Origin of the sequence: Nocardia sp. NPDC051833 (assembly GCF_040681225.1) — a bacterium.
Taxonomy (GTDB): domain Bacteria; phylum Actinomycetota; class Actinomycetes; order Mycobacteriales; family Mycobacteriaceae; genus Nocardia.
The window spans coordinates 3,706,650-3,762,217 of sequence record NZ_JBFAYK010000001.1; the positions used below are offsets into that span (position 1 = coordinate 3,706,650).

The 55,568-nt window shown below is 70.7% G+C and carries 58 protein-coding genes and 1 riboswitch (2 of these 59 cut by a window edge); of the genes, 33 read left to right on the forward strand and 25 right to left on the reverse strand.

From position 1 onward, the window contains the following. The 7 genes from AB0L91_RS16740 to tsaD all read left to right on the forward strand — a co-directional run. Window positions 1–101, forward strand: the final stretch of a protein-coding gene (locus tag AB0L91_RS16740) for an NAD(P)H-hydrate dehydratase (protein ID WP_365010808.1). The gene continues 1,339 nt to the left of window position 1, outside the view; the window shows 101 of its 1,440 coding nt (coding positions 1,340–1,440); the start codon falls outside the window, past its left edge; the stop codon is at window positions 99–101. Window positions 102–229: 128 nt separating this feature from the next. Continuing rightward, on the forward strand, window positions 230–1,366 hold the full coding sequence (gene alr, locus AB0L91_RS16745; protein WP_357346616.1) for an alanine racemase: 1,137 nt from the start codon (window positions 230–232) through the stop codon (window positions 1,364–1,366). Next, window positions 1,363–2,439, forward strand: a complete 1,077-nt coding sequence (locus AB0L91_RS16750; RefSeq protein WP_357346555.1) for an alpha/beta hydrolase — start codon at window positions 1,363–1,365, stop codon at window positions 2,437–2,439. Before alr ends, AB0L91_RS16750 begins: the two co-directional genes overlap by 4 nt. Next, window positions 2,432–2,887 (forward strand): tRNA (adenosine(37)-N6)-threonylcarbamoyltransferase complex ATPase subunit type 1 TsaE, encoded by a 456-nt coding sequence (tsaE, locus tag AB0L91_RS16755; protein WP_365010811.1) that lies wholly within the window; start codon window positions 2,432–2,434, stop codon window positions 2,885–2,887. Before AB0L91_RS16750 ends, tsaE begins: the two co-directional genes overlap by 8 nt. A 65-nt stretch (window positions 2,888–2,952) precedes the next feature. Beyond that, window positions 2,953–3,645, forward strand: coding sequence for a tRNA (adenosine(37)-N6)-threonylcarbamoyltransferase complex dimerization subunit type 1 TsaB (tsaB, locus tag AB0L91_RS16760; protein ID WP_365010813.1), 693 nt, complete (start codon window positions 2,953–2,955; stop codon window positions 3,643–3,645). A gap of 29 nt (window positions 3,646–3,674) precedes the next feature. Then, window positions 3,675–4,169 (forward strand): ribosomal protein S18-alanine N-acetyltransferase, encoded by a 495-nt coding sequence (gene rimI, locus AB0L91_RS16765; RefSeq protein WP_365011321.1) that lies wholly within the window; start codon window positions 3,675–3,677, stop codon window positions 4,167–4,169. Continuing rightward, window positions 4,166–5,212 carry a tRNA (adenosine(37)-N6)-threonylcarbamoyltransferase complex transferase subunit TsaD gene (tsaD, locus tag AB0L91_RS16770; protein WP_365010815.1) on the forward strand — a complete coding sequence of 349 codons (1,047 nt, stop codon included), beginning with the start codon at window positions 4,166–4,168 and terminating at the stop codon, window positions 5,210–5,212. Before rimI ends, tsaD begins: the two co-directional genes overlap by 4 nt. A gap of 31 nt (window positions 5,213–5,243) precedes the next feature. Here the strand turns inward: tsaD and AB0L91_RS16775 are convergent, their stop codons facing one another. Further along, on the reverse strand, window positions 5,244–6,758 hold the full coding sequence (locus AB0L91_RS16775; protein WP_365010817.1) for an Hsp70 family protein: 1,515 nt from the start codon (window positions 6,756–6,758) through the stop codon (window positions 5,244–5,246). A gap of 363 nt (window positions 6,759–7,121) precedes the next feature. On the opposite strand from AB0L91_RS16775, the gene groES reads away from it, so the two are divergent. Beyond that, entirely contained in the window at window positions 7,122–7,421 is a 300-nt protein-coding gene (groES, locus tag AB0L91_RS16780) for a co-chaperone GroES (protein ID WP_019045169.1), read from the forward strand. Window positions 7,422–7,504: 83 nt separating this feature from the next. Then, entirely contained in the window at window positions 7,505–9,115 is a 1,611-nt protein-coding gene (gene groL / locus AB0L91_RS16785; protein WP_357346559.1) for a chaperonin GroEL, read from the forward strand. Window positions 9,116–9,176: 61 nt separating this feature from the next. Here the strand turns inward: groL and AB0L91_RS16790 are convergent, their stop codons facing one another. The 3 genes from AB0L91_RS16790 to AB0L91_RS16800 form a co-directional block, all read right to left on the reverse strand. Beyond that, window positions 9,177–9,428 carry a hypothetical protein gene (locus AB0L91_RS16790; protein WP_355271484.1) on the reverse strand — a complete coding sequence of 84 codons (252 nt, stop codon included), beginning with the start codon at window positions 9,426–9,428 and terminating at the stop codon, window positions 9,177–9,179. 1 nt (window position 9,429) lies between these two features. Next, window positions 9,430–10,047: a sigma-70 family RNA polymerase sigma factor gene (locus tag AB0L91_RS16795; RefSeq protein WP_355271485.1), complete on the reverse strand. Its 618-nt coding sequence runs from the start codon at window positions 10,045–10,047 to the stop codon at window positions 9,430–9,432. Between the two features lie 125 nt (window positions 10,048–10,172). Continuing rightward, window positions 10,173–10,466, reverse strand: a complete 294-nt coding sequence (locus AB0L91_RS16800) for a WhiB family transcriptional regulator (protein ID WP_022567299.1) — start codon at window positions 10,464–10,466, stop codon at window positions 10,173–10,175. Between the two features lie 713 nt (window positions 10,467–11,179). Here AB0L91_RS16800 and AB0L91_RS16805 point away from each other — a divergent pair. From AB0L91_RS16805 to AB0L91_RS16815, 3 genes are all read left to right on the forward strand, one after another. Further along, on the forward strand, window positions 11,180–11,923 hold the full coding sequence (locus AB0L91_RS16805) for a hypothetical protein (protein WP_365010821.1): 744 nt from the start codon (window positions 11,180–11,182) through the stop codon (window positions 11,921–11,923). 157 nt (window positions 11,924–12,080) lie between these two features. Next, entirely contained in the window at window positions 12,081–12,659 is a 579-nt protein-coding gene (locus AB0L91_RS16810) for a sigma-70 family RNA polymerase sigma factor (protein ID WP_110037079.1), read from the forward strand. Window positions 12,660–12,768: 109 nt separating this feature from the next. Further along, window positions 12,769–13,776, forward strand: a complete 1,008-nt coding sequence (locus AB0L91_RS16815; RefSeq protein WP_365010824.1) for an anti-sigma-D factor RsdA — start codon at window positions 12,769–12,771, stop codon at window positions 13,774–13,776. A gap of 130 nt (window positions 13,777–13,906) precedes the next feature. Here the strand turns inward: AB0L91_RS16815 and AB0L91_RS16820 are convergent, their stop codons facing one another. After that, on the reverse strand, window positions 13,907–14,320 hold the full coding sequence (locus tag AB0L91_RS16820; protein WP_022567296.1) for a DUF5319 domain-containing protein: 414 nt from the start codon (window positions 14,318–14,320) through the stop codon (window positions 13,907–13,909). A gap of 216 nt (window positions 14,321–14,536) precedes the next feature. Between AB0L91_RS16820 and guaB the strand changes: the two genes are divergently transcribed. Both guaB and AB0L91_RS16830 read left to right on the forward strand, forming a co-directional pair. Next, the gene (guaB, locus tag AB0L91_RS16825) at window positions 14,537–16,081 is read left to right on the forward strand and encodes an IMP dehydrogenase (RefSeq protein ID WP_355271492.1); all 1,545 of its coding nucleotides are present in this window, start codon (window positions 14,537–14,539) and stop codon (window positions 16,079–16,081) included. A gap of 110 nt (window positions 16,082–16,191) precedes the next feature. Further along, window positions 16,192–17,346: a GuaB3 family IMP dehydrogenase-related protein gene (locus AB0L91_RS16830; RefSeq protein WP_355271494.1), complete on the forward strand. Its 1,155-nt coding sequence runs from the start codon at window positions 16,192–16,194 to the stop codon at window positions 17,344–17,346. Here the strand turns inward: AB0L91_RS16830 and AB0L91_RS16835 are convergent. Then, the gene (locus AB0L91_RS16835; protein WP_365010827.1) at window positions 17,343–18,143 is read right to left on the reverse strand and encodes an alpha/beta hydrolase; all 801 of its coding nucleotides are present in this window, start codon (window positions 18,141–18,143) and stop codon (window positions 17,343–17,345) included. The two genes, AB0L91_RS16830 and AB0L91_RS16835, sit on opposite strands and share 4 nt — an antisense overlap. A 110-nt stretch (window positions 18,144–18,253) precedes the next feature. Here AB0L91_RS16835 and guaA point away from each other — a divergent pair, with 110 nt between their 5' ends. After that, window positions 18,254–19,828 (forward strand): glutamine-hydrolyzing GMP synthase, encoded by a 1,575-nt coding sequence (gene guaA / locus AB0L91_RS16840; protein ID WP_357346564.1) that lies wholly within the window; start codon window positions 18,254–18,256, stop codon window positions 19,826–19,828. A gap of 4 nt (window positions 19,829–19,832) precedes the next feature. Here the strand turns inward: guaA and AB0L91_RS16845 are convergent, their stop codons facing one another. From AB0L91_RS16845 to AB0L91_RS16865, 5 genes are all read right to left on the reverse strand, one after another. Beyond that, window positions 19,833–19,970 carry a hypothetical protein gene (locus AB0L91_RS16845; protein WP_357346565.1) on the reverse strand — a complete coding sequence of 46 codons (138 nt, stop codon included), beginning with the start codon at window positions 19,968–19,970 and terminating at the stop codon, window positions 19,833–19,835. A gap of 74 nt (window positions 19,971–20,044) precedes the next feature. Next, window positions 20,045–20,257 carry a hypothetical protein gene (locus AB0L91_RS16850; protein ID WP_357346566.1) on the reverse strand — a complete coding sequence of 71 codons (213 nt, stop codon included), beginning with the start codon at window positions 20,255–20,257 and terminating at the stop codon, window positions 20,045–20,047. Continuing rightward, complete coding sequence (locus AB0L91_RS16855; protein ID WP_365010831.1) at window positions 20,250–22,151, reverse strand: PspC domain-containing protein; 1,902 nt, start codon at window positions 22,149–22,151, stop codon at window positions 20,250–20,252. The genes AB0L91_RS16850 and AB0L91_RS16855 overlap by 8 nt, the downstream gene beginning before the upstream one ends. A 65-nt stretch (window positions 22,152–22,216) precedes the next feature. Next, the gene (locus tag AB0L91_RS16860) at window positions 22,217–26,053 is read right to left on the reverse strand and encodes an NACHT and WD repeat domain-containing protein (RefSeq protein ID WP_365010834.1); all 3,837 of its coding nucleotides are present in this window, start codon (window positions 26,051–26,053) and stop codon (window positions 22,217–22,219) included. Between the two features lie 83 nt (window positions 26,054–26,136). Then, entirely contained in the window at window positions 26,137–26,766 is a 630-nt protein-coding gene (locus AB0L91_RS16865; RefSeq protein ID WP_365010837.1) for an MspA family porin, read from the reverse strand. A 655-nt stretch (window positions 26,767–27,421) separates the two neighbouring features. Here AB0L91_RS16865 and AB0L91_RS16870 point away from each other — a divergent pair. Together AB0L91_RS16870 and AB0L91_RS16875 are read left to right on the forward strand one after the other, a co-directional pair. Continuing rightward, entirely contained in the window at window positions 27,422–28,714 is a 1,293-nt protein-coding gene (locus AB0L91_RS16870) for a PspC domain-containing protein (RefSeq protein ID WP_355271738.1), read from the forward strand. Between the two features lie 148 nt (window positions 28,715–28,862). Continuing rightward, window positions 28,863–29,510, forward strand: coding sequence for a response regulator transcription factor (locus tag AB0L91_RS16875; RefSeq protein WP_218717351.1), 648 nt, complete (start codon window positions 28,863–28,865; stop codon window positions 29,508–29,510). Between the two features lie 6 nt (window positions 29,511–29,516). On the opposite strand, the gene AB0L91_RS16880 is transcribed toward AB0L91_RS16875, so the two are convergent. After that, the gene (locus tag AB0L91_RS16880) at window positions 29,517–30,041 is read right to left on the reverse strand and encodes a dihydrofolate reductase family protein (RefSeq protein ID WP_365010840.1); all 525 of its coding nucleotides are present in this window, start codon (window positions 30,039–30,041) and stop codon (window positions 29,517–29,519) included. 12 nt (window positions 30,042–30,053) lie between these two features. Here AB0L91_RS16880 and AB0L91_RS16885 point away from each other — a divergent pair, with 12 nt between their 5' ends. Further along, window positions 30,054–30,716, forward strand: coding sequence for a TetR/AcrR family transcriptional regulator (locus AB0L91_RS16885; protein ID WP_365010843.1), 663 nt, complete (start codon window positions 30,054–30,056; stop codon window positions 30,714–30,716). 4 nt (window positions 30,717–30,720) lie between these two features. Here the strand turns inward: AB0L91_RS16885 and AB0L91_RS16890 are convergent, their stop codons facing one another. Next, window positions 30,721–31,851 carry a serine/threonine-protein kinase gene (locus tag AB0L91_RS16890; protein ID WP_355271512.1) on the reverse strand — a complete coding sequence of 377 codons (1,131 nt, stop codon included), beginning with the start codon at window positions 31,849–31,851 and terminating at the stop codon, window positions 30,721–30,723. A gap of 211 nt (window positions 31,852–32,062) precedes the next feature. Between AB0L91_RS16890 and AB0L91_RS16895 the strand changes: the two genes are divergently transcribed. From AB0L91_RS16895 to AB0L91_RS16905, 3 genes are all read left to right on the forward strand, one after another. Beyond that, the gene (locus tag AB0L91_RS16895) at window positions 32,063–32,812 is read left to right on the forward strand and encodes a hypothetical protein (RefSeq protein ID WP_357346572.1); all 750 of its coding nucleotides are present in this window, start codon (window positions 32,063–32,065) and stop codon (window positions 32,810–32,812) included. 10 nt (window positions 32,813–32,822) lie between these two features. After that, the gene (locus AB0L91_RS16900; protein ID WP_357346573.1) at window positions 32,823–34,394 is read left to right on the forward strand and encodes a DNA polymerase Y family protein; all 1,572 of its coding nucleotides are present in this window, start codon (window positions 32,823–32,825) and stop codon (window positions 34,392–34,394) included. A 102-nt stretch (window positions 34,395–34,496) separates the two neighbouring features. Further along, a complete protein-coding gene (locus AB0L91_RS16905; protein WP_365010847.1) occupies window positions 34,497–35,420 on the forward strand; it encodes a sucrase ferredoxin in 924 nt (307 codons plus the stop codon). Here the strand turns inward: AB0L91_RS16905 and AB0L91_RS16910 are convergent. Further along, window positions 35,400–36,620: a cytochrome P450 gene (locus tag AB0L91_RS16910; protein ID WP_357346575.1), complete on the reverse strand. Its 1,221-nt coding sequence runs from the start codon at window positions 36,618–36,620 to the stop codon at window positions 35,400–35,402. The two genes, AB0L91_RS16905 and AB0L91_RS16910, sit on opposite strands and share 21 nt — an antisense overlap. An 82-nt stretch (window positions 36,621–36,702) precedes the next feature. Further along, window positions 36,703–37,674 carry an SDR family NAD(P)-dependent oxidoreductase gene (locus tag AB0L91_RS16915; protein ID WP_365010851.1) on the reverse strand — a complete coding sequence of 324 codons (972 nt, stop codon included), beginning with the start codon at window positions 37,672–37,674 and terminating at the stop codon, window positions 36,703–36,705. A gap of 132 nt (window positions 37,675–37,806) precedes the next feature. Between AB0L91_RS16915 and AB0L91_RS16920 the strand changes: the two genes are divergently transcribed. The 7 genes from AB0L91_RS16920 to AB0L91_RS16950 all read left to right on the forward strand — a co-directional run bounded on the left by AB0L91_RS16920 (window position 37,807) and on the right by AB0L91_RS16950 (window position 44,814). Beyond that, entirely contained in the window at window positions 37,807–38,262 is a 456-nt protein-coding gene (locus AB0L91_RS16920) for a hypothetical protein (RefSeq protein ID WP_355271522.1), read from the forward strand. A gap of 61 nt (window positions 38,263–38,323) precedes the next feature. Then, entirely contained in the window at window positions 38,324–41,842 is a 3,519-nt protein-coding gene (locus tag AB0L91_RS16925; protein ID WP_365010854.1) for an error-prone DNA polymerase, read from the forward strand. Between the two features lie 78 nt (window positions 41,843–41,920). Further along, window positions 41,921–42,913, forward strand: coding sequence for a M48 family metalloprotease (locus AB0L91_RS16930; RefSeq protein WP_365010857.1), 993 nt, complete (start codon window positions 41,921–41,923; stop codon window positions 42,911–42,913). A 39-nt stretch (window positions 42,914–42,952) separates the two neighbouring features. Then, a complete protein-coding gene (locus tag AB0L91_RS16935) occupies window positions 42,953–43,195 on the forward strand; it encodes a CopG family transcriptional regulator (RefSeq protein WP_365010860.1) in 243 nt (80 codons plus the stop codon). After that, the gene (locus AB0L91_RS16940; RefSeq protein ID WP_365010862.1) at window positions 43,192–43,626 is read left to right on the forward strand and encodes a PIN domain-containing protein; all 435 of its coding nucleotides are present in this window, start codon (window positions 43,192–43,194) and stop codon (window positions 43,624–43,626) included. Before AB0L91_RS16935 ends, AB0L91_RS16940 begins: the two co-directional genes overlap by 4 nt. Before the next feature lie 47 nt (window positions 43,627–43,673). Then, on the forward strand, window positions 43,674–44,627 hold the full coding sequence (locus tag AB0L91_RS16945; RefSeq protein ID WP_365010864.1) for a DUF4349 domain-containing protein: 954 nt from the start codon (window positions 43,674–43,676) through the stop codon (window positions 44,625–44,627). Beyond that, entirely contained in the window at window positions 44,587–44,814 is a 228-nt protein-coding gene (locus AB0L91_RS16950) for a DUF167 domain-containing protein (RefSeq protein ID WP_355271528.1), read from the forward strand. Before AB0L91_RS16945 ends, AB0L91_RS16950 begins: the two co-directional genes overlap by 41 nt. Before the next feature lie 3 nt (window positions 44,815–44,817). Here the strand turns inward: AB0L91_RS16950 and AB0L91_RS16955 are convergent, their stop codons facing one another. The 5 genes from AB0L91_RS16955 to AB0L91_RS16975 all read right to left on the reverse strand — a co-directional run bounded on the left by AB0L91_RS16955 (window position 44,818) and on the right by AB0L91_RS16975 (window position 46,733). After that, window positions 44,818–45,102, reverse strand: coding sequence for a type II toxin-antitoxin system VapC family toxin (locus tag AB0L91_RS16955; protein WP_365011324.1), 285 nt, complete (start codon window positions 45,100–45,102; stop codon window positions 44,818–44,820). A 111-nt stretch (window positions 45,103–45,213) separates the two neighbouring features. Then, window positions 45,214–45,453 (reverse strand): antitoxin, encoded by a 240-nt coding sequence (locus AB0L91_RS16960; protein WP_365010866.1) that lies wholly within the window; start codon window positions 45,451–45,453, stop codon window positions 45,214–45,216. 42 nt (window positions 45,454–45,495) lie between these two features. After that, on the reverse strand, window positions 45,496–45,960 hold the full coding sequence (locus AB0L91_RS16965) for a type II toxin-antitoxin system VapC family toxin (RefSeq protein ID WP_365010868.1): 465 nt from the start codon (window positions 45,958–45,960) through the stop codon (window positions 45,496–45,498). Beyond that, window positions 45,950–46,177: an AbrB/MazE/SpoVT family DNA-binding domain-containing protein gene (locus AB0L91_RS16970; protein ID WP_365010870.1), complete on the reverse strand. Its 228-nt coding sequence runs from the start codon at window positions 46,175–46,177 to the stop codon at window positions 45,950–45,952. The genes AB0L91_RS16965 and AB0L91_RS16970 overlap by 11 nt, the downstream gene beginning before the upstream one ends. Window positions 46,178–46,268: 91 nt before the next feature. Next, entirely contained in the window at window positions 46,269–46,733 is a 465-nt protein-coding gene (locus AB0L91_RS16975) for a tRNA (cytidine(34)-2'-O)-methyltransferase (RefSeq protein ID WP_365010873.1), read from the reverse strand. Window positions 46,734–46,913: 180 nt separating this feature from the next. Here AB0L91_RS16975 and AB0L91_RS16980 point away from each other — a divergent pair, with 180 nt between their 5' ends. Next, window positions 46,914–47,159, forward strand: a complete 246-nt coding sequence (locus AB0L91_RS16980; protein WP_232017306.1) for a DUF3017 domain-containing protein — start codon at window positions 46,914–46,916, stop codon at window positions 47,157–47,159. Here the strand turns inward: AB0L91_RS16980 and AB0L91_RS16985 are convergent. After that, window positions 47,152–47,793 (reverse strand): nitroreductase family protein, encoded by a 642-nt coding sequence (locus AB0L91_RS16985; protein WP_365010875.1) that lies wholly within the window; start codon window positions 47,791–47,793, stop codon window positions 47,152–47,154. The two genes, AB0L91_RS16980 and AB0L91_RS16985, sit on opposite strands and share 8 nt — an antisense overlap. Window positions 47,794–47,862: 69 nt before the next feature. Here AB0L91_RS16985 and AB0L91_RS16990 point away from each other — a divergent pair, with 69 nt between their 5' ends. Then, window positions 47,863–48,240 carry a helix-turn-helix domain-containing protein gene (locus tag AB0L91_RS16990; protein WP_365010878.1) on the forward strand — a complete coding sequence of 126 codons (378 nt, stop codon included), beginning with the start codon at window positions 47,863–47,865 and terminating at the stop codon, window positions 48,238–48,240. A gap of 17 nt (window positions 48,241–48,257) precedes the next feature. On the opposite strand, the gene AB0L91_RS16995 is transcribed toward AB0L91_RS16990, so the two are convergent. Next, window positions 48,258–49,214 (reverse strand): oxygenase MpaB family protein, encoded by a 957-nt coding sequence (locus tag AB0L91_RS16995; RefSeq protein ID WP_365010879.1) that lies wholly within the window; start codon window positions 49,212–49,214, stop codon window positions 48,258–48,260. Window positions 49,215–49,366: 152 nt separating this feature from the next. On the opposite strand from AB0L91_RS16995, the gene AB0L91_RS17000 reads away from it, so the two are divergent. Next, the gene (locus AB0L91_RS17000) at window positions 49,367–50,011 is read left to right on the forward strand and encodes a helix-turn-helix domain-containing protein (protein ID WP_355271537.1); all 645 of its coding nucleotides are present in this window, start codon (window positions 49,367–49,369) and stop codon (window positions 50,009–50,011) included. Between the two features lie 13 nt (window positions 50,012–50,024). Here the strand turns inward: AB0L91_RS17000 and AB0L91_RS17005 are convergent, their stop codons facing one another. From AB0L91_RS17005 to AB0L91_RS17015, 3 genes are all read right to left on the reverse strand, one after another. Beyond that, the gene (locus AB0L91_RS17005) at window positions 50,025–51,173 is read right to left on the reverse strand and encodes a homoserine O-acetyltransferase (RefSeq protein WP_365010882.1); all 1,149 of its coding nucleotides are present in this window, start codon (window positions 51,171–51,173) and stop codon (window positions 50,025–50,027) included. Further along, on the reverse strand, window positions 51,170–52,486 hold the full coding sequence (locus AB0L91_RS17010; protein WP_365010884.1) for a bifunctional o-acetylhomoserine/o-acetylserine sulfhydrylase: 1,317 nt from the start codon (window positions 52,484–52,486) through the stop codon (window positions 51,170–51,172). Before AB0L91_RS17010 ends, AB0L91_RS17005 begins: the two co-directional genes overlap by 4 nt. Before the next feature lie 80 nt (window positions 52,487–52,566). Beyond that, a riboswitch (SAM riboswitch) is annotated at window positions 52,567–52,677 on the reverse strand. A gap of 63 nt (window positions 52,678–52,740) precedes the next feature. Continuing rightward, window positions 52,741–53,481 carry a TetR family transcriptional regulator gene (locus tag AB0L91_RS17015; protein ID WP_355271542.1) on the reverse strand — a complete coding sequence of 247 codons (741 nt, stop codon included), beginning with the start codon at window positions 53,479–53,481 and terminating at the stop codon, window positions 52,741–52,743. A gap of 135 nt (window positions 53,482–53,616) precedes the next feature. Here AB0L91_RS17015 and AB0L91_RS17020 point away from each other — a divergent pair, with 135 nt between their 5' ends. Together AB0L91_RS17020 and AB0L91_RS17025 are read left to right on the forward strand one after the other, a co-directional pair. After that, entirely contained in the window at window positions 53,617–55,110 is a 1,494-nt protein-coding gene (locus AB0L91_RS17020; RefSeq protein ID WP_365010887.1) for an MFS transporter, read from the forward strand. A gap of 120 nt (window positions 55,111–55,230) precedes the next feature. After that, window positions 55,231–55,568, forward strand: partial view of a hypothetical protein gene (locus AB0L91_RS17025; protein ID WP_365010889.1) — the 5' portion only. Its footprint extends 337 nt past the window's final position; 338 of the gene's 675 nt are visible here — the first part of the coding sequence; the start codon lies at window positions 55,231–55,233; its stop codon lies beyond the right edge, outside the window.

Below are 55,568 nucleotides of genomic sequence, written 5' to 3' on the forward strand. Positions count from 1 at the left end.
CCTATGACGGCGAACCGGCGGCCGCGCCGATCTCCGCGTCGCCGCTGCTGCGGCATATCCGTCCCGCCATTCGTGTCCTGCGGGAGCTCGCCGGCGAATGAGGGCGGGGCCGCCCGCGACGGTGGTGCCGAGGCGGGCGAGATCGCGGCGACCGCTGTCGCGGGACCATCGCCTTCCCAGGACGGGCCGCGCGGGGGCAGGTTCCGCGAATCCGGCGGGTCCTGGCAGGATCGAAGCCGTGAATGCGCAAGTGGAGACTGTCATCGACCTGGATGCCATCGCCCACAACGTGCGTGTGCTGCGCGAGTTCGCGCAGGGCGCCGGGGTGATGGCGGTGGTCAAGGCCGACGGCTACAACCACGGCGCGGTCGAGGTCGGGCGCACGGCGCTGGCGGCGGGGGCCACCGAGCTGGGGGTCACCACGGTCGCCGAGGCGCTGGCCTTGCGCGCCGCCGGGATCACCGCGCCGATCCTGTGCTGGCTCAACACCATCGACGCCGACTTCGGCGCCGCGATCGCGGCCGATGTCGAGATCGGGGTGTCCTCGCTCACGCAGCTGCGGGCGGTCGAGCGGGCGGCGCGCGCGAGCGGCCGGACCGCCGTCGTGACACTCAAGGTCGACACCGGGCTGAACCGCAACGGGGTGTCGGTCACCGAATATCCGCAGGTCCTGCGGGCCCTGCGCGCCCTCGTCGACGAGCGGGTCGTCCGGTTCCGGGCGATCTTCTCCCACCTCGCGCACTCCGACGAACCCGAGCATCCGATGCTCGACCGGCAGCGGGAACGCTTCGTCGAGGCGATCGCGCAGGCCAAGGAACAGGGCCTCGAGCCCGAGCAGGTGCACCTGGCGAATTCCGCGGCCACGCTGACCCGCCCCGACCTGCACTTCGACCTGGTGCGTCCGGGCATCGCGGTGTACGGGCTGTCGCCGATCCCGGAGCTCGGTGACTTCGGGCTGCGGCCCGCGATGACGCTGCAGGCCGAGGTCACCCTGGTGAAACGGGTGGCCGCGGGGGAGGGCGTGTCCTACGGGCACCGCTGGATCGCGCCGCGCGACACCACCGTCGCACTGGTGCCCGCGGGCTACGCCGACGGTGTATTCCGCTCGCTGAGTGGGCGTTTCGAGGTGTGGCTGGGCGGGTCCCGGCACCGTAATGTCGGGCGCGTGTGCATGGACCAATTCATGGTCGACCTCGGCGACAACCCGGGCGGCGTGCGGGAGGGCGACCGGGCGGTGCTGTTCGGCGGCGGCGCCGGGCACCCGCACGCGCTCGACTGGGCCAGGCTGCTCGACACCATCGACTACGAGGTGGTCTGCTCGCCGCGCGGCCGGGCCGTACGCCGCTACGTGGGGACCGGCCGATGACGCGGGGCAAGGTGATCCTGCGCGGCGGCCTGGCGACCGCGAGCCTGCTCGGCGCGCTCGCCGTCGCGCACACGCTGCGCCGGATCGGCGCGCGGGTGCGCTGGCCCGCCGAACGGGACGAGTACCGCGACGAGAACTTCGCCCTGATCGACGAGGACGAGCCGGGCATGGTGATCGCCGACGACGGTGTGTCGCTGGCCACCCGGACCTACGGTGACGAGTCCGCCGAGGTGACCGTCGTCTTCGTGCACGGGTTCTGCAACAGCATGGAGTCCTTCCACTTCCAGCGCCGCGACCTCGCCCGCGAATGGGGCCCGCGGGTCCGGCTGGTCTTCTTCGACCAGCGCGGGCACGGCCGCTCCGGCACGCCGAGCACCGAGAGCTGCACCGTCGCGCAGCTCGGCCACGATGTCGCCGCCGTGGTGCGCGAGTGCGCGCCGACCGGGCCGGTGGTGCTGGTCGGGCACTCGCTCGGCGGGATGGCCGTGCTCGCGGCGGCGGCGCAGTTCCCCGAACTCTTCGCGGCGCGGGTGCGCGCGGTCGGCCTGTTCTGCACCGCCGCGGCCGAGGTGACCGCGACCGGGCTGCCGCAGCTGCTGCGGCATCCGGCGATCGACGGGTTCCGGATGGCGGTGCGCACCGCGCCCGCCGTCGTCCAGGTGAGCCGGACCGCGAGCAAGCAGCTGGTGACGCCGATCCTGCATGTCAGCTCGTTCCACGGGCCGGTGAGCCCGACGCTGTCGCGCTTCACCACCATGATGATCGACCGCACGCCCGTGGCGACCATCGAGAAGTTCCTGAAAGCGATTGAGCTGCACGACGAGTCGGCGGCGCTGCCGGTGCTGGCCGACCTGCCGGTGCTCGTCCTCGGCGGCGCGCACGACATGGTGATCCCGTTCCGCAACTCGCGCGCGCTGGCCGCGGCCCTGCCGGGCAGCGAGCTGGTGCGGATGGGCGCGGCCGCGCACATGCCGCACCTGCAGTACCCCGAGGTGACGCTGGACGCACTGGACCGGCTGCTGGCCGCCGCCGGCTTCGGCGGCGCGCGGGGCGGGGAGGCCGTCGGTGGCTGACCCACAGCAGCGTGTCCTCGTTACGGTCGAGGACACCGAAGCGTTCGGCCGGGAGCTGGCCGCGACCCTGCGCGCCGGTGACCTGGTGGTCCTCGACGGTCCGCTCGGCGCCGGGAAAACGGCGCTGACCAGGGGGATCGCGGCCGGTCTCGGTGTCGCGGGCCGGGTCAGCTCGCCGACCTTCATCATCGCGCGGGCGCACAAGGCCGGGCAGCGGCCCGACGGCACGCCCGGTGTCGCGCTGGTGCACGTGGACGCCTACCGGCTCGCGGGCGACCTGGACGAACTCGACGCCCTCGACCTCGACACCGACCTGCACCACGCCGTCGTGGTGGTGGAGTGGGGCAAGGGTGTCGTGGAACACCTCACCGAACGGCACCTGCGGGTGCAACTCGCCCGGGAACCGGAATCCGATGTGCGCACGGCCATCTGGGAGTGGATCGAATAACCCGTGGACCGGCGGGCACCGGTGCGCGCCGGGCGCGAAAACCACCCGGTATTGTTGAGACAATCATGCTCGTACTAGCAGTCGACACCGCGACACCCGCCGTTACAGCGGGATTGGTGCATCTGTCACCTGCCGCCGACGCGGACACCCGGCCCGCCGTGGCGACGCTCGCTGCCCGCGTCAAGGTCGACGCGCGCGCCCACGCCGAAGTGCTCACCCCGCAGATCCTGGAATGCCTCACCGAGGCCGGAGTGCGCCGTGACCAGCTCGACGCCCTCGTCGTCGGGGTCGGGCCAGGCCCGTTCACCGGTCTCCGGGTCGGGATGGCCACCGCCGCCGCCTTCGGCGACGCGCTGGGTCTGCCCGTGTACGGGGTGTGCAGTCTCGACGCCATCGCCGCCGAGGCCGCGGGTGAGCAACGCGACAGCGGCGAACTGCTGGTGGTGACCGACGCGCGCAGGCGCGAGGTGTACTGGGCCCGCTACCTGAACGGGGCGCGCAGCGCCGGACCCGAGGTGTGCAAGCCCGCCGAGGTGCCGCTCGGTGACGCCGTCGCGATCGCGGGTTCGGCCGCCCACGTCGACTACTTCGATCTGCCGGTGCTGCCCAGCGAGACGCCCTCGCCCGCCGGGCTGGTGGCCGTCGCCGCGCCCGAGTTGCTGGCCGGTACCGCGCCCGAGCCGCTGGTCCCGCTGTACCTGCGTAGGCCCGACGCCGTCGAGAACAGCTTCCGCACCCTCGACCGGACCGGGGCGTGAACGCCGTGTCCGACTACCGGATCGAACCGATGACGGTGCACGACATCGACCGCTGCGTCGAGCTCGAGCACCTGCTGTTCCCCGAGGACGACCCCTGGCAGGCGGTGTCGTTCCGCTCCGAGCTGGCGGGCGCGCACAACCGCTACATCACCGCCCGCGACGTGAACGGCGCGATGGTCGGCTACGCGGGCATCGCGCTGCTCGGTGACGCCGAACATCCCGAGGCCGAGGTGCACACCATCGGCGTCGATCCGGACTGTCATCGCGGCGGTATCGGCACCCTGCTGCTGGAGGCGCTGCTGGCCACCGCCGCCGAACGCGGCGGGCCGGTGTTCCTCGAGGTCCGCACCGACAACGCGCCCGCGATCGCGCTCTACGCCAAGCACGGTTTCCACATCATCGGGCTGCGCAAGAACTACTACCACCCCAGCGGCGCCGACGCGTACACCATGCGGCGGCCCGAACTCACCGTGGCGGCCGACGAATGGGCCGCGCGCGGCAGGCAGGACGAGGTGCTGTCGTGATCGTCATGGGCATCGAAAGCTCGTGCGACGAAACGGGAGTCGGCATTGTCCGGCGGCACCCGGATGGTTCGCTGGAACTGCTCGCCGACGAGGTGGCCTCCAGCGTCGACCAGCACGCGCGCTTCGGCGGCGTTGTCCCCGAGATCGCCTCGCGCGCGCATCTCGAGGCGATCGTGCCCGCCATGCGCCGGGCGCTGGCCGCGGCCGGGATCAGCAAGCCCGACGCGCTCGCCGTCACCATCGGACCCGGCCTCGCCGGTGCGCTGCTGGTCGGCGTCGCGGCGGCCAAGGCCTACGCGGCCGCCTGGGATGTGCCGTTCTACGCGCTCAACCACCTCGGTGGGCACGTCGCGGTGGACACGCTCGAGCACGGTCCGCTGCCGCCCGCGGTGGCGCTGCTCGTCTCCGGCGGGCACACCCACCTGTTGCAGGTCACCGATCTGGGCTCGCCCATCACCGAACTCGGCAGCACCGTCGACGACGCCGCGGGCGAGGCCTTCGACAAGGTCGCCCGGCTGCTCGGCCTCGGCTACCCCGGCGGTCCCTACCTGGACGCTGCCGCCAGGGACGGAGATCCGCGCGCGATCGCGTTCCCGCGCGGCATGACCGGTCCGCGCGACGCGCGCTACGACTTCTCCTTCTCCGGCCTCAAGACCGCGGTCGCCCGCTATGTCGAGGCCGCGCAGCGCCAGGGCATCGGCCCCGATCAGCTGCCGATCCCCGACATCGCCGCGTCCTTCCAGGAGGCGGTGGCCGATGTGCTGACGATGAAGGCCGTGCGCGCCGCGACCGATATCGGCGTCGACACGATCGTGCTCGGCGGCGGCGCCACCGCGAATTCGCGGATCCGCTCGCTGGCCGAGGAGCGCTGCGCGGCAGCGGGATTGACCCTGCGAGTGCCCAAGCCACGGCTGTGCACCGACAACGGGGTGATGATCGCGGCGCTCGGCGCGCATGTGATCGCGGCGGGCGCGCAGCCCGCGGAATTGACGGTCGCCACGGATCCGGGTCTGCCGGTGTCGGTGAGCGCTCTGCGCGGTTGAATCGCCGATAGGACCGCGGGTCCTGTCCCGGCTAGTCGATGAGCTGGAGCGGTGCTTCGCTCGGCGTGCTCGCGGCCGGCGGGATCGGCAGCAGGCTCTGGGCGGGCCGCTGCTGGCTCGGTGAGGTGTTCGGGGTGGACGGCCGCTGCTGCTGCCTGCCGCCCGAGGACCCGCTGTCGATCGGGCCGAGCGGGGACTCGGGGTAGGGGATCTGCGGCAGGTTCGGATCGGGCCGCAGGGTCGGCGCCGTGGTCGACGGCGCGACCTGCCCCGGCGTCGGCGGTGGGGGCGGCGCGATCAGCGGTGTGGTCGTCGTCGGGACCTGGGTGGTCGGCACCTCGGTGGTGGGCGGCGCGTTGGTGACGCCGGTGCGGTCGGTGCTCTCGCGATTGGCTGGTGTCGGTGCCTGCTGCGGCACCACGGGTAACGGTGGCTGCCGCACGGTGCTGCTGGTGCCCGCCGGGGTGACATCGGCGGGGTCGGGCGAGACCGCCTGCACGCCGTAGCCGATCACCAGGCCGACCACCACGACCGCGCCGGCCAGCGTCCCGGCGACCTTGGTGAAGGTGCTGTTCGGGGCGTCGCCCAGCGCGGCCACCTGCAGGGCCGACGGTGCCGCCGCGTCGGCGACCAGCGCGGCGCCCTTGGCGATCACGGCTTCCGGATCGGGCACGGTGATGACGGGCACGTCCAGTCTGCCGTGCAGTGTCTCGACGACGGCGGGGATGTTGGCGCACCCGCCGATCACCGCGACCGCCTCCGGGTACTTCGGTGCCCTGGTGAAGACCGACGCGGTGAACAGCGCGATATTGCGCAGCAGCCCGCCGATCAGCTCCTCGAAGTCGGAGCGGGTGAGCTTGAGCGGCTGCCCGGCCACGTGGTCGATGGTGACCGCCGGCGCGATCGACAGGTGCTCCTTGGCCGCCCGGCCCCGATTGGTCAGGGTGCCGCGGTTGGGCCTGGTGCCCCGGCGGGCGTAGTGCAGGTCGACGAGGTGGTGGTAGATCAGCTCGTCGATGGCGTTGCCGCTGAGCGTCGGGGTGCGCTCGGTGTGCAGGATCGTGCCGTCGGCGTAGTCGACGACGGTGACGGTGAGCCCGGTGGCGCCGAGGTCGACCACCGCGACGGTGGCGTAGCGGTCGAGCAGGCCGGTGTCGCGTAAGTAGGTCATCGCGGCGGTGCCCTCGGGCACCAGCCGCAGATCGCGGTGCCGGGTGGTGGCGGCCCGAATGGCCTGGGCCTGTTCCTTGTTCCGGAAGGCGACAGCGACACTGGTCGGTGGGCGCGAACGGGCGGGCTCGTCCCGGCGGTGTGCGCCGGAGGAGTAGCGCCCGAGCGGTTCGCCCGCCATGGCGGCGCCCTGGGTGACGGGCAGCTGGGTGGTCATCAGCTCGATCGAGGACGACACGAGATCGCCGAGATCGGAGTGGGCCGCGTCGGCCGAGACGACGCGGTAGTCGAAGCTCTGCTCACCGGCGGGACCGGTGGCGACCAGCGCTGAGCACACCACCTCGTTTCCGGCGGAAATGCCGAGGGATGTTCGCATGTTCACCTCCCTTCGAGCGTGGATGGTTCTGTGATGCCGACCATCTCGAATGGAACGCTATACATATCCTTTCACAGCCTGTTATGCGAACGTTACAGATTGTGGCAAGCGATGTGAAGATCACTGGCGAGTGTGGGCGTGTCGAAAATGCGACATTGGCAGAACCCGGCCTTGAGCGCTGGCACTCTCGCGTATAGAGTGCTAGTCGGCACTGTGTAGCTGTGCTTGTGCCAGTCGACTACTGGGCAGGGGTCCCGGCACCCGCGACGACGGGGCGAACGCGCAGAGTCGCAAGCTGACCGAAACCCGGTCCGGGACAACAGTTCCGGACGACCGAATTCCCCTGAAAGTGGAGGGCTCAACGTGGCGAGCGTGAACATCAAGCCGCTCGAGGACAAGATCCTCGTCCAGGCCAACGAGGCCGAGACGACGACGGCCTCCGGCCTGGTCATCCCGGACACGGCCAAGGAGAAGCCGCAGGAGGGCACCGTCATCGCCGTCGGCGAGGGCCGGATCACCGAGAAGGGTGACCGCATCCCCGTCGACGTCAAGGAAGGCGACGTCGTCATCTACAGCAAGTACGGCGGCACCGAGATCAAGTACCAGGGTGGGGAGTACCTCATCCTGTCGGCGCGCGACATCCTGGCCGTCGTCACCAAGTAGGCCAACGCCGCATACGCGTTCCGCCCCGGCGTCGTCTCGCGACCCGGGGCGGATTGCGTTCTCACACAGGAGCTGAATCCTCTATGGCAAAGCAGATCGAGTTCGACGAGAAGGCTCGCCGGGCTCTGGAACGCGGTGTCGACAAGCTCGCCGACGCCGTCAAGGTGACCCTCGGTCCCCGTGGCCGCCACGTCGTGCTGGCGAAGGCCTTCGGTGGCCCGACCGTGACCAACGACGGTGTCACCATCGCGCGTGACATCGATCTCGAGGACCCCTTCGAGAACCTCGGCGCCCAGCTCGTCAAGAGCGTCGCCACCAAGACCAACGACGTCGCCGGCGACGGCACCACCACCGCGACCGTGCTGGCCCAGGCCTTCGTGCGCGCCGGCCTGAAGAACGTCGCCGCCGGCGCCAACCCGATCTCCCTCGGCCAGGGCATCGCGCTGGCCGCCGACAAGGTGTCGGAGGTGCTGCTCGCCGCGTCGACCCCGGTCTCCGGTGAGCAGGCCATCGCCCAGGTCGCCACCGTCTCCTCGCGCGACGAGGAGATCGGCGAGATGGTCGGCAAGGCGCTGACCACCGTCGGCAAGGACGGCGTCGTCACCGTCGAGGAGTCCTCGACCACGCAGACCGAACTCGTCATCACCGAGGGTGTGCAGTTCGACAAGGGCTACCTCTCGCCCTACTTCGTGACCGACCCCGAGACCCAGCAGGCCGTGCTGGAGGACACCTACGTCCTGCTGCACCGCGACAAGATCAGCTCGCTGCCCGACCTGCTGCCGGTGCTCGAGAAGATCGCCGAGTCCGGCAAGTCCGTGCTGATCATCGCCGAGGACATCGAGGGCGAGGCCCTGTCCACCCTGGTGGTCAACTCGATCCGCAAGACCCTCAAGGCCGTCGCGGTCAAGGCGCCGTTCTTCGGTGACCGCCGCAAGGCGTTCCTCGACGACCTGGCCGTCGTCACCGGTGGCACCGTGATCAACCCCGATCTCGGCGTCACCCTGCGCGAGGCCACCATCGAGCAGCTGGGTCAGGCGCGTCGCATCGTCGTCACCAAGGACGAGACCGTCCTGATCGACGGCGCCGGCACCGAGGCCGACGTCGCCGCCCGCAGCGCGCAGCTGCGCCGCGAGATCGAGGCCACCGATTCCGACTGGGATCGGGAGAAGCTCGAGGAGCGGCTGGCGAAGCTGGCCGGCGGCGTCGCGGTGATCCGCGTCGGCGCGGCCACCGAGACCGCGCTCAAGGAGCGCAAGTACCGCGTCGACGACGCGGTCGCGGCGGCCAAGGCCGCGGTCGAGGAGGGCATCGTCCCCGGCGGCGGCACCGCGCTGGTGCAGGCCGCGACCGCGCTGGTCGAGCTGCGCGACTCGCTGACCGGTGATCAGGCCGTCGGCGTCGAGGTCGTCCGCAAGGGCCTCGAGGCGCCGCTGTTCTGGATCGCCACCAACGCCGGCGTCGACGGCGCCGTCGTCGTCAGCAAGGTCGCCGACGGCAAGGAGGGCTTCAACGCCGCCACCCTCGCCTACGGTGATCTGCTCACCGACGGTGTCGTCGATCCGGTCAAGGTGACCCGCTCCGCCGTGGTGAACGCCGCCTCGGTCGCGCGGATGATCCTGACCACCGAGAGCGCCATCGTGGACAAGCCGGTCGAGGAGGCCGACGACCACGGGCATCACGGTCACGCGCACTGAGCGACACAATGACGAAGGCCCCTGGACCGCGGTGCGGTTCGGGGGCCTTTCGTTTCGCGCGCTAGCTGGCTACCGGGGGCTCTTCGGCGTCGATCGCGGCCAGCAGGCGCGCACGCAGGGAGGGGGGAGGTGGGGTCGGTGTACTCGCACCGAGTTCGGCGAGAACCGTGCGGGTGCCGCGGATCTCGTGGAGGAACTCGGTACAGAGGACGGAGTCTTCGGTATCGATGATGGTCTGGATCGCGTGATGGTCTTCGTCGTCGATCAATCCGAGCGCGACGGTGTGCGCGAGATCGATCTGGGCTTCGTTCATCTCACGTCACCCCCAAACTTTTCTTCAGTCGTGTCAGTCCGTCCCGAATACGGGACTTGACGGTCGGTAGTCCGATGCCGAGGTGCTGAGCTACCTCCGCATAGGTGCGCCCGCCGTAGTAGGCGAGCGAGATCGCCTCGCGCTGCGTCTCGGTCAATGTCGAGAGCCCGCGCTGGACGGCCTGTTGTTCGAGTCTGCGTTCCACCTCCTCCGTGACCTCGTCGAATTCGTTGCCGAGCACCCGGATCCCGTAGGCGACTTCGCGCTGGGTGTGGGCTTGCTCGGCACGAACCCGGTCGACCGCTCGCCGGTGCGCCAACGTCATCAGCCAGGTCACCGCCGACCCCTTGGTGGGGTCGAAACTCGTTGCGGTGCGCCAGATCTGCAGATAGACCTCTTGCGTGGTCTCCTCCGCGTACCCCGGGTCGTGCAGGACCCGCAGGATCAGGCCGAAGACGCGCGCAGACGTCCGGTCGTACAGTTCGGCAAAGGCTTGCTGGTCGGACAGGCCGCATCGTTCCAACAGTGCAGCTAGCTCGACTCCTTCGGCCGCGCGTGCGGTAACCGCAGAATCCACGCTCGGTGGGAAGGCTTCGCTTCGGAACCCATTCTGTGTCATCGGTCACGAATGTAGCCCGCGGCTATGACCTCCCTCCGCCCGGGGGTGCCTTGTTCGGGTGCCAGCTGTTTGCTAGAGATTCGGCACGCCACGCCGGGCGGATGGGAGTTGATTTGCCGAAGTATCTAGACGGCCATACGGCGCCGGTTGCGGCGCGCGTGCATCTCGCGTTCGGTCTCCGACATCCCGCCCCAGATGCCGTACGGCTCGCTCACCTTGAGCGCGTGGGTGCGGCACTGCATCAGCACGGGGCAGGCCCGGCAGATCTCCTTGGCGCGCATCTCGCGCGCGGTGCGGGCGCGGCCACGTTCGCCGTCGGGGTGGAAGAAGACTGCGGAGTCCTGGCCGCGGCACGAGCCGCGCATCTGCCAATCCCAGACATCGGCGTTCGGGCCGGGAAGGTGAGTGGGCATGGGCATGGTGAACTCCTTGTGGTGCGAGCTCGTCAGCGTTGTCGAGCGACGTGGTGCGGCAGGTCAACGCGGCACCTCGCGCGGAGGTGGCCGGCTCGACGGTGCCTGACGGTGCCGTAGGTGGTCGCTGCAATTTCGCGCGGCGCCGACCCCGGCGATGAGCTACGTTAGGTGCACGCGGGAATTTCCGTCAATAGTTCGACGCATTGGTACCGCAAATCCGCAACGCTGAAATTTAACCTGCGCACTGTTTACATTTCATGCCCGGTCCGTCCATACTGTTCGGTTGGCTATGGCCGGGTCTCAGCGCGGTGCTCGCGGCGTACGGCATTTCCCCAGGTCGCGCCAGGCAGAGCCGGTTTCGGCCGGCAGAGCCGCCGGTCGGGCGGGTGTTGCGGGTCACAACGGGGGTCGTCCGTGGACGGGGTGCAGATGGCGTAATCGGGGCGCCGAGGTTAATTGCGCGAAACGCATGTGAATTCGAAACTTTGCGGTAGTGGAGTCGGCGGGCGGAGATTTACCTGATGGCAACATGCACCGCCGATGGAAAAGCTGATCGGTAGCTGTGCCGGGGCCGTGGTGACATATCACGAGAACGGCCCGGCGCCCGTGGCGGCTACAGTCTCGGCGTGCAGACAACGGCTTCACCCGCGGATATCGGTTCCGAAATACTCGTTTCGACTGCTTTCGGTCCCACCCCCGGCACTGCCGCTGCGGAGTTGCCGACGCCGGCAACCCCCCTGGACAGGTGGTATCGCGCGGTCGCGCTCGGGGCGCAGGGGCGCTACGCCGCCGCCAGGGCGGACCTGTCGACGCTGTCCCGCGCGCGGATCGATCCGGCGCTGCGCTCGCGCGTCGAGAGCACCCGCGGCTCGCTGCTGCGCCAGCTCGGCGGGCACGCCGCGGCCGCGGCTTTCGACGGCCGCGCGGCGACGCTCGCCCTCGGCGCCGCCGGAGCCGACCGCGCCGAGGCGCTGGCCGACGCCTACACCGGCCTGGCCGCCGACGCCCTCGGCATCGGCAGGCTCGCTCTGGCGCGCAGGCTGCTCGGCCGGGTGGAACCGCTGCTGGCCGACGCGCCCGCCCGCTGCGCGGTGCGCTGGCACTGGGTGCGCGCGGAGACCGCGCTCGCCGGTGGCATGGCCGCGCCGGCGCTGCGCGACGCCGAGACCGCGGTGGCACTGGCCGCCGCGCTGCCGTCGGTCCGGCACCGGGTGAAATCGGCACTGCTCGTCGCCGCCGCGACCGCCGCCGCGGGCGACCCGGCGGGCTCGGCGCTGCGGGCCCGCGCGGTCGACGCCGACTGCGCCGAACACGGTCTGCTGCCACTGCGCTGGGCCACCGCGATGCTGCGCGCCGGGGTGTGCGACCAGCCCGAAGCTCGGGTCGCCGCGGCCGAAGCCGCAGATCATGCGGCCCGGATCCGCGGGTGGGGCGGGGATTTCACCCTGCCGTCCTCGTGACCCGCTCCCGGTGATCTTCCTGAGAGGTCTCATAGAAGGGACCAGGCCCGCTGGCGGGTGATCAACGGGTCGCTATTGTTAGTTCCGTTCCGCCCCTTCGGTGGAAGCTCGGTCACATTGGACCGCGCCACTCGTAACGCCAGGAAAATCTCTGACGATGACGCATATGGGCGAAGAGTTGGACCTCGCCGTCGCTGCGGCTGCGCAGGGCGACAGGACTGCTTTAGCTCAGGTACTGGAACTGATCCGACCGCTGGTAGTCCGCTACTGCCGGGCCAGGATCGGTGCCGCGGAGCGCGGGCAGCTCTCCGCGGATGATGTTGCGCAAGAGGTCTGTTTGGCTGTGATGACCGCCCTGCCCCGCTATCAGGATCAGGGTCGGCCCTTCATGGCCTTCGTTTACGGAATCGCTTCGCACAAGGTCGCCGACGCCCATCGCAACGCCGCCCGTAACAAGGCGGAGGCGATGGCCGAAGTACCAGATGTCATATCCACCGACCAGGGACCGGAGCAGCGAGCTCTCGACTCGGAGACGAGCAGGCAGATGAACACTCTGCTGGCCACGCTCCCCGAGAAACATCGGGAAATCCTGATCCTGCGCTTGGTCATGGGTCTGTCAGCAGAGGAAACCGCAGTCGCCGTGGGCAGCACGGCGGGGGCGATACGAGTAGCCCAGCACAGGGCACTCGCGAAACTGAAGTCACAAGTGGCGAGGGCAGGTGAAATGTATGGCTAGGGATGGCGAGCGCGGTCGAGGCGACCGGAAGGTTTGGCGTGGGTCGCACGACAGCGGTCCCTACGCCGCCGAGGATGCCGGTGATTCCGGCCCGGTCGACATTGCGGCGGTGCGCAGCGACGATGCGCTGATCGACGCGATCGCGAGCGACGGCCCGGTGCGTACCGACAGCCCCGAGGAGTTCCAGCTGGCGTCGTTGCTCGCGGATTGGCGAGCTGACCTGCTGGCCGAGCCGATGCCCGCGGGTCCTGATCTGGACACCGTGTTCGCGGCGGTCAACCAGGAGATCGGCGCGCGGCAGGTTCGAGTCGGAGCTTCCTCGCGCGGACGTCTACGGCTGGTACGCCCCCTTCTCGGCGCGGCCGCGGCACTGGCCGTGGTCTTCGGCGGTATCACAGCGTTCTCCTACAGCGCGGCACCCGGCGATCCGCTGTGGCGCGTCAAGGAGGTCGTGTTCAGCGAACAGGCGCAGTCGACCGTCGTGGCACGTGCCGACGACGATCTGGTCGCCGCGCAGAACCTGCTCGAATCCGGTAATCCGGAGCAGGCGCGGGCCCGGCTGGAACAGGCTTCGGCCACCGCGAGCCAGGTCAACGACCAGGGCAAGCGGGAGGATCTGGTCGCCCGCTGGAACCTGCTGCGTGACGAGCTGGCCAAGCGCGCACCGGAGATCGCCGCCCAGCTGGCACCGGTGGCGCCCACCTCGCCCGGACAGACCAAGCCGACCTCGCCGTCGCCCGCCTCGCCGACGACCAACCCGGGCAGCACCGCTCCGGTGGCGCCGACCGGTCCCGGTGGGACCACCGATCCGTCGTCCGAGCCGCCGGTGATCATGCAGACGCCGGGTCCCGGTTCGGAGACCAAGCCGGTCGTTCCGCCGGTCACCACCGAGCCCACCGAACCCACGGTGCCGCCGGTGACCACGGTGCCGACCACGCCGCCCCCGGTGACGGTCGACCCGACGACGCCGCAGACGACCATCGCCGTGCCGCCGCCGGTCACCGTGCCGACGGTGGTTCCGACGTCGGCACCCGCGCCGCCGACGGTGCCGCCGACCCTGCAGACGCCACCCGCCTTGACGATCCTGCCCGCACCGCCCGCCGTGCCGTCATCCTGATCGTCTCGTTCCACGACGAAGGCCCCGAACCTGAGGTTCGGGGCCTTCGTCGTTGTGTTCGCGGATGCCGTGCGGCATCGTCCCCCGCGCACGCGTGACCGGAGCGGGGGAGCGACGCCGCGCGGGCGGCTCAGTTGTCGAAGCCGTCGAATCCGTCGCCGTGGAACGCCTCGTTCATCGAGGCATCCGCGTAGCCGCGGCAGTAGTCCCAGGTGACGTACGCCTCGGGCGTCGGGTCGTAGGCGGGCTCGTGCGGACGGACGGTGCCGTCGACGAGTAGCTGGAGCAGGTTCGCCCGCAGCATGTCCCAGTCGTGGTAGTGATCTTGCCGACAATCCTCGCAGCTGACGACGAGCCCGCGGATGCCGCGATGGGCCAGCAGGGCTTCGTAGACGGCGAGGTCGGCGAGATCTTCCTCGACCGCGAGGCGCTCATGAGGATCCAGCGGCTCACCGGGCTCGATCGCATCGAGCGCGGCAGACGGGTCGGAGGGGTCTCCGGCGAAGGGATCCGGCGGCAGGCCAGGTGGTAGATGGTCACGCACATCCCCACGGTACGCAGTACTTGGTGGTCTGCGCCAGCGATGCACCGGGCAAGTTTGCCGCGGGGCTCACTTCACAGGCGTGTTCGCCCGCCGGATACCATGGAATGCAGGCGTCGGCGAGCTTGTTCTCACCGACCATCAATCATTTCCGCTCAGCACCGTCGCGCTGCATCTTCGGCGTCGGTTGCTACCGACGACCAGGAGGGGTCGATCCGAATGAGTAATCCCGTGTCGGGCGAACGAATCGCGGTGCGCCCTCCTACGGGTGGCGACGATCCGACCAAGATCGCCATGCTCGGCCTCACGTTCGACGACGTGCTGTTGCTGCCTGCCGCCTCGGATCTCATCCCCAGTTCCGTCGAGACCTCCAGCAGGCTCACCAGGGAGATCACCCTGCGCACCCCGCTGGTGAGTTCGGCCATGGACACCGTCACCGAGGCCCGCATGGCCATCGCGATGGCGCGGGCCGGCGGTATGGGCGTGCTGCACCGCAACCTGTCGGCCGCCGATCAGGCCGCTCAGGTGGAGACGGTGAAGCGCTCGGAGGCGGGCATGGTGACCGATCCGGTCACCTGTCGTCCCACCGACACCCTGGCCGAGGTCGACGCCATGTGCGCCCGGTTCCGCATCTCGGGCCTGCCCGTGGTGGACGAGACCGGCGCGCTGGTGGGCATCATCACCAACCGGGACATGCGCTTCGAGGTCGATCAGGAGCGTCGCGTCGACGAGGTGATGACCAAGGCGCCGCTGATCACCGCCCAGGAGGGCGTCACCGCCGAGGCCGCGCTTGGCCTGCTGCGCCGCCACAAGATCGAGAAGCTGCCGATCGTCGACGGCAACGGCCGCCTGCGCGGTCTGATCACGGTCAAGGACTTCGTCAAGACCGATCAGTACCCCAACGCCACCAAGGACCGCGACGGCCGCCTGCTGGTCGGCGCCGCGATCGGCGTCGGCGAGGACTCCTGGTCGCGCGCGATGACGCTGGCCGACGCCCAGGTCGACGTGCTGATCGTCGACACCGCGCACGGCCACCAGTCGCAGGTGCTGCAGATGGTCGCCAAGGTCAAGGCCGAGGTGGGCGACCGCATCCAGATCGTCGGCGGCAACGTCGCGACCAGGGCCGGTGCCGCCGCGCTCGTCGAGGCGGGCGTGGACGCGGTGAAGGTGGGTGTCGGCCCCGGCTCCATCTGCACCACCCGCGTGGTCGCCGGTGTCGGCGCGCCGCAGATCACCGCGATCCTCGAGGCCGTTGCCGCGTGCAAGGCCGCCGGCGTCCCGGTGATCGCCGACGGTGGCGTGCAGTACTCCGGTGACGTCGCCAAGGCCATCGCGGCAGGCGCCTCCACCGTGATGCTCGGCTCGCTGCTCGCCGGCACCGCCGAGGCCCCCGGTGACCTGATCCTGGTCAACGGCAAGCAGTTCAAGAGCTACCGCGGCATGGGCTCGCTCGGCGCCATGCAGGGCCGCGGCCAGGCCAAGTCGTACTCCAAGGACCGCTACTTCCAGGACGACGTGCTCGCCGAGGACAAGCTGGTCCCCGAGGGCATCGAGGGACGCGTGCCGTTCCGCGGCCCGGTCAACCAGGTGATCCACCAGCTCGTCGGCGGCCTGCGCGCGGCCATGGGCTACACGGGCTCGCAGAACATCGAGCACCTGCAGAACGCGCAGTTCGTGCAGATCACCGCGGCGGGCCTCAAGGAGAGCCACCCGCACGACATCACCATGACCGTCGAGGCCCCGAACTACACCGGGCGCGGCTGAGTACAATAGATGCGTTTGTGCGCCGGGAGGTACGCTCCCGGCGCACAGCCATGCGGTCGTCCTGACCGCGACAACGCGCGCACACGCGCGCCCGAACACAGGGAGCAACTGTGCGCGACATGGTGGAAATCGGAATGGGCAGGGTCGCTCGGCGGACCTATGAGCTCGACGACGTGGACATCGTCCCCTCGCGGCGGACCCGGTCGTCCAAGCAGGTCTCGCTGGCCTGGCAGCTCGACGCCTACCGGTTCGAGATCCCGGTGCTCTCGCACCCCACCGACGCGCTGGTCTCCCCGGAGTTCGCGATCGAGCTGGGTCGCCTCGGCGGCCTCGGTGTGATCAACGGTGAGGGCCTGTGGGCCCGGCACGCCGACGTCCAGGACAAGATCGACCAGCTGATCGATCTCGTCGACAAGGGGGGTTACGAACGCGCGATCTCCCTGCTGCAGGAATTACACGCCGCGCCGATGCAGCCCGACCTGCTCGCGGCCGCGGTCGCGCAGGTGCGCGCGGCGGGCGTGACCACCGCGGTGCGGGTCAGCCCGCAGAACGCGCGGGCGCTGACCCCGGCGCTGGTGCAGGCCGGGGTCGACCTGCTGGTGGTGCAGGGCACCATCATCTCCGCCGAGCACGTCGGCGACGGTGAGCCGCTGAACCTGAAGACCTTCATCGCCGAGCTGGACGTTCCGGTCGTCGCCGGTGGCGTGAGCGACCACCGCACCGCGCTGCACCTGATGCGCACCGGCGCCGCGGGCGTCATCGTCGGCTACGGCTCCTACCCGGGCGCCACCACCACCGGCGAGGTGCTCGGCATCGGCGTGCCGATGGCGACCGCGATCGCCGACGCCGCCGCGGCCCGCCGCGACTACCTCGACGAGACCGGCGGCCGCTACGTGCACGTCATCGCCGACGGTGACGTCGCCACCTCCGGCCAGCTCGCCAAGGCCATCGCCTGCGGCGCCGACGCCGTGATGCTCGGTGTGCCGCTGTCGGTGTCGGCCGAGGCGCCTGGCCGCGGCTGGTACTGGCCCTCGGCGACCGCGCATCCCTCGGTGCCGCGCGGTTCGTTCCTGCCGGTCGACGAGTCCTGGCTGGACGGCGCCGACGGCACGGTGACCCGCCCGAACCTCGAGCGCGTCCTCTACGGCCCCTCCGACGACCCGTTCGGCTCGCTGAACCTGGTCGGTGGCCTGCGCCGCTCGATGGCCAAGGCCGGCTACTCCGACCTCAAGGAATTCCAGAAGGTCGGGCTCAGCGTCCGCTAACGCACGTGGGTCAGCGCGACCCGCTCGCGCAGGAACCGCGCGATCGCCGCGTTGACCGGTTCCGGGTGGGTCATCGTGACGGCCAGGCGGGCGCCATCGATCTCCAGGAAGGTGGAGGCGGTGAGCCCGTCGGCCAGCGTGCGGGCGCGTTCGCCCGCGATGCCGCTGTGGGTGGCGTGGATGATCAGCGCGGGGCAGGTGATCTCGCGCAGCCGGTCCAGCACCGAGTCGCGCCCGAGCAGGCAGCCGACGGCGGCGTCGAGGCCGTGGTGCGCGTCGCAGACCCAGCGTTTGGTCCAGACGTCGCGGTGCCAGGCGTCGTCGCCGATCAGCCAGTCGGCGAGGCGGTCGGCGGCTTCCGCGCGTGACCCCTTGTCGTGCCATTCGTCGAGGAAGCGCTGGGTCGCGGTGGACTGCTCCCTGGTCGGCCCGTGCGCCTCGGTGCTGATGAGGATGAGCGCGGCGACCCGCTCCGGGGCGACCAGCGCGGTCCGCAAGGCCGTGAAGCCCCCTTGCGCGGTGCCGCCGACCACGGCGCGTTCGGCGCCGATGTCGTCGAGGACGGTCAGCGCGTCGCGCGCGGCGGTCCAGTACGTGAACGGCAACCGCTGATCCTTGGTGCGGCCGTGCCCGCGGGCGTCCCAGGCGACGATCCGGAACTCGGGTGCCAGGCTGGCCTGCTGTGAGGCGAACATCGTGCGGTCCATGAAGAATTCGTGGGCGAGCAACACCACCGGCCCCGTGCCACCGCTGTCCTCGTAGTAGATGTCGGCATCGATCGCGCGGGCGAATGGCACGAGGACGAGGATAGCCAGGTCGACCGGGTATTGCGCAATGTTCTCCCAACGCGTGTGCGTGCACCGATGCCCGCTGCTCGGCCGTCGTGCGCCGTCACTAAACTGTCCCGGTGGCAGAAACTCAGAGACCGGTCCTCGTCGTCGACTTCGGCGCACAGTACGCCCAGCTGATCGCTCGCCGGGTGCGCGAGTCGCGCGTGTTCTCCGAGGTGATTCCACACACCATGACGGTGGAGGAGATCGCCGAGAAGCGGCCGCTGGCGGTCATCCTGTCCGGTGGCCCGTCCAGCGTGTACGCCGAGGGCGCCCCGCAGCTCGACGCGCGGCTGTTCGACCTGGACGTGCCGGTGTTCGGCATCTGCTACGGCTTCCAGGCGATGGCGCAGGCGCTCGGCGGCACGGTGGCCCACACCGGCACCCGCGAGTACGGCCGCACCGAGCTCAACATCGACGGCGGTGTGCTGCACGGCGGCCTGCCGACCATCCAGCCGGTGTGGATGAGCCACGGTGACGCCGTGACCGACGCCCCCGAGGGCTTCGAGGTCACCGGCACCACCGCGGGCGCGCCCGTCGCCGCGTTCGAGGATCGCGCCCGTCGCCTGGCCGGTGTCCAGTACCACCCCGAGGTGCTGCACTCGCCGCACGGTCAGCAGGTGCTGAGCCGCTTCCTGCACGAGCTGGCCGGCATCCCCGCGCAGTGGACCCCGGCCAATATCGCCGAGGCGCTGATCGAGGACGTGCGCGCGCAGATCGGTGACGGCCACGCCATCTGCGGTCTGTCCGGTGGTGTCGACTCCGCCGTCGCCGCCGCGCTGGTGCAGCGCGCGATCGGTGACCGCCTCACCTGTGTGTTCGTCGACCACGGGCTGCTGCGGGCGGGCGAGCGCGAGCAGGTGCAGCAGGACTTCGTCGCCGCGACCGGCGCCAAGCTGGTGACCGTCGACGCGGTCGACAAGTTCCTCGGTGAGCTGAAGGGCGTCTCCGATCCCGAGGAGAAGCGCAAGATCATCGGCCGCGAGTTCATCCGCTCCTTCGAGGACGCGGTCGCCGGCATCGTGCTCGAGGAGGGCGCCGCCGCCGGTGCCGCCCCGAAGGTCGAGTTCCTGGTGCAGGGCACGCTCTACCCGGACGTCGTCGAGTCCGGCGGCGGCACCGGCACCGCGAACATCAAGAGCCACCACAATGTCGGCGGCCTGCCCGACGACCTCGAGTTCGACCTGGTCGAGCCGCTACGCCTGCTGTTCAAGGACGAGGTCCGCGCGGTCGGTCGCGAGCTGGGCCTGCCCGAGGAGATCGTCGCCCGCCAGCCGTTCCCCGGTCCCGGCCTGGCGATCCGCATCGTCGGCGAGGTGACCGCCGACCGGCTCGACCTGCTCCGCCAGGCCGACGCCATCGCCCGCGAGGAACTCACCGCCGCCGGCCTGGACAAGCAGATCTGGCAGTGCCCGGTCGTGCTGCTGGCCGACGTGCGCTCGGTCGGTGTGCAGGGCGACGGCCGCACCTACGGTCACCCGATCGTGCTGCGCCCGGTGTCGAGCGAGGACGCGATGACCGCGGACTGGACCCGCCTGCCCTACGACGTGCTGGAGCGCATCTCCACCCGCATCACCAACGAGGTGGCCGACGTCAACCGCGTGGTGCTCGATGTGACGAGCAAGCCGCCGGGCACCATCGAATGGGAGTGACGAGCTAGGCCGGTCGCTGTGGCGGCGTCACCTGCGTGAGCAGCAGTCTGCCGAGCAGGAAGCCGCCGGGCGGCCGGTGGGCGGTCGGCGGCAGCGTCTTCGCCAGCGGAGTGGGCTGCCGGTCTACTCGGGATTCGTCCATTGCCGTTGTCCTCCAACAACAATGGCCCGTCACGGTGACGGGCCATTGTCGTGTCTCGGGTCGGTGTGCTTTCGTCAGTGCCGCTTGCGGCGCGGGGAGATCGTCAGCAGCAGGCCGATGACGATCGCCGCGATCACCACGCCCCAGCCGATCGGCAGGATGCCGCCGTTGTCGGGGGTCGGTGCGCCGAGCAGCGCCCAGACGCTCAGGGCCAGGGCGATCAGGCCCGTGCTGAGCAGGGAGAACGCCGGTCGGCGTCGGGTTTCGGTGCTGGTCGGATCAGCCACGGGTCACCTCCACGTCACCCAGGTGCATCTTGATGTGCAGGTCGAGGACCGGGGCGCCCGGGGTCTGCGGCCCGCTCAGGCCTTCGACGCAGGTCGCGTCGGCCACCCGGATGTCACATGTCGTGTTCACTGTCATCCCTTCGGGCAGGTGCACTTTCGCGTCGCCGATGTTCACCGCGACCTCGACGCTGCGGGACTCGGTGAGGTTCAGGCCACGCAGATCCAGCGTGCCCGAACCGATGTCGAGGGCGTAGCGCGGCTGCAATTCGGTCACCGAGGTCGGTGCCCAGACGCGTTCGCCGATGGCGCCGTTGTTCTCGAAGTCGATCGGCCCGATCAGCGAGGCCAGCAGCACGAACCCGGCCAGCGGCGCGGTCAGTACCAGCAGCCCGTAGCCGCGCCGCAGGAACGCGCCCGCGATCAGCCCGAGTCCGACCACCGCGAGCGCGAACGCCGCGATCCGCGCCGGTGTCATCCATTCGACGCCGCTGGCCGCCGCCGCGCCGGCCAGCGCGGCCGCCAGGATCGCCAGCCCGATGGTGATCGGGGTGAGCCGCGACCGCGGTCGCTTCGGCGGCGGTGGCGGCACCTGCACGGCGTAGCGCGGCGCCGCCTCGGGCAGTTCCCAGGCCAGCGGTGCGATGCCGAGCGGATCGATGCCGCTGGGTACCTGCGCGCCGGTGCGCGGGAAACCCGGTGTGGGGGAGGGCAGGTCCTTGCTGAGGACGGCGGTCGCGCCGAGGGCGTGGTCCTGGATCGGCTCGGGGGTCGTCACCTCGGGCGATCCGTCGCGCTTGTCGAGATCGATCGTCATCGTGGGATCGCTCGAGTCCACGGGGATCAGATCGGTCGCCGTGGCGCGCGGTGCGTCCGCGTCGGCCTCGCGGTCGGATGCCGCAGTGCGCGGTGCGTCCGCGTCGGCCTCGAGGTCGGGCGACGCGGTGTCCGAGTCAGCGGGAGGCGCCGGGGTGGCGTCGTCGGCCGGGATGGTCGAGGCGTCGTCCACCACGATGGCGGCGGCGGATTCGTCTGTCACGACCGCGTCGACGATGTCGGCCGAATCGGTCGAGGTCGATGGAGCCTCGGCTTTCATCGTCGCCGAGCTCGACTCGGGCGCGATGGCCGCCGAGCCTGATTCGGGTGCGGTGGCCGCCGTGGCGTCTGCCGGCGGTTCGGTGGTGGTCGCCGGGGCCACGTCCTTGTGCAGGACGATCGTGTCGGTGGCGTCGACGCGCAGCAGCGGCGTGGACTCGGCCGTGTCGGCGCGGGTTTCCGCGCGGGGCGGCACGGTCGCGGCCGGATCGGGGACGTAGGCGTCCGGCAGTTTCGTGTAGGGCGTGTACATGCCGGTCGGCGGCACGTCCGGGATGTAGGGGTAGCCGCGGACCGGCACGCCGGTCGGATAACCCGCGGCGGGATAGCCCGCCGTGCCCAGTGATTCGGCCCGAACGGTGTCGAAACCGGTGGGCAGCTCGGGATGCCGGATGTAGAGCATCCACCAGCCCGCCAGCATCAGCCCCATGCTGACCACCCCGGAGCCGCCCATCCCGAGCCCCACCGGACCCATGGTCGACACCGCGATCGCCAGCGCGACGATCAACACGATCGTCTTGGTCTGCGAATGCGTGCCGCGCGCGTGATCGGTCAGCGCCTCGGCCGCCGACGCCTCGTTCCCCGCGGAACTCAGCACCAGCCACGCGAGCAGGTACAGCACGATGCCGGCGCCACCGAAGATCGTCGACACCACGAACGCCACCCGCAACAACACCGGATCGACGCCGTACCGCAGCCCGAACCCGGCCGCGACGCCGGCGATCGGCCCCTGCCGCGGCAGCCGGACGGGCCGCGTATGCCACATCTGCTGGATCTGGTCACCGAAGCTCGTTCTGCTCATGTCCTCCATGGTGTGCTCGACCAGCCCTTTCGCACATCGGGGTGAACCCTGAGGTTTGCCCGGGTTCAGGAGCAAGGTGGGGTGTAAGGGACATTGGGGAGCTGGCGTTTCCAGACCTGTTCGGTGAGGATGTCGCCGGTAGCGGCACAGATCCGGTCGGCTACCCGCTCCGGGACGAGGTCCCACATCCCGAACTGGCCGCTGTCGGTGACGACGGCGAGATGGCCGCCGTCCGGGTGCAGGGTGGAGAGGCGATTGCGCACATCGTTCCGTCCGATCGGCCCGCTGATGAGACGCGGGGCCCGGGGATCACCGATGTCCCACAGCTCGGTGGTGCGGTCGCTGCCCGTGATGGCCAAAGTGTGGTCGGACGCGGTCGACAGCGAGATGATCGGGGTGCTCTCGGTGCGGATCGGTGCGGTGAGCCGTTCGGGTTCGGTCTCGGTTCGCCACACCTCGAAGGAATCGGAACCGGCGACGACGGCGGTTTGGTCGTCGGGCAGCTCGGACAGTTTGAACAGGGCGGTCTGCCCGTCGGGTTCGGTTGTTCCCATCAGAATCGGGCGGTGCGGGTCGACGATGTCCCATATTTGGGTCGCATAGGGCATCTCGGTGACTTGCTGGTCGTAGACGATCACCTCGAGGCGTGTGCCGTCAGCCGACAGCGCGTTGACGAACACCTGGTCGGCGCCCTCGGTCGGGAGAATCGGTGTCCCGCCCCGGACCGGTGCCAGCCGATCGCTGACATCCCATATCCGGACCTCGTGCGAATCCGCGGTCACCATGCGCCCCGCTCGAACCTCTGATTGGACGACGTGGCCGGTGGGCCAGCCGGCCAGTGGCCGCGGCCGCTGGGAATCCGCCAGATCGAAGACGAGTCGGTGGCCGGAGGGCTGGTCCTGGATCGACAGCGTGCGACCGTCGGGGCTGAGCTCCGGGCCGAAGCGATTCGGCCCGCCGGGAACGGTCGACAGCCGGATCGGGTGCGCGGGATCGGTGGTATCCCACACGGCCATGGCACCGGCCAGGTCCGCGATCACCATCCGGTTCCCGGCTTTGTCGAAGACAGGCGACAGTGGCGAGCCGGGCGAGACGTCCACCAGCGACGACGGCAGCGTCCACACGGTCAGGGCGCCGTCCCTGCCCGCCCCGGCCAGCACTGGTTTGCCGGACAGGAAGGTCAGCGACCGCAGCCCGGTGGCGCACAGTGATGCCGGGCCCCGGTCGCACGATCCCGGGCTGGTCGACAGCATCGGCGCCGCCTGCACCGGGTGGTCCGGGTCGGTGATGTTCCACAGCCGCCCCGCGTTCGCCGAACTGGTGACGAGAACGGTTCCGGCATCGTTGAAGTCGATCGAACCGAGCGTGCTGTCGTCGGTGTGGATGGCGCCGAGTCGGCGTGGCTCGGCACCCGCTGTTCGCCAGAGGTCGACCCGACCTGTTCGCGCCGGGTTCGTCTCCGTCGGTCCGTAGACGGCGACCGCCAGGTCGACGCCGTTCGGGCTGAACGCGAAGTCGCTCAGGTAGGCATCGGGCGCGGTCGATATCGGTGATCCGACCGGGCGGGGGGTGCGGGGGTCGCGGATGTCCCAGAGCTGGATGCTGTCCGCGACACCGGCGTCGTGGACGACCCGTCCCACCGCGAGCAGCGTGCCGTCCGGGCTGAACTCGACGAGGTGTGCCTGTGCGCGCGCCTCGGGCAGGGCGACCCTGGCGGCGCGCGTCGGGTCGGCGCGGTCGCCGATCCGCCAGAGCGTGAACGAACTCGCACCGGCTTCGGCGAGCAGCGTGCCGTCCGGCGCCGCGGCGATCGAGTTCCGCTTCTCGGTTCCGAGGCTGTGCCGGAGCCGTGGGGATTCCGGGCCGGTCAGATCCCACAGCTGCAGACCGGCCGGGCCGTCGGTGACCACGTCGGTGCTGCGCGGCACGAAGATCAGCCGGTCGACCGGAACACCGAATTCCGCGCTGATCTTTCGCGGCCGGGCGGAATCGGTGGTGTCCCAGAGCAGCACCTTCCCGTCGTAGTCGAGTGAGGCGAGCATGCCGTCGCTCGAGCGCGCCACGAGTGCGTTGATATCGGTTGCGTGGCCTGGCACGGAGGTGGCCAGCGGCAATTCCTGGGTGGTCAGCAGCTGCGCACGGGTCGACGGGTCGGGCCGCATCCGGTAGGCGGCCAGGGACAACTGCGCCGACAGCGACGGGTCACTCGCTCTGGTCCGCTGCGCCGCGGCGACCAGTTCCGCGTAGTCCCGGTCCGCGGTGCGCTGGTCGGCGAGCTTGCCACGGTCCCAGGCGACGACACCGGTGCCGAGGAGGGCGACGACGACCATGGCGGCGCCGATGCGCCAGCGCTTGCCGAGGCGGGCGGAGCGGCGTGCGGCGTCGAGGAAGGCGCGGGAGCGGGGGCTGGTGGTGCCGTTGGCATGCTCGGTGGCGCTGTCGAGGCGGGTGCCGCGGTAGAGCAGGGCGGGATCGTCGGTGGTCTCCCATTCGGCGGCGTCGGTTTCCAGGCGTTGGCGGACGAGGTGGCCGACGCGGTCGGTGGCGATCCAGCCGCGCAGGCGGGGCCAGGCGGTGAGGACGATCTCGTGGGTGAACTGGACCGAGTCGGCGTCGAGGGCGACGAGCCTGCTGGCGGCCAGGACTTCCAGTGCCTCCGCCGTGGCCTCGGGGTCGGTACCGCGGGAGAGCAATTCGCCGCGGGCGGCGGTGCGGCGGGTATCGCGCGCGTCCTGCCCGACGGTGACCAGTGCGCCGAGCAGGTCCTGGGCGGCCTCCTGCTGGACCGGGGTCAGCTCGCTCCACGCCAGTTCGGCGGTCTCGGCCACCGAGCCGGCCACCCCGCCCGCTGTGCGATACCCGGCGACGGTGAGTTTGCGCCCTTCGCGCTGCTGCCAGGTCGCGGCCATCACGTGGGAGAGCAGCGGCAGCGAGCCGGGATCGTAGGCGTCGGTGTCGGCGTGCGCGCCCAGGCCGCGCAGTTCGGTGAGAACCAGCTCTTCCAGGCCCTGCTCGAGGGCGAGCCCGGCAGCGGTCGCGGGCCCGGTGATGGCCCGCGACACCTCGTCCATCGACATCGGGCCGAGCAGATAGTTGTTGCGCCGCAGGCTGTCCCGCAGCACGGGGTGGTGCAGGCAGCGTTCGTAGAAGTCGGCCCGCAGGGCGAGCACGACCGTGAGCGGGGCGGCGGCGCGGGTGGTCAGGTCGGCGAGCGCGGTGAGGAAGGACGTGCGTTCGGCCTCGTCGGGACACAGGGTGAACAGTTCCTCGAACTGGTCGACGACCAGAACGCGCGGCTCGTCGGTGTCGACGGCGGCGAGCGCGGTCATCGGCGCGGCACCCGGGGTGATGGTGGCCGATGGCAGGTCGAGGGCGGGGCGCAGGCCCGCGGCGAGCAGCGAGGACTTGCCCGCGCCGGAGGCGCCGATCAGCACGACGATGCCGGTGGCGGCGCGGACCAGGTCGACGAATTCGGTGGTGGCCTGTTCGCGGCCGAAGAACAGGGCGCGCTCGTCGGCGCGGAAGGCGCGCAGGCCGGGGTAGGGGCAGGTGTCGCCGTCGGTGGCGGTGGCCGTCCAGGTCACCGATTCCTGCCAGAGGCGGCGCCATTCGTGCGGGTCGGCGAGGCGGCGGGGGAGGTCACGCTGGGCCTTCTCGGTCAGCTCGACCAGCGTCAGGATCACCGGCAGCAGCGATTCGAAGCGGGCGGGCACGTTGCGCCCGGCCTTCCAGTCGCTGATCCGCTGGGCCGACGGCGTGCCCGACTGGGTGTTGCGCATGCGCCGTTCGGTGGCGGTGGCGACGCGGCGCAAGGTCGGATTGCCCGCCGCGGCATAGAGTTCGGCGAATCGCCGCGCGAAAACCGCACGCGGCGATGAGAACTCCGTCTCGTCGATGGTCAAAGAACCCCCCGTTCGGTGAAAACGACCGAGGGGAATGATATTTGGTGCATCGGGACCCGGCGCGGCGCCGGGTCCCGATCCGGTCAGAGGAACATGGTGTCGCCGAAGACCGAGTTGGTCGCGCTCACCTGCGGCGTGGTCGCGGTGACCGTGGCCCAGGAGTAGATGTTGAGCGGACCGCCGCAGTCGCCGACCATCAGATGGAAGTCGCGGTTCACCAGGTAGGTGGTGCCCGGGCCCAGCGGCATGCTCCCCACATCGATCTTCTCGATCTCGCCCGGCGCCAGCGACAGGCTCAGATCGAGCCCCGCCGAGATCGACGGACCGATGTCGGCCGAGACGTCCGGACCCGAGGAACCGAAGCCGATGCTCGCCCCCGCGCCGACCGAGATCCCGCCGTCCAGCCCGACCGAGAGGGTCACCTCGACCGCGCAGGCGACGAGATAGCCGGATTCGAGCGTGCCGGTCGCCCCGGCGGGCGGCGTCACGTACGCGGTGTTGTCGAGGAACACCTCGCGGTTGGTCGGCATGGCGTTGAGCGCGGGCACCTGCCGGTAGGACTGATCGGTGTGGCCGAGGGTCAGCTCGAAGCCCGCGGGTCCGTGATAGGTGGTCTCGTGTGGGGCCATCGGTGTCGCCGACGCCGTCGGCGTGATCCCGACGGTGCTCAACGCGATGGCCGTGGCACCCAGCACGGTGGTGACGATTCTCAATGTTCCTCCCCTGCAATGAAGGCCGTGAATTCCGGCCTGCCATCACGGTAGGAATCCGGCCTGAGCCGGGTCTCGGGGTGAACCCTCGAATGAGCTGATAATCGCTGGTGAGGATGCCGTGACCGGTTGTCCGGTCCGGCGGCGAGCGCGTCGGCGACCCGTTCTGCAGGGCTGGGCGTATGCCCAGGTGAGACGTGTTTTCTGTCCGGACCGGACGGCATCGGCCCAGGTCGGCGCCTGATCGCCGGCATCGGGGCGGAGATCAGGGACTTTCCTGATGTCGGCACCCACTCGCGCGTGCCAGTATCGAAGCATGGATCCGTCTGTTCCCACCCGTGCCGCCGCCCCGGGGCCCGCCGCCCCGTACGGGTACGGCGCCGCACCGGGGAGCAACGTCGCATCGGGGAACGCCGCACCGCCGCCGAACGGCGCACCCCACTACCCCGGCGGCCCCGGCGCCGCGATGAATCCCGGCGGGCACCGGCAGCCCAAGGGCCCGCAGCGATTCGTCGCGCGGGCGCTCGGCAACGGTCAGGCCGTCTACGGCACCCCGCACCCCTACGTTCCGCCGCCGCAGTATCGGCCCCCGCCCGGTTACTACCCCGGGTACCCGACGCAGTCGGGGTACGGGGTGCCGCGTGGTTACCGGCCGGGCATGCTGCCGACGCCGGGGCCCGAGCCCGTCGGCGCGCCGCTGCCGCAGACCCCGCGACTGGTCCGCCGGACGGGTGGCCGGGTGGTCGGTGGTGTCGCCGGTGGTCTGGCCGATCATCTCGGCGTCGACGTGTTCAAGGTGCGGATGGCGTTCGTGCTGCTGTCCGCGCTGGTCGGTGCGGGCCTGGTGGCCTACGGCCTGCTGTGGATCTTCACCCCGGGCGGCAACGACGCGGCCAAACCGACCGGCGACGAGCGCAGGCAGGCGATCGGCCTCGCCCTGCTCGGCCTCGGCCTCGCGGTGACCGTCGGCTGGTTGTTCCAGGGCACCGCCGCGAAGGTGATCGCCCCGATCGTGGTGGTCGCGGTCGGCGCCGCGCTGGTCTGGCGCGAGTACGACGTCGCCGCGCCGGGTCCGCGCGCGCTGTTCGGGCTACCCGCGCGACCGTCGGTGGTCACCTGGTCGCGGATCGTGGCCGGGGCGACGCTGATCGTGGTCGGGCTCGGGGTGGTGGTGCTGGCCAGGATCGATCTGAGTTCGCTCGGCTCGGCGTTGATCGCGGTCGCGGTCACGCTGGTCGGCGCGGGGCTGCTGACGGTGCCGCTGTGGCTGCGCATGGTCCGCGCGCTCAATGCCGAGCGCGGCGCCCGCATCCGCAACGAGGAACGCGAGGAGATCGCCTCGCACCTGCACGATTCGGTCCTGCAGACCCTCGCGCTGATCCAGCGGCAGGCCGAGGACCCGCAGGAGGTGCTGCGCCTGGCCCGCAGCCAGGAACGCGAACTGCGCAAATGGCTCTTCGACGACACCGCCCCCGCCCAGTCCAGCCTGGCCGCCGCGCTGCGCACCATCGCGGGCGAGGTGGAGGACCAGCACGGCGTGAAGGTCACCCCGGTGACCGTCGGCGATGTCGCGATGGACCCCGGCGACACCGGCGCCGGCCTGCCCAAGGAACACTTCACCGCCCTGCTCGGCGCGAGCCGGGAGGCGCTGGTCAACGCGGCCAAGCACGCGGGTGTCCCGGAGATCGACCTGTTCGCCGAGACCGAACCGCACCAGGTGAGCATCTTCGTCCGCGACCGCGGCGCCGGGTTCGACACCGCCGCCGTGCCCGCCGACCGGCGCGGTGTCGCGAAATCGATCTGCGCCCGGATCGAGCGTCGCGGCGGCACCGCCGTCATCGACTCGACCATCGGGCGCGGCACCGAGGTGCGCATCGTGATGCCGCGCTCGGACTCCGGCACCACGGACGCGGACCCGGCCGCCGACGCGCCGGACCCGTCCGAGGTGTGAGGCTCCGCGCCGACCTGGGCGGCGGATCCTTTTCGGCCCCGGGCGTTTCGCGCCCTGCCGCCGGGCTCTCCCGCCTCGGTCCGAACCGATATTCACGGTGGTGTGGTACCGATGAGAACAAGTCGATCGCCGGTGGGATGAGAGTGAGCTGTCAGTGAGTGTTCGGGTGTTCCTGGTCGACGATCACGCGGTGTTCCGGTCGGGCGTGCGCGCCGAGCTGAGCCGCGAGACCGATATGGAGGTCGTCGGCGAGGCGGGCGCGGTGGCCGAGGCGGTCGCCGGGATCGATGCGGCGAAGCCGGATGTGGTGCTGCTGGACGTGCACATGCCCGACGGCGGCGGTGTCGCGGTGCTCACCGGGATCGCCGACGGCCCGGTGTGCCTGGCGCTGAGTGTGTCCGACGCCGCCGAGGACGTGATCGCGGTGATCAGGGCGGGCGCGCGCGGGTATGTCACCAAGACCATTTCCGGCGCCGAACTGGCCGACGGCATCCGCCGCGTCGCCGGCGGTGACGCCGTGTTCAGCCCGCGGCTGGCCGGTTTCGTCCTCGATTCGTTCACCGGCCGCTCCCCGGTGCCCGAGCCCCCGCTCGACCCCGAGCTGGACTCGCTCACCCCGCGCGAGCTCGAGGTGCTGCGCCTGCTGGCCCGCGGCTACACCTACCGCGAGATCGCCGAGACCCTGTTCATCTCGGTGAAGACGGTGGAAACCCACGCGTCCAACGTGCTCCGCAAGACCCAGCAGTCCAATCGCAATGCCCTGACCCGCTGGGCCCATCGCCGCCGGATCGAGTGAGGGCGGCTATTTCGCGGGGACGTAGATCTGGTTGAGCACGCCGGAACCGAACGCCTCGGCCGAGGCCAGCTTCAGCTCGACCTGGTCGTCGAGCTTGTCGAACCAGCGCGCACCCTTGCCGAGCACGACCGGGTGGACGAACAGCTGCAACTGATCGAGCAGGCCCGAGCGCAGCAGGGACTGGACCAGGGTGAGGCTGCCGGTGATGGCGAGGTCGCCGCCCTCGGTGGCCTTGAGCGCGGTCAGCTCGGCCTCGATGTCGCCGGTGACGATCTCGGTGTTGTTCCAGGTCGCTTCCGTCAGCGTCGTGGTGACGACGTACTTCTTCTGGTTGTTCATGAAACCGGCGAACTCGTCGTCGCTGGTGGGCCAGTGCGCGGCGAACTCCTCGTACTGGACGCGGCCGAGCAGCATGGCGTCCGAGGTGGCCATGCCCGCGCCGATCGCGGCGCCCATCTCGTCGTCGAAGTAGGGGAAGTGCCAGGTCTCGGGGGCCTCGGCGACGCCGTCGGCGGACACGGACAGCGACATCCGGGAGGCCCGATGCCCCGCACCGAAACAGCGCCCGATCTCGTGGAGGGCAGTGCCGCCGAACAGGCGCGCCGCCGGATCATGGAGGCGGCCATGGAGGTGTTCCTGCGCGACGGCTACCTCGGGGCCAAGACCGACGAGATCGCCAAGGTCGCCGGCTCGTCGAAACAGACGATCTACAAGCGCTTCGGCAGCAAGGACAAACTGTTCGAGGAGATCGTGTTCGACCGGCTCGGCGGGATCGACCAGGTCTTCCGGGAAGCGATCGGCGAGCTCGCCTCCGCCGACGACGTGGAGACCACGCTGCGCATGGTGGCGCACCGGTTCGTCCATCTGCTGACCCGGCCCGCGCAGCTCCGGGTGCGGCGGCTGGTCATCGCCGAGGCGGGCCGCTTTCCCCAGCTGGGGCGGGCGTACTTCGAAGCCGGACCCGAACGCGTGCACGCCATGCTGGCGTCGTGCTTCGCCCAGCTGACCGAGCGGGGTCTGCTGCGGACCGTCGAACACGAACTGGCCGCCAACCACTTCACCTGGCTGGTGGTGTCGGTGCCGGTCAACAAGGTCATGTTCTGCGGTGACGAAACCCGCTTCAGCGACGCCGAACTCGATCACTACGCCGACGCGGGCGTGGAAGCGTTCCTCGCCGCCTATCGGCCACCGGCGACGACGGCCTGAGGCGCTACATCACCGCGATGATGATCGCGATCAGGATGACCAGCCCGATGAGCACGCCGGCGCCGATGGCCAGCGGCGCGCCGTTGGGCAGGTTGTCGACGAAGCTGCCGGTGCGCTGCTGCGGCGCGGCGGGCGCGGCCAGCGGGGCGCGCTGCGGGCGCGGCAGCGGGGCGGAATGTGGGCTGCGCAGGCCGCTGGCGGAGTTGCGGGCGGCCCAGGAGGGAATGGTGCCGTCCTCGGTGCGCAGCGGCACGCCGAGGATGTAGGCGGCGGTACCGGGACCGAAGGCGGCGGTGAGGATCTCGTCGCGCGCCTGGGCCATCGTCGGGCGGCGCTGTGGTGCCGGTTCGAGCATGTGCAGCAGCGGCTGGGTGAGGATGCCGCTGCGGCTGGGCGGGATGATCCGGCCCATCGCGGCCCGGGTGACGACATCGTTCTCGTCGTCGTCGAAACCGAACGGCGGCTGCCCCTCCAGCGCGGTGTAGAGGGTCGCGCCGAGCGAGAACACGTCGCTGGCCTCGGTGGGCCTGGCGCCGCGGGCGACCTCGGGCGGCAGGTAGGCGGGGGTGCCGGTGATGGTGCCTTCCGGGTCGTCGCCGTGGGTGTCGCCCGCGCCGCGGGAGATGCCGAAGTCGCTGAGCTTGGCCTTGCCGAGATCGGGACCGCGATCGGCGACGAGGATGTTGCCCGGCTTGATGTCGCGGTGCACGATGCCCGCCGCGTGCGCGGCGGCGAGCGCGTCGGCCACCTGCGCGCCGATCTGGGCGACCTCGACCGCGGGCAGCGTGTCGAACAGCGTGAGCGCCTTGGCCACGCTGCGCGAGGGTAAGTACTCCATGACGAGCCAGGGTTCGCCCGCCTCGATCACCACGTCGTAGACGGCGATCGCGTGCTCGTGCGACAGCTTGGCCGCCACCCGGCCCTCGTGCACGATGCTGCTGCGGATGCGCTCGGCCTCGGCCTCGCTCAATCCGGCCGTGGAGAGCACCTGCTTGATGGCGACTTCGCGGTTCAGCAACCGGTCCGTCGCGAGCCAGACCGCACCCATGCCACCGCCGCCCAGTTTCGACTGCAGGCGGTAACGACCCGCGACGAGGTAGTCGGGGCCGATATGGGGACGAGCACGTTCGGTCACGGGTGCGAGGGTAGTCGAATATGCCGATGACTGGCCGGTATCACGACGCGCGGGTATAAGGGGCCCCGCTGTGGACACGGGCCGGGGGTGGGTGTCACCCTGGTCGCGATCGAACGTATATTCGAATACGATCGATAGCTGAAACGGTGCTGCCGTTCCGGTGCTGGGCGGCTCTCCGCTCGCGGGTCCATCGTGGAAGTAGGTGGTGTTGATGGGTTCGGATGCGTTGTCGCCCGAGGTGGCGGCCCGGGCGCGCACGCTCGACGAACTGCGCAGGCGGATGGCCGCGGTGCCGGGCCGCGGCGAGTCCGCCACCGCTCATATCCCTCGTGAGCAGCCACTACGCCGTGATCTGTTGCCGGTGCCCGCTCCGCTCGCCGAGCTGTTGCCCGACGGCGGACTGCCCAAGGGGGCCGTGGTCGCCTATACCGGCGCGCACTCGCTGCTGTCCGGTCTGCTCGCCGCGGTGACCGGCGGCGGTGGCCACGCCGCGGTGGTCGGGCTGCCCCGGCTGGGTTTGCTGGCTGCCGCCGAGATGGGTGCGCAGCTGTCCCGGCTGGCGGTGATCGCCGACCCGGGCCCCGATCCGGGCGAAGTGGCCGCCGTCCTGCTCGACGGCCTCGATCTGGTCGTCCTCGGGCTCGACGGCGTCGCCGTCCCGCCCGCCCGCTGCCGGGTGCTCGCCGCCCGCGCCCGCAACCGCGGCGCCACCCTGGTCGTCGCCGGCGGCACCTGGACCAATCCGTCGCTGCGCCTGGACACCCGCGTCACCGGCTACCGCGGTCTCGGCGCGGGCCGCGGCCGCCTGCGCTCGGTCTGCCTGGACGTGCGCGTCAGCGCCAAGGCGGGGCCACCCCGGCACGGCCGGATAGACCTGTGCGCCAAGGCCGGTCGCACCGAATGGCTCGCCCGCGAGGCGGAGATCCGCGAGGCGGCCGACGTGCGAGAGGCCGTGTCGTGACCGGCCTGCGATGACGCGGGCGGAGCGCGTGCTGGCGCTGCTGTGTCCCGACTGGCCCGCGGTGGCGGCGGCCGCGGTGGCCGGGGTGCCCGCGGATCGCCCGGTGGCGGTGCTGCGCGGGAATCGGGTGGTGTCGGCGTCGGCGATCGCCAGGGCTGAGGGGGTGCGCGAGGGCGTGACCCGCAGGGAGGCGCAGTCGCGCTGCCCCGATCTGGTTGTCGCCCAGGATGATCCGGACCGGGATGCCCGGCTGTTCGAATCGATCGCGGGCGCGGTCGACGCGACGGTGCCCGGTGTCGAAGTGCTCCGCCCGGGACTCCTCGTCCTCGGAGCACGGGGCGCCACCAGGTTCTTCGGCTCCGAGGAGGCCGCGGCGATCCAGCTCATCGATGCCGTGGCGGTGGCGGGCGCCGAGGCGCAGATCGGCATCGCCGACGCCCTGTCGACCGCCGTGCTCGCGGCGCGCCGCGCGGCGTTCGTCCCGGTCGGCGCCGGTGCCCGCTATCTGGCGCCGCTCCCGGTGGCCGAGCTCGCCGCCGAACCCGCGCTGGCGCCACCGGAACGCGCCGACCTGGTCGACCTGCTGCACCGCCTGGGCTTGCGCCGCGTCGGTGACTTCGCCCGGCTCACTCCCGCCGACGTCGCCTCCCGCTTCGGCGCCGACGCGGCGCTGGCCCACCGCGTCGCCCGCGGCCTGCCGGAGCGACCGCCCTCGGCCCGGCGGCCACCGCCGGAACTGGCCGTCGACCTCGACTGTGATCCGCCGATCGACCGGGTCGACGCCGCCGCCTTCGCCGGGCGCACCCTCGCGACCCGGCTGCACACCGCCCTCACCGCCGCGGGCGTCGCCTGCACCCGGCTGGCCGTCACCGCGCGCACCGAGGCGGGGGAGGAGCTCTCGCGGATCTGGCGTTGCGCGCGCCCGCTCACCCCGCCCGACACCGCCGACCGCATCCGCTGGCAGCTCGACGGCTGGCTCACCCACCGCGATCGCCCGACCGCCCCGATCGTCACGCTGCGGCTGGAGCCGGTCGAGGTGGTCGCCGCGGGCGCGCTGCAACTGGGCCTGTGGGGCGGGGAGGGCGAGGAGACCGAACGGGCCCGCCGCGCGCTGGTCCGGGTGCAGGGCCTGCTCGGTGGCGAGGCGGTGCGCGTCGGCGTGCTCAGTGGCGGCCGCGGGCCCGCCGAGCGGATCACCATGATCGCCCTGGGCGACGAGCTCACCCCGGCCGCCGACCCGTCCCAGCCCTGGCCCGGCCGGCTCCCCGAACCGGCGCCGACGCTGCTGCTCCTGCACCGCCCCGTCGTGCACCTGACCGCCGCCGACGGCACCGCCGTCGAGGTCACCGACCGCGGCCTGTTCACCGCCGACCCGGCCCGGCTGCGCTGGGGCCGCAGGCAGTGGGCGCTGCTCGGCTGGGCGGGCCCGTGGCCGGTGGACGAGCGCTGGTGGGCCGCCGCCGAGCAGGCGGGTCCGGCTGCCCGCGCCCAGGTCCAGCTCGACGCCGAACCCACCGAGATCAGGGCCGTCCTGCTCGTCTACGACGCCGCCACCTGGCACGCCGAGGGCGTCTACGAATAGCCGCCGAACACAGGGTGCCCTTACCGGCGGGGCGGGGGCGGTTCTACAGTGAAACGACGCCTGTTCCGGATCGGCCGGACGTCGGTCGCGGAAGGAGCCGTCATGAACCCGTTCGAGAGCATGTCGTGCTCGGTCGCCGCGACGGACCTGTCCCTGCTCGGCACCGCGGCGCACGTCACCGGCTGGCTGTGCGTCGAGCATCCCGGCGCCTGGGGCCACGACGTGATCGGCGACGAGGTGCTCGGCCCGGAGATCACCGCCGAACTGGCCGCGCGCACCACCGCGGCGAAGGTCCGGCCCACCCTCATCCGCCGCCCCGGCCGCAACGAGTTCACCGGCACCCGCACCGTGCTGCTGGTCAGCTCGCGGCCCGAGGGCTCCTGGTGCGAGCGGTTCGAGATCACCGACCTGCGTCAGCTCTTCGACATCGACCTGCACCTGGTCGACGGCCCGCCGCCGGGAATCGGTGTGCGCGTGGACGATCCGCTGGTCCTGGTCTGCGCGCACGGCAAACGCGACCAGTGCTGCGCCCGGCTCGGTCGCCCGATCGCCGCCACCATGGCCGCCGCCCATCCCGGCCGCGTCTGGGAGGCCTCGCACACCGGCGGTCACCGCTTCGCGCCCGCCGTCGTCCTGCTCCCGTCCGGCCTCACCTACGGCCGGGTCGACACCGCCGCCGCAGAGGCCGCGCTCGCCGCCGCCGACACCGGCGCCGTCTCCCACACCGGATTGCGCGGCCGCAGCTGCTACGACCCGATCGGTCAGCTCGCCGAAGTCGCCGTCCGCGAACAGTTCCCGACGCTGCCCGCCGACGCGCTCGTCGTCGAGCCCGAGCCGAGCCACACCGACGACCCCACCCTCGCGGGCGCCGCCGTCGTCACCCACCGCGACGGCCGCCGCTGGCGGGTCACCGCCCGCACGGTTCCCGCCCCGCCCCGTCAGGCCAGCTGCGGCGGCGCGCCGAAACCGGCCACCTACCTGGAAACCGTGGCGGTGGAAGAACTGTCAGTGCAGGCGCACCGGTAGCTCGGTCAGCCCGCGGATGAGCGTGCTCGTCTGATAGCGCGGATCGTGCGCGCCGGGGGCCAGGGTCAGCCCGGGGAAGCGGGCCAGCAGCGTGGTGAAGGCGATCTCGGCCTCCAGGCGGGCCAGCGGCGCGCCGACGCAGAAATGGATGCCGTGGCCGAAGGCCAGGTGGCCCGCGGCCGCGCCGTCGACCCGCAATTCGTCGGGGTCGGGGAAACGCAGCGGGTCCCGATTGGCACCGACGAGGGCGACATGGACGAACTCCCCCGCGGGAATCTCGATGTCGCCCACCGTGATCGGCTCGGCCGTCACCCGCTCGGTCGACATGTTCACCGGGCCGTCGAACCGCAGGAACTCCTCGATCGCCGCGGGCACACCGGCCGGATCGGCGAGCAGCGCCCGCCACTGCGCGGGCGCCCGCAGCAGCGCGAGGGTGCCGTTGCCGATCAGGTTGACCGTGGTCTCGTGCCCGGCGACGAGCAGCAGGAACGCCATCGCCACCAGTTCCTGGTCGGTGAGCCGGTCGCCGTCGTCGTCGGCCAGGACCAGCCGGGAGAGCAGGTCGTCGGCGGGCCGCTCCTGCTTGGCGCGCACCAGTTCCGAGAGATAGGTGTGCATCGCGATCGCGGCGGCGGCGCCGTCCTGGGTGAGCCGGTGCACGCCGACGAGCAGCCGGGTCCAGGCCTGGAAGCGGTCGCGGTCGGCGAACGGCACCCCGAGCAGCTCGCAGATCACCGCCACCGGCAGCGGATTGGCGAAGGCGGCCATCAGGTCCACCTCGTCCGCGTCGGCGAACCCGTCGAGCAGCGCGTCGGTGATCTCCTGGACGCGCGGTCGCAGCACCGCCACCTGCCGGGTGGTGAAGGCCTTGTTCACCAGCTTGCGCAGCCGGGTGTGGCCGGGCTCGTCGGTGTTGAGCATGTGATCCGAGAGCACCAGGGCCCGGCTGTCGACCAGCGTGCCCGTTCGGCTCGCCATGGTCGCGGCGAGTTCCGCGATGCCCTTGTGCAGCCGCGAGTCCGCCAGCAGCCCCCGCCCGATCGCGTAGTCGACCACCACCCAGCGCACGATGTTGTCCGGGAACCGGACCCGATGCGCGATTCCCCGCTCGCGCCAGCGCCGATAGTAGGAATGCGGATCGTCGTAGAAATCGCTGCCGATGGTCTCGACCGTCGTAGGGCCCGAGTGATTCGCCGCCATGATCCCAGGCTACGCCGCCCCCGCCGCCGCGAAACCGAACGCGTGATCGAATTCTATTGATACACAGTGATTTTGGCACGACTCACCAGTGTGTACCGGGTACCCACCGCGCGGCGCGTCGGAGGGCGCTGCCGGTGGCCTTGCGCGCGGGCGACTTCGGTTTCGGCGCGGGATCCGGCGCCCTCGGCTCGTCGGCCGGTGCGGCGGTCTCGACCGATTCGCCCTTGGCGGCGGGGGAGTCGGGCAGCGCGCGGTAGTAGCGGTGCAGGATGCGGTCGCGGAGCCTGGGGGTGAGCAGGGCGCCGTATTCGGCGAAGGTGCCGAGCGGGACATCGATGCGCTTGGGGCGCTCGGTGAGGGCCCGCACGATCGTGGCGGCGGCCCACTCCGGTGATTCGGAAGGGCCCTGGTCGCCGCTCGGGGTGATCATCGGGGTGCGCACCAGCGGCATGTGGATGGTGGTGAAAGTTACGCCGTCGGCGAGGGTTTCGACGGCGGCGACCTCGGTGAACTTGTCCAGCGCGGCCTTGCTGGCGAGGTAGGCGGAGAAGCGCGGGGTGGCGACCTGCACGCCGGCGCTGGAGATGTTGACGATGTGGCCGAAGCCGCGTTCGCGCATCTGGGGCAGCAGGGCCAGGGTCATCCGCAGCGCGCCGAAGTAGTTGACCGCCATGGTGCGTTCGAAGTCGTGCATGCGGTCGGTGGAGCGGTGGATGGCGCGCCGGATGGAGCGGCCCGCGTTGTTCACCAGCATGTCGACGTGGCCGTGCTGATCGAGGATCGCCTCGACGGTCGCCTCGACGGACTCGGCGTCGGTGACATCGCACTGATAGCCGTGGGCCCGGCCGCCCGCGTCGACGATCTCGGCGACCACGGCGCCCAGTTCGTCACCGCGGCGGGCGAGGAGGAAGACGACGGCGCCCTTGTCGGCGACCGCCAGCGCGGCGGCCCGCCCGATCCCGGACGACGCGCCCGTGATCACGACATGACTGCCGGCCAGATCGCGCCGCCGCCGACCGCGACGACCCTGCGCACCGGGAGAAACCTGTGACATCACTGCTCCTTTGCAGTTCGTTCCCTCGAACTTACTCCAAAGTAAGTTCCGCGACTAGGTCTGGCGAAAAACTCGAAAATATGTTCGAACGCCTCTCGCCAATGTTCGAACGTATGTGCGATACTTGGCCGCATGGCGGACGATCGGATGGCGGATATCTATGCCGCGGTGCGGCTCGGCGGTGGCGACCCGGATGCGGCGCGCGCGGCGCTGACCAGGCTCTGGGACGAGGTAGGGGAAGGCGGCGACCCGTTGCATCGCTGCGTGATCGCACACCACCTGGCGGATGTGCAGGAGTTGCCGGAGGGCGCGCTGCTCTGGGATCAGCGGGCGCTGGCCGCGGTGTTCGGGCCGGGCATCCCGCTGGACGAGGGGCTGCGCGGGTTCCTGCCCTCGCTGTATCTGAACCTGGCCGACAGTCACCGCCGCGTCGGCGACTTCGACATGGCGCGGATGCAGCTGGCCATCGCGCGCGGGCACCTGGACGTGCTCGCCAACGATGCCTACGGCGCGGTGATCCGGTCGGGTCTCGGTCATGTGGAGGCCGCGCTGGAGTCCAGGTCGATGGAGCGTTTGCCCGCGAGTTGAGGGGTCGGGCAACCGCGATCGACAGGGGAGGTGACGCGGGGGTCGGGAGAGGAGTGGGCTGGTGGGCTGGAGCAACGGGCCGCCGACCTGGTCGGAACTGGAGCGGGTGCTCTCGGGCAAGCCGTCCCGCCGTCCCGCCGAGGAGATGCATCCCGGCGACGGCGGTGACAGCCCGGCCTGGTCGCGCAAACGCGGTGCGTACGAAGCGCACCCGGTCGACCGGCCCGCCACACCGACGGTGCCCTTCGCCGAGCTGCACGCCCACTCCGCCTACAGCTTCCTCGACGGCGCGAGTCAGCCGGAGGAGCTGGTGGAGGAGGCGGTGCGGTTGGGGCTGGAGGCCCTCGCGCTCACCGATCACAACGGGTTCTACGGGACCGTCCGGTTCGCCGAGGCGGCCAGAGAATGGGGAATGCCAACGGTTTTCGGTGCCGAACTGTCACTGGGAACCGATGCGGAGGCGGCGCCTGGCCGAGGGGATGCGGTCAGGCGCCGTTCTGTTCCCCGTGGCGGTCTACGGACGATCGGCGACCCGGGGGGCGCGGCGGGCGGACACCAGAACGCCCCGGACACCCTGCCGCGCACGGGAACTCCCGACCCGCACGGGCCGCATCTGCTGGTGCTGGCGCGCGGGCAGGAGGGCTATCGCACGCTGTCGCGCCAGATGTCGGCGGCGCACATGGCGGCGGGGGAGAAGGGCGTCCTGCGCTACGACCTCGACACGCTCACCGCGGCCGCGGCCGGGCACTGGCACATCCTGACCGGGTGCCGGAAGGGGCAGCTGCGCCTGGCCGTGGCGCAGGATCTCCACGCGGGCGATACCGCGCTCCCGAAAGCCGAAGCGGCCCTGCGGGAGCTGATCGAGCGCTTCGGCGCCGACCGGGTGAGCGTCGAGCTCACCCATCACGGCATCGCCACCGACGACGAGCGCAACGACTACCTGGTCGCGCTGGCCGATCGCGTCGGGCTGCCGGTCCTGGCGTCCACCGGCGCGCATTTCGCCGCGCCCGCCCAGCGCCGCCGGGCCATGGCGCTGGCCGCGATCCGGGCCAGGAGCAGCCTCGACGCGATGGCGGGCTGGCTCCCGTCCACCGGCGGCGCGCATCTGCGGTCCGGCGCGGAGATGGCCGCGCTGTTCGCCGAGCACCCGCACGCGGTGACCAACGCGGTGGAGCTGGCCCGCGAGTGCGCCTTCGACCTGCGCCTGATCGCCCCGAAGCTGCCGCCGTTCGACGTCCCCGCCGGGCACGACGAGGACTCCTGGCTGCGCGAGCTGAGCTATCGCGGCGCGGCGCAGCGCTACGGTCCGCCGGAACGGAATCCGAAGGCGTACGCGCAGATCGAGCACGAGCTCGCGGTGATCGAGAAGATGACCTTCCCCGGGTACTTCCTGGTGGTGCACGACATCGTCGCCTTCTGCAAGAAGAACGACATCCTGTGCCAGGGCCGGGGCTCGGCCGCCAACTCCGCGGTCTGCTACGCCATCGGTATCACCAATGTCGATCCGGTGCGCAACAATCTGCTGTTCGAACGCTTCCTGTCCACCGAGCGCGACGGCCCGCCCGACATCGACGTCGACATCGAATCCGACCGGCGCGAGGAGGCCATCCAGCACGTCTACGCCAAGTACGGCCGCGACTACGCCGCCCAGGTGGCGAACGTGATCACCTATCGCGGCAAGTCCTCGGTGCGCGATGCCGCACGGGCGCTCGGGTTCTCGCCGGGGCAGCAGGACGCCTGGAGCAAGCAGGTGAGCCGCTGGTCGGGGGTGTCGGCGGAGCGGGGCACCGATATCCCGGCGCCGGTGCTCGAACTCGCGGGCGAACTCGACGGCCTGCCACGGCATCTGGGCATCCACTCCGGCGGCATGGTGATCTGCGATCGGCCGATCGCCGACGTCTGCCCGGTGGAGTGGGCGCGGATGGCGGGGCGCAGCGTGCTGCAGTGGGACAAGGACGATTGCGCCGCCGTCGGCCTGGTGAAGTTCGACCTGCTCGGTCTCGGCATGCTCTCGGCGCTGCACTACATGATCGACCTGGTGCGCGAGCACAAGGGCGAGACGGTCGAACTGCACGCGCTCGACCTCGCCGAACCGGCCGTCTACGAGATGTTGCAGCGCGCCGATTCGATCGGGGTGTTCCAGGTGGAGTCGCGCGCGCAGATGGCGACGCTGCCCCGGCTGAAGCCGCGCACCTTCTACGACCTGGTGGTGGAGGTGGCGCTGATCCGGCCCGGCCCCATCCAGGGTGGGTCGGTACACCCGTACATCCGCAGGCGGAACGGACTGGAGGAGCCCCGCTGTGATCATCCGGCACTGGAGAATTCGCTCGCCCGCACGCTCGGGGTGCCGCTGTTCCAGGAACAGCTGATGCAGATGGCCATCGACGTGGCCGGTTTCACCCCCGCCGAAGCCGATCAGCTGCGCCGCGCCATGGGCTCCAAGCGCTCGCCGGAGAAGATGGAACGGCTCAAGGACCGCCTCTACCAGGGCATGCGCGACCTGCACGGCATCACCGGCGCGGTCGCCGACCGGATCTACGAGAAGCTCTACGCCTTCGCCAATTTCGGTTTCCCGGAGAGTCATTCGCAGAGCTTCGCCTCGATCGTGTTCTATTCGTCCTGGTTCAAGCTGCACCACCCGGCGGCCTTCTGCGCCGGACTGCTGCGCGCCCAGCCGATGGGTTTCTACTCTCCGCAGTCGCTGGTCGCCGACGCCCGGCGCCACGGTGTGCGCGTGCACGGACCCGACATCAACGCCAGCCTGGCCGAGGCCACCCTGGAGAACGCGGGCACCGAGATCCGGCTCGGGCTGGCCGGGGTCCGGCACATCGGCGCCGATCTCGCCGATCGCATCGTCGCCGAACGCGACGCGTCGAGTCCGTACACGTCGATGCTCGATCTGACCGGTCGCGTGGAACTGACTGTCGCGCAGGCAGAATCGCTCGCCACTGCGGGTGCGCTGGACACTCTGGTCGACGCGCGGTCCCGGGGTAGCGCCGTGGTGCCTCGCGCCGAGGGTGTCACCCGACCGGAGGAGCCACCGGTCACCGACCGCGGCAGCAGCGTGCGCCGGGCCGCGCTGTGGGCCGCCGGTGCCGCGGCGGGGGAGCGTCCGCACCTGCTGCCCGGCACCGGCCCGGCGACCGTCGCTCCGTCCCTGCCCGGCATGAGCGCACTCGAGCTCGCTGCCGCCGACGTGTGGGCCAGCGGCATCTCGCCCGGCAGCTATCCCACCGAATTCCTGCGCGCGCACCTGAACTCGCTCGGGGTGGTTCCGGCGTGCGACCTGCTGCTGGTCGAGGACGGCACCCGCATCCTGGTCGCGGGCGCGGTCACCCATCGCCAGCGTCCCGCCACCGCGGCGGGTGTCACCTTCCTCAATCTGGAAGACGAGACCGGCATGGTCAATGTCGTCTGCTCGGTTGGGCTCTGGGCCCGCTACCGCCGCCTGGCCCAGAACGCCACCGCGCTGCTGATCCGTGGCCGCGTCCAGAACGCCGAGGGCGCGGCCAGTGTCCTCGCCGACCACCTCGAACACCTCGACCTCACGATCGCCGCCCGCTCCCGCGACTTCCGTTGATCAGCAGCCGAATCGATGCCGGACATCCGGGAGTCGCTGCGGTATCAAGGAAGTGAGGCCATCGAGCGTGGGGGCCACATGTCGAACTCCGAACCGAACAGCCTGTCGGTGACGTACCGGCAGGGTTACCACTGGGCCGTGGCGGAGCTGCTCGCCTCGCTGCCGTCGCTGGTGCTCAGCGGCTGGCTGCTGGTGGGAACCGCAGCGCTGCTGGCGAACTGGGTAGCGGTGCTGGTCCTTGGACTGTGGCTGGGGTCGGGTCCGCTGGTGCTGTGGTGGCGCCGGCTCGTGCTGGCGGCGATGGCGCAGTGGTCGGCGCAGCACCTGCCGGACGAACACGACCGGGTGCGTCGCGCGTGGGTGAACGTCACCGCCACCGCGGGTCTGCCCGTCGACACCGCCAGGGTGTGGGTGATGAATTCCGGTGCGGTGAACGGCGCCCTGCACTCCGGCGGGCAGTTGTCCGTCACCCGGCAAGCTGTCGACACGTTCACCCAGCACCAGCTCGAAGCGCTGCTCGCCCATGAACTCGGGCATCGGCTCCAGGGCACCGCGACCTGGCGATACGTGATCTGGTGGTACCGAAGGCCGTTCGAATGGCTGGTTCGTGCCCTCTTCGCGCCCGCCGACCTGCTCATGGGACGGGCGCTCCCGCGCCTGACGGTCACCTCGGACCGGGTGATCGCGTCCCTGCGCTGGTCGTACCTGGGCCTGGTCACCGCGACCACGCTCCTCGCCGCCCCCGCCGTGCTGGCCTACGGCTGCGCGGCCTGCCTGGTCTTCGTGGCCTTCGCCCTGCTCCTCGGCCCCTGGACCGCCGCCATCGCCCTGAGCGTCGCCGCCCTCCAGCTGCTGATCCGCCCCCGGCTGTGGCAGCGCGGCGAATACCTCGCCGACCGCGTCGTCGCCGACCTCGGCTACCTCGCCGAGTTCCGCGTCGTCCTGCACACCCTGCACCACCACCCGAACAACCCCACCCGCTCCACCGAGGCCCCCACCCTCCTCTCCACCCACCCCCACCTCGACGCCCGCCTCGCCGAACTCGACCGCTACACCACCCGGCCCCACTGACCTGCGAATTCCCGATTTACGGGTGGTACCATATGTGGCATGATCAAGACGACCGTGTACCTCCCCGAGGAGTTGGAGGTCCGGCTCGATGCCGAAGCTGCCGCGACCGGGGTCAGCAAGGCTGAACTCATTCGACGGGGGATCGCCATGTTGCTCGATGCTTCCGAAGTGCCGAAGAACGACGCGCCGTTGCCGGTGTTCCGCAGCGGCCGTGCTCGCACCACCGACGAGATGGATCAGGCGATCTACGACCACATCAAGTCGCGGTCGGCGCGTCGATGATCATCGTCGCCGACACCTCGGCGCTGTTCGCGGCGTTCGACGCTGATCAGCCCGAACACGACCAGGCGCTCGCGGTCATGGCCTCCGAGACACTGGTGATCTCACCGCTGGTCCTCACCGAGCTGGACCATCTCGTGCACCGCGATCTCGGTTTCGAGGCCGCGATGCAGGTCACCGAGGCGCTGATGGCGCGGATGCTCGACGGACGCTACCGGCTCGCCGAGCTCAAGCACGTCGATCTCGCTGCGGCCCAGCTCATCCGGGCCAAATACGAGGGACTGCGGCTCGATCTGGCCGCCGCGGTCGGTGTCGCGCTGGCGGACAAGTATCGGACGAATCGCATCTTCACCCTGGACCAGCGGGACTTCCGCGCGATCGAACCACTCACCCCGGGTGTCGACGCGTTCCGCATCCTGCCCGCCGATCTGTAGATCCGCGGGTGCGCCCGCTCGGGCGGTCGGCGGATTACGCTGCGATCATGCGCAAGCTTGCCGTGGTGATGATCGGGGTGCTCGGGCTGTTGTTCCTGGCCGGGTGTGGGGACGACGCGGGGAGCGGGGGCCCGGCTGATCAGGCGTCCTCGCCGACGGTTTCGGGGCCCGCCGCGGCGGTGGCGCCGGGGTTTCGGGAGGGGGCGCCGGCGAAAGAGAGTCCGGCGCCGCCGGATTCGGACCGGAAAGAGGTGATCACCGGGTCGGTCGACGTGACCTCGGGTGATCCGATCGGGGCGGCGGCGGAGGTCACCGAGCAGGTACGGGTGCTCGGCGGGCGGATCGACAGCCGCACCGAACAGCCGGGGACCGACGACCGCACGCCGCGCGCCGTGCTCAGTGTGCGGGTGCCCGCGGACAAGACCGACGCCTTCATCACCGGACTCGACGGGGTCGGCACCGTCACCAGGGTGAGCACCAATCGCGACGACGTCACCATGCAGTGGCAGGACCTCGATGCCCGCATCAGCGCCCTGCGCGCCTCCGTCGACCGGTTGCGCGCGCTCATGGCGGGCGCGACCAACACCGCCGACCTGATCGCCGCCGAGGAGGCGCTGGCGAGCAGGCAGGGTGAACTCGACAGCCTCACCGCGCAGAAGCGCTCCCTCGACGACCAGGTCGCGCTGTCCACGCTCACCATCACCTTCACCGCCGACGACAAGGACGCCCCCGGCGACCCGGACAACTTCTGGGACGGCATCGTCGCCGGCTGGAACTCGCTGATCGACTGGCTCCAGGACGCGATCGTCTTCCTGGGCAAGGCCCTGCCGTGGCTCGGTTTCCTCGCCGTCCTCGGCGGCGCGATCTGGCTGGTGCTGCGCACAGTCCTGCGCCGTCGCCGCCCCGTCGCGAAGGCCCCCGCGGTCGCGCCCGCCGCCGGACCGAAGGAGGAACCGACCGATGCCGACCGTCCGGGCGACGATCAAGCCGAACAGCCGTAAAGGCCCGCTGGTCGAAGTCGCCGACGACGGCACCCTCACCCTCTACGTCCGCGCCCCCGCCGTCGAGGGCAAGGCCAACAAGGCCGCCATCGAACTCCTCGCCGACCACTTCGGCGTCGCCAAATCGGCAGTGCGGTTGACCGGCGGCGCCACCTCCCGCTTCAAACGCTTCGACGTCGACGGCTGACGCTCAGTCGATCACTTCGACCCGGCACGGCAACCCCGGTGCCTTGCTCAGCCGCGCGTCGCTGGTGAGCAGCGGCACATCGAGTCGTGCCGCCAGCGCGGCATAGAGGCCGTCGTAGAACGTGATCGTGTGGCGGAGCAGCCAGGCCTGCTCGCTGAGCCAGCCCTGATGGGCATACCGCCGATCGACCATCGTCGCCAGCATGCGCAGGCCGATCGTGGCGGTGTCGGGGTCGATCAGGCCCTTGCGCTCATGGCGGCGCAGCACATTGCCGACCTCCGCGTCGATGAGATGCGGCGCGTGGCAGGTGCGGTCTCGATCAACCGCCCGACGGCGATCCCGACGGCGTCCTTGCGCAGCAGCGCTGTCGAGGCGGCCGAGGCGTCGAGCACATACTCGTCACTCGCCACGGGCGTCGTCCAAAGCGCTCAGGATCGACTCGCGGTCGGCGCCCGCGCTCGAATCGCGCTCCAGCGCTTCGCGAATGGCCGCCATCGCCTCGGTCTTCGAACGGCGACGGGCGGCGGCGATCAACTCTCGTCGCATGTACGCCTGCAACGACATGCCCTCGGCTTCGGCGCGTCGGCGGAACACCTCGGCGACCTCGTCGGGAATGTCCCTGACCTGGATGGTGGCCATAGCGCTATTTTAGCGCTGAAACAGCGCCGGATCGACCTTTGACTACTCGCCGTCGGGAGTGATCAGCGGCACCCGTGGAAAGTAGGTGCGGAATCGGGTGGCGTCTCGCGTGAGCAGCCGGTAGCCCGAATACGCCGCATGGGCTCCGATGTAGAAATCCGGGAGTGGGCTGCGCTTCTCCCCGCCTCGCCGTCGGTAGGCGACGAACGCCTTACTGGCCACGAATCCGGCCTGGAACGGCAGCGGGATTCGCTCGAGGTCGGTCTCCGGAAGGGCGTCATCGAGGTCTTCGATGGTGTCGAATCCGCCGGCCACCTCGGCGTAGATGATCGGATTGATGACCGTCGGTCCGGCATCTCGAGCTTCGGCAAGTGCGTCGTCCGACCAGTCCGCCCACTGGGGGTCATCGGTGAGCACATCGAGAAGGACGCACGAGTCCACCAGGGTGATGGGCTGCTCATCGGCCAGTCGCAGTGGACGACCGGCGCCGCGGTCGCTAGTCGCCACGGAAGAGCTCCATGAGCTCGTCCGTGCTCATGCCCGTCGTCGCCCGGCCGCGCATGTGTCCGGTCAGCCGCTTCCCGCGGCGCTGCGCGCCCTCGCGGCGCACGATCTGCAATGCGTTGCCGACCTCGATCACCTCGACCTCATCGCCTTCTTCGAAAGCGAACTTCCGCCGGAGCTCCGCGGGAATCGTGACCTGTCCCTTGCTGTTCAAGCGCACCGCGCACCACCTCGTCCTCGGAACGGTAGAATAGACACGTATTACGTGCGATACGTGTCTATTCTACGGGGCGGACGACGGCGGCAACAGTTCATACCGCGCCGGGGAAGTCCAGTTGGCGCCAGGCCTCGTAGACCGCGACGGCGGCGGCGTTGGACAGGTTCATCGAGCGGCGGCCGGGCAGCATCGGGATGCGGATCTGGTCGGTGATGTGGGGGTCGGCGAGGACCTCGGCGGGGAGGCCGGTGGGTTCGGTGCCGAACAGCAGGGCGTCGTTGTCGTGGTAGGCGACATCGGTGAAGCGGGTGGTGGCCTGGGTGGTGAAGGCGAAGACCCGGCCGGGTTCGATGGTCGTCAGCGCTGTCGTCAGGTCGGGATGCACCGTCACCACCGCGAGGTCGTGATAGTCCAGCCCGGCCCGGCGCAGTTTGGCCTCCGAGAGGTCGAAGCCGAGCGGTTCGATCAGATGCAGCGCGCAACCGGTTCCCGCGGCCAGCCGGATCGCGTTGCCGGTGTTGGGCGGGATCACGGGGTTGTGAAAGATCAGGTGCAGCACAGCGCATCACTCTGTCATGCCGGGCGCGCGCTCTCGGTTCGCCCCATCGATCGGGCGCGGGCCGCCCGCCCGGCGAGCGCGTCTGGAACAATCGGGGCCGTGAACAAGGCGGAGACGACCGGGAAGCATCGGGTCGTGCGGTTGAGCGCGGGGGAGCAGTACCTGCGCAGTCACCTGCCGATGACCGTGGTGAGTGCGCTGATCCTGGTCGCGGTCGTGTTCGTCGCCTGGGATCGGTGGCGGCGCGGGGCGATCATCTTCGGCAGCGCGGCCCTGGTGGCCGCCGCCTTCCGGCTGTGCCTGCCGACGGTGCAGGTCGGCCTGCTCGCCGTCCGCAGCCGTCCGTTCGACGTGGCCACCCTGACCGCTCTCGGCAGCGCCATCGTCTTCCTCGCCGCCACCATCAACACCCTCGGCGTCAGCTGAGATAGCGCTCGGTGAACACCGCGCGCTCCCGCGGCCTGCGGCCGGGGTGCGGCGGCGTGCCCGTGCCGTAGCCGACGGCGACCAGCACCGCGATCGCGGGCTCGGCCTCGGCGTCGATGCCGATCGCCCGCTTCACCAGCGCTTCGTCCCACCCGTTCATCGGCGCGGAATCGAGCCCGAGTCCGGTCGCGGCGAGCATCACGTAGGTGGCGGCGATCATCGCGTTCTTGACGGCGTTCTCTCGCAGCAGGCCGCGCTCGCGCATCGAGTGGTAGTCGGCGCGCGAGTCGAACTTCGCCAGGAACTGCTCGTTCCACGCCCCGTTCCGCGTCGCCTGCTCGGCGATGTCGGCATTGGTCCCGGTCCAGGCCCCCGGATCGGCGACGAAGACCAGCACCGCGGGCGCCTCCAGCGGCTGCGGCTGACCGAACGCCGCCTCCGACAGCGCCGTGCGCCCCGACTCGCTGGTGACGACGACGATCGAGCGGTCCTGCATGTTCCAGGCGCTCGGCGCCTGCACCGCCAGGTCGAGCAGTTCGTCGAGCAGCGCGGGGTCGAGCGGATCGGGCCGGTAGTGGCGGACGGTGCGACGGGTGCGGATGGCATCGGTGACCGAAAGTGTCTGTGTGCTCATGATTCCTACTATCGGAGAGTCGCTCTCCATTGGGAAGTAGGCACCTTTTTGTGCGTTAGACTCGGCGAGGTGTGCACGATTCACGAGGCCACCGGCCTGCCCGCCGACGTCTACTCGGCCAAATGCCCCACCCGCGAGGTCCTCGACCACATCGCGGGCAAGTGGACCGTGCTGATCGTGGACGCCCTCGCCGACGGCACCCTGCGCTACACCGACCTGCGCAGGCGCATCGACGGCATCTCGCAGAAGATGCTCACCCAGACCCTGCGTCAGCTCGAGCACGACGGATTCGTCGCGCGCACGGTGTATCCCACGGTGCCGCCGCGGGTCGAGTACACCCTCACCGAACTCGGGCACAGCCTGCGGGAACCGATCGAGGCGCTGCGGGAGTGGGTCGAGACGAATATCAACCGGATCGAGCGGGCCCGGCGCGCGACGGCTGGCTGAGGCGCCGGGCCTGTCTTTCAGGCGGACTCGGTGATGCGGTGTTCCCACAGGCTGCGGGTGCCCGTGCTGCCGTAGCGCTCGCGGGCGTCGGCGGGGCTGATCGTCGCCGGGGTGCGCGGCGTGCCCGCGGCGGTGTGGGCCGCCAGGATCTGCCCGGTCATCTTCGCGACGAACGGGCTGGCCAGGATCAGCCCGCGATTGCCACGGAGCGCGGTGGCCCACACGAGGGCTTTCCAGGGGAGCCGGGCCGACGCGTCGACGATGCCGGGCAGGTCGAACCGGCCGAGCTTGCGCATCCAGGCGGGCAGCGTCGAGATCGTCGCCAGTGACAGCACCCGGCCGCCGACGGCGAACGTCATGCCCTTGTCCGTCGACGGCCACAGCAGGAAGTGCATGGCCCGCACGGCCCGTTCACTGACGCACAACTGTGGCCGGACCCGCGCGAAGTAGGCGCGCACCTCGTCGCGATTGCGCGGCACATCCTCGGGTTTGCAGGTCTGGAGTTCGGCGGCGATCACGCACTCGGCCCAGTACCGGTCCTCCTCGGCGGGGCTCAGCGGGCCGGGGCCGAACATCTCGTAGGCCTTGAGGACCGAATGCCAGCCGGTGACATGGATCCACAGCTGCGAGTCGGGATTGTTGGCGCTGTAGCGCTTGCCGCTGATCGGCTCGATGCCCGTCATCGGCGCGTGCACCTTCATCAGGTGCTCGGCGGCCTGGATGGCGGTGCGGCCGTCGCCGAGCGCGACCAGCAGGAAGTAGGACAGCGTGTGGTCCAGGCGGGTGGCGGGGTTGTCGTAGATCCCGTGCGAATCGGCCACCGCGGCGGTGAGGAACGGATCGAAGTGCTCGAGCGTCACCGCGCGCTGGAAGCCGATCAGCGCGGTCGGCGCCGCCCACACCTTCCAGGTGGGGGAATCCGGCCCGAAGAAGCCGTAGTCGTCGCGCCGCAGAGTCGACGGATCGAATGCCATTGCACCTGCTCCTTTGCAGTTGCCGAGGACGTCCCTCGCGCATGAATACAACACCACCGTAGCAATCACGCGAAGTGAATACAACGGTTGCGTAGGATTGATGCCGGGAGCCCGCTGGCGGGGTATCGTCCAGACGACGACAGGAGGAGCGCGTGACCGCGACGCAGGAACAACGACCGCGGCGCCGCTATGCCCCGCGCCTGCCACCGCACGAGCGCCGGGCGCAGCTCCTCGACGCCGCGTTCACCGTGCTCGGGCGGATGGAACTGCACGAGCTGAGCATGGAGGCCGTCGCGCAGGAGGCGGGCGTCGGCAAGCCGGTGCTCTACACCGTGTTCAAGACCCGCGCCGAGCTCGTCGAGGCGCTGCTGGAACGGGAGCGGGAACGCGGCCTGGAGCAGATCGCCGACACCCTGCCCGCGGACCTGCTCGATACCGAGCCGCTCGCCGCCGCCTCGGCGACGGTGGAGGCGTTCGTCGGTGTGGCACTGGCGAATCCGACCCGCTGGCGGTTGATCCTGGCGACTCCGGCGAGCGCGCCGGACGAATACCGCGACGCGCTGCGCACGGCCAGGGCCGACATTCTCGCCCGCGCGGAATCCCTGGTCCGCGTCGGCATCGCGATGTCGCCGCGCTGGTCGTCGATGGACGCGGGACTGCTCGCGAACTCGACTCTCACCGTCGCCGAGATGCTCGGCAGGCTCGCGGTCAGCGAGCCCGAGGAGTATCCGCGCGAACGGCTCCAGGACTATGTGCGATCGATCATGACCCTGCTGGCCGGGACGACGCGGGACTGAGAAAGCCCGGGCGTCAGCGGTTCTCGCGGGCCAGCCGCATGGTTTCGGTGAGCAGCTTGGACACCGCGGCGGCCTCGGTGAGGAAGCCGTCGTGCCCGTCGCGCGAGTGCACGATCTCGAGCCCGGCGCAGCCAGGCAGCCCCTCGGCCAGCTCGGCCTGGGTGTGCAGCGGGTAGAGCCGATCGGAATCGACACCGCCCACCACGACCGGCACCGTCGTCGCGGCCAGCGCCGCGGCGACCCCGCCCCGGCCGCGGCCGATGTCGTGGCGGTTCATGGCCTCGCTGAGCAGCACATAGGTGGCCGGATCGAAGCGCTGACACAGCTTCTCGGCCTGGTGCTCGAGGTAGCTCTGCACCGCGTAGCGCCCGCCCGTCCACGGATCCTCGTCGCCCTGGGGACGGTTGGTGAAGCGGTGGTCGAGCTCGCCCTCGGTGCGGTAGGTCAGGTGCGCGATGCGCCGGGCCAGGCCCATGCCGGTCATCGGCGCGCGGCCGGTGCCGTGGTAATCGCCGTCCTGCCAGTCGGGGTCGGCCTTGATGACGGCCATTTGGGTGGTCTGGGTGCCGATCTGGTCGGCGGTGGCGCGGGCGCCGACGGCCAGCACCAGCGCGGCCGCGGCCCGTCCCGGCTGCCCGATGATCCACTCCAGCACCCGCATGCCGCCCATCGACCCGCCGACGACGGCGGCCAGCCGCTCGATCCCGAACAGATCGAGCAGCTGCGCCTCGGCGGTGACCTGGTCACGGATGGTCAGGTCGGGAAAGCGGGAACCCCACGGCGCGCCGTCGGGCGCGAGCGAGGACGGTCCGGTGCTGCCCTTGCAGCCGCCGAGCACGTTCGTCGCGATCACACACCACTCGTCGGTGTCGATCGGCGCGCCGGGGCCGACCATGCCCTCCCACCAGCCGGGCTGGGCGTTGTCGGCGCTGGCGATGACGTGGGAGTCGCCGGTGAGGGCGTGCTCGACGAGCACCACGTTGTCGAGCGTGGGCGAGAGCTCACCCCAGCGCTGCACCGCCAGCCGCACATCGGGGACGACGGCGCCGTTCTCCAGCGCCACCTCCCCGATGGCGACCACGCCGAGTCGCCCGTCCGGCGGTGGCAGCAGGGCCACCCCGGTTGCGGGACGGGCGATCGGCGATTCGGTGCTCACAGTCACGTGTTCGCCGCCGCGAAACCGGCGCGCAGATCCGCCAGGATGTCGTCGATTCCCTCGATGCCCACGGCGAGCCTGACCAGCCCCGGAGTGACGCCGGAAGCCAGCTGCTCCTCGGGCGTCAGCTGCGAGTGCGTGGTGGACGCCGGGTGAATCACGAGAGAACGCACATCACCGATGTTAGCGACATGGCTGTGGAGGCTGAGCGCGTCCACGAACTTCTTGCCCGCGTCGACACCGCCGCGCAGCTCGAACGCGACGATCGCGCCCGCGCCCTTGGGCGCCAGCTGCTTGGCTCGCGCGTACCACGGCGAGGTCTCCAGACCCGCGTAGTGGACGGCCTCGACGCCCGGCTGCTCGGCGACGAACTTCGCCACGGCCTCGGCGTTGGCCACGTGCCGCTCGACCCGCAGGCTCAGCGTCTCGATGCCCTGGGCGATGAGGAACGCGTTGAACGGCGACACCGCCGCGCCCAGGTCGCGCAGCAGCTGCACGCGGGCCTTGAGCGCGAACGCGGGCGCGCCCAGGTCGGCGAAGACCGCGCCGTGGTAGCTCGGGTCGGGCTCGGTGAAACCGGGGAAGCGGGCGTTGCCGTCGGCGTCGCGCACGGTCCAGTCGAAGGTGCCGCCGTCGACGATCACGCCGGCCACCGCCGCGCCGTGGCCGCCCAGGTACTTGGTCGCCGAGTGCACGACGATGTCGGCGCCGTGGGCCAGCGGCTGGATCAGGTACGGGGTCGCGACGGTGTTGTCGACGATCAGCGGGATGCCCGCCTTGTGCGCGATCTCGGCGATGCCGGGGATGTCGAACACGGCGCTGCTCGGGTTGGCGATGGTCTCGCCGTAGAACGCCTTGGTGTTGGGCCGGATGGCGGCCTGCCACTGCGCCAGGTCGTCGGGATCCTCGACGAAGGAGACCTCGATGCCGAGCTTGGGCAGCGAGTAGTGGAACAGGTTGTACGTGCCGCCGTAGAGGTGCGGGCTGGACACGATGTGGTCGCCCGCGTTGGCCAGGTTCAGGATCGCGAAGGTCTCGGCGGCCTGGCCCGAGGCCAGCAGCAGCGCCGCGACGCCACCCTCGAGCGCGGCGACGCGCTGCTCGACCGCGTCCTGGGTGGGGTTCATGATCCGGGTGTAGATGTTGCCCGGCTCGGCGAGCCCGAACAGCGCGGCGGCGTGATCGGTGTCGCGGAAGGTGTAGGAGGTGGTCTGGTAGATCGGCAGCGCCCGCGCGTTGGTTGCCGCGTCGGGGGCCTGGCCCGCGTGGATCTGCTTGGTCTCGAAGGACCAGTTCTCGGGCAGAGCAGAGTCGGTCATGAAAAGCTCCAGGGTTGTTCGCCGGGGTATCGCGTCAGATGGGTTGGATCGACGGACAACAACACATGGGGGCCTCCTGCGATGCGCGCTTGCTCCCGGCCTTCGGGAGCCCGGTCATCACCCGGAGCACCCCACCGCAGCTGGAGGGTTGCCGACCAGCGAGCCGGGGCTTGGCGCTGGTACTCATGACCTTGCCGTCATGTTAACCGGCCGTTGCGTCCGCGCGGAAACTTCCCCCGGTTTCGTCGCCTGGATCACTCCGCCGCCGGTGTGCCGAGCCCTGGCGTGTCGGCCTCGGGCCGGGCGCCGCAGATGCGGCGGAGCTCGTGGTAGGCGCGCAGGATGGCGGCCTTGGTGACCTGCGCGGCGGCCTCCGGCGTCGCGCTCAGCAGCCCGTCCTCGACCGCGGCGATCGAGAGGTGACACAGCATCTGCCAGGTGCCTGCCACCAGCCGGACCGAGAAGTCGTCGGGCGTGGTGGACATCCGCTCGGCCAGCTGGGCGCAGACCGCGACGTTCTTCTTCTCGGCGTACTCGAGGGCGCGCGCGTTCACGGCCTGGCTGGACCGCATGATCCGCTGCATCTGCAGGAACTGGCGCAGGAACCGCACGCCGTCGGCGTCGGCCTCGGAATCGACGACCTGCAGGTAGGCGCCGCACAGCGCGCCGAGTTCGTCGCCGGTGCGCGGCTGCTCGCCCAGGGCCTCGGCCACGGTGAGCCCGAAATCGTCGATCGGGGCGAGCACGATGTCTTCCTTCATCGGGAAGTACCGGTTGACCGTGCGCGGGGAGACGTCGGCGCCCGCGGCGATCTGCTCGACCGTCGTGGCGTCGAATCCCTGCGCGTCGCACAGGCTCAGCCCGATCTCGACGATCGCGGCCCTGGTCTGGCGCTTCTTGCGCTCGCGCAGGCCGGTCGGGGCGTGGCGGGCCGCGAGCGGGCCTGCCGGTTCGGTCATCCGGTCGCCGGTGATCGGAGTGGTCGAGTCCAGCATCTCTCCAGCCTACCGTCCCGTCCGATTCGTCTGTCTTTTCACGACAAATGGCGCAGTCAGACATTTTGCTCTTGACGCCAATTGTCCCACGGTGCCAGGATTGAGCGCGAGCCTTCGAGTGACTAGGAGTCCGTGGTGACCGGCATCGAAACAGCAGCGAAACAGACTGATCCGCAATCGAATTCGAGACGCTGGTGGGCACTGGCCGTGCTCGCCTCCGCGCAGCTGATGGTGATCCTCGACGCCACCGTCGTGACGATCGCGCTCCCGTTCGCCCAGAAGGACCTCGGCATCAGCGAGGGCGACAAACAGTGGGCGCTCACCGCCTACACGCTGATCTTCGGCGGCCTGCTGCTGCTCGGCGGCCGGATGGCCGACTACCTCGGGCGCAGGCGGATCTTCCTGATCGGCCTGGTCGGGTTCGCCGCCGCGTCGGCCCTGGCCGGACTCGCCCAGGACGGGTTGCAGCTGTTCCTCGGCCGCGGTCTGCAGGGCGCGTTCGCCGCGCTGCTCGCGCCCTCGGCGCTGTCGCTGCTGTCGGTGACGTTCACCGACGTGAAGGAGCGGGCCCGCGCGTTCGCGGTGTTCGCGGGCATCTCGGCAGGCGGGGTCGCGTTCGGGCTGATCGTGGGCGGTGCGCTCACCGAGTACGTGTCGTGGCGCTGGACGCTGCTGATGAACACCCCGGTCGCGATCGTCGCGCTGCTCGGCGCGCTGGCGGTCATCGTGCGCGATGTGCCCGCGCCGCGCCTCGGCGGCTACGACCTGCCCGGCGCCGTCACGGTGACGCTCGGGCTGGTGTCGATCGTCTACGGATTCAGCCGGGCCGCCGAGGACGGTTGGCTCGCGGGCAGCACGCTCGGCCTGCTCGGGGTGGGCTTCGCGCTGCTGATCGCCTTCGTCGTCATCGAGGCGCGGTCGTCGAATCCGCTCCTGCCGCTGCGGATTCCGGGGGAGGTCAACCGGGGTGGCGCGCTGCTGGCCGCGCTGCTCATCCCGATCGCCATGTTCGCGATGTTCCTGTTCCTGAGCTTCTACTACCAGAACACGCTCGGCTACTCGCCGCTGAAGGCGGGCGTCGCGTTCCTGCCGTTCCCGGTGGGCATCGCCGTCTCGGCCGGCGTCACCAGCGCGCTGATGCCCAAGCTCGGCCCGCGTCCGCTGATGGTCGTCGGCGCGCTGCTCGGCACCGCCGGCCTGCTGTGGCTCGCCCAGCTCGGTTACGGCGACGGCTACGCGCTGAGCGTGCTGCCCGCGCAGCTGCTGATCGCGCTCGGCATGGGCCCGCTGTTCGTCGGTATGCAGGCCGTCGCGCTGCATCAGGTCGACGCCGAGGACTCCGGGGTGGCCAGTGCCCTGCTCAACGCCGCCCAGCAGGTCGGCGGCGCGGTCGGCACGGCGCTGCTGACGACGCTGTCGGTGCAGGCCGCGAAGAACTACGCGACCGACAATCCGACCGTCGACCACCTCGTCGAGCGCGCCTCGATCTACAGCTACGACGTCGCGTTCTACGTCGGCGCCGGGTTCTTCCTCGTCGCCGCCGTGGTGATCGCGGTGATGATCAGGGACAAGCCGGAGAACCTGATCGAAGGCGACGAGCACGCCGCCCGGGTGCCGATCGCGGTCTGAGTCCGGCGCGCCGAGCCCCGCGGGCCTTTCCGGTCCGCGGGGTTCCGGTGCGTCCACCGGCCGAGGCGATCGCAATTCGTTCGCAAGTGGGCGCCAATCGGTCGTGCGCACGCTCAGTTCATGACTATCGAGACCGCCGCTGAGGCGAACAACACGCATCCGCTCGACCACGTGTCGAGCCCCGTCCCGCCGGGGAGTCGGGACCGGGGCCGGGCCTCGGCCCTGGCCGTCGGCGCGCTCCTGTGGGCGGTGGGCAACCTGATGCACCCGCTGGAGCACGTCGAGTCCGCCGAGCAGGCGCCGACCTGGGCGGCCGCGCATCTCACCTTCGCCGTCGGCGCGGTGCTGATGGCGGTCGGGCTACCCGCCCTGATCCGGGCCATCCGCGGGCCGGGTGACGAGTGGACGAGCAAGATGCTCACGCTCGCGCACGGCTTGCTGTTCGCCGGGCTGGCGGT

Coding starts and splice junctions, on each gene's coding strand:
- AB0L91_RS16910 (WP_357346575.1), bottom strand. CDS start 36,620: ATGGCGGCGAATCACTCGGGCCCTACGACGGTCGAGACCATCGGCAGC.
- AB0L91_RS16810 (WP_110037079.1), top strand. CDS start 12,081: ATGACGCATATGGGCGAAGAGTTGGACCTCGCCGTCGCTGCGGCTGCG.
- AB0L91_RS16930 (WP_365010857.1), top strand. CDS start 41,921: ATGTCGAACTCCGAACCGAACAGCCTGTCGGTGACGTACCGGCAGGGT.
- AB0L91_RS16750 (WP_357346555.1), top strand. CDS start 1,363: ATGACGCGGGGCAAGGTGATCCTGCGCGGCGGCCTGGCGACCGCGAGC.
- AB0L91_RS16880 (WP_365010840.1), bottom strand. CDS start 30,041: ATGTCGCTGTCCGTGTCCGCCGACGGCGTCGCCGAGGCCCCCGAGACC.
- AB0L91_RS16845 (WP_357346565.1), bottom strand. CDS start 19,970: ATGGACGAATCCCGAGTAGACCGGCAGCCCACTCCGCTGGCGAAGACG.
- AB0L91_RS16995 (WP_365010879.1), bottom strand. CDS start 49,214: ATGGCATTCGATCCGTCGACTCTGCGGCGCGACGACTACGGCTTCTTC.
- AB0L91_RS16795 (WP_355271485.1), bottom strand. CDS start 10,047: ATGACACAGAATGGGTTCCGAAGCGAAGCCTTCCCACCGAGCGTGGAT.
- AB0L91_RS16950 (WP_355271528.1), top strand. CDS start 44,587: ATGCCGACCGTCCGGGCGACGATCAAGCCGAACAGCCGTAAAGGCCCG.
- AB0L91_RS16905 (WP_365010847.1), top strand. CDS start 34,497: ATGAACCCGTTCGAGAGCATGTCGTGCTCGGTCGCCGCGACGGACCTG.
- guaB (WP_355271492.1), top strand. CDS start 14,537: ATGAGTAATCCCGTGTCGGGCGAACGAATCGCGGTGCGCCCTCCTACG.
- AB0L91_RS16985 (WP_365010875.1), bottom strand. CDS start 47,793: ATGAGCACACAGACACTTTCGGTCACCGATGCCATCCGCACCCGTCGC.
- AB0L91_RS16920 (WP_355271522.1), top strand. CDS start 37,807: ATGGCGGACGATCGGATGGCGGATATCTATGCCGCGGTGCGGCTCGGC.
- AB0L91_RS16800 (WP_022567299.1), bottom strand. CDS start 10,466: ATGCCCATGCCCACTCACCTTCCCGGCCCGAACGCCGATGTCTGGGAT.
- tsaB (WP_365010813.1), top strand. CDS start 2,953: ATGCTCGTACTAGCAGTCGACACCGCGACACCCGCCGTTACAGCGGGA.
- AB0L91_RS16960 (WP_365010866.1), bottom strand. CDS start 45,453: ATGGCCACCATCCAGGTCAGGGACATTCCCGACGAGGTCGCCGAGGTG.
- AB0L91_RS16775 (WP_365010817.1), bottom strand. CDS start 6,758: ATGCGAACATCCCTCGGCATTTCCGCCGGAAACGAGGTGGTGTGCTCA.
- AB0L91_RS17015 (WP_355271542.1), bottom strand. CDS start 53,481: ATGCTGGACTCGACCACTCCGATCACCGGCGACCGGATGACCGAACCG.
- AB0L91_RS16900 (WP_357346573.1), top strand. CDS start 32,823: ATGACGCGGGCGGAGCGCGTGCTGGCGCTGCTGTGTCCCGACTGGCCC.
- AB0L91_RS16895 (WP_357346572.1), top strand. CDS start 32,063: ATGGGTTCGGATGCGTTGTCGCCCGAGGTGGCGGCCCGGGCGCGCACG.
- AB0L91_RS16980 (WP_232017306.1), top strand. CDS start 46,914: ATGACCGTGGTGAGTGCGCTGATCCTGGTCGCGGTCGTGTTCGTCGCC.
- rimI (WP_365011321.1), top strand. CDS start 3,675: ATGACGGTGCACGACATCGACCGCTGCGTCGAGCTCGAGCACCTGCTG.
- AB0L91_RS16945 (WP_365010864.1), top strand. CDS start 43,674: ATGCGCAAGCTTGCCGTGGTGATGATCGGGGTGCTCGGGCTGTTGTTC.
- AB0L91_RS16870 (WP_355271738.1), top strand. CDS start 27,422: ATGCTGCCGACGCCGGGGCCCGAGCCCGTCGGCGCGCCGCTGCCGCAG.
- groL (WP_357346559.1), top strand. CDS start 7,505: ATGGCAAAGCAGATCGAGTTCGACGAGAAGGCTCGCCGGGCTCTGGAA.
- AB0L91_RS16940 (WP_365010862.1), top strand. CDS start 43,192: ATGATCATCGTCGCCGACACCTCGGCGCTGTTCGCGGCGTTCGACGCT.
- AB0L91_RS16855 (WP_365010831.1), bottom strand. CDS start 22,151: ATGAGCAGAACGAGCTTCGGTGACCAGATCCAGCAGATGTGGCATACG.
- AB0L91_RS16915 (WP_365010851.1), bottom strand. CDS start 37,674: ATGTCACAGGTTTCTCCCGGTGCGCAGGGTCGTCGCGGTCGGCGGCGG.
- AB0L91_RS16935 (WP_365010860.1), top strand. CDS start 42,953: ATGATCAAGACGACCGTGTACCTCCCCGAGGAGTTGGAGGTCCGGCTC.
- AB0L91_RS16790 (WP_355271484.1), bottom strand. CDS start 9,428: ATGAACGAAGCCCAGATCGATCTCGCGCACACCGTCGCGCTCGGATTG.
- AB0L91_RS16885 (WP_365010843.1), top strand. CDS start 30,054: ATGCCCCGCACCGAAACAGCGCCCGATCTCGTGGAGGGCAGTGCCGCC.
- AB0L91_RS17010 (WP_365010884.1), bottom strand. CDS start 52,486: ATGACCGACTCTGCTCTGCCCGAGAACTGGTCCTTCGAGACCAAGCAG.